This window comes from Bacillus xiamenensis, from assembly GCF_000300535.1.
Taxonomy (GTDB): domain Bacteria; phylum Bacillota; class Bacilli; order Bacillales; family Bacillaceae; genus Bacillus; species Bacillus xiamenensis.
This window is the reverse complement of record NZ_AMSH01000012.1, coordinates 1-57,304: the sequence shown is the minus strand read 5'-3', so window position 1 is coordinate 57,304 and position 57,304 is coordinate 1. Positions and strand designations below refer to the sequence as shown.

The window sequence follows — 57,304 nt, the reverse complement described above, 5'->3', positions numbered from 1 at the left end:
GGCCTCTTGAAGCTCTTTTAGCAGTAGTTCTGCGCCTTCAGCGCTTAATGTAATGGCACCATTTCCATATTCATGGTTCTCTGAAGTAATCTCACCCGTCATGAGACAAACGCCTTGAGGCTGATATTTTTTCAAGACGATTTTATCTCCATCTATAAAAAATTCCATACTGTCTTTAATAGCGATATCAAGTGCTCTTCTCAATTCGATTGGCATCACAATACGTCCTAGTTCATCTACTTTTCTTACGACTCCGATAGATTTCAAATTCGTTCCCTCTTTCTTTCGTTAGCTCAAGATCAATCTGTTTTTCACCAATTGATATATCGTAGACGTAAGAGATTTTTAAAAGGTTTCTCCTCTTTAAAAATTTTTTTCATAACCGAAAAATCAAAGGTAAAATTTATTGTGATTGTCAAAATGAGACTTGAATTTTACAGATTCATTTCAAGGTGATCACAAACCCCCACAAATGACATCTATCCTTTGAACTTTTAAATGTAAAATTGTTTAAAACAGCAAAAATAGAGATTGGGTGAAAACATGTTTCAACATGCCGAAATTGGAATTGATTTGGGAACAGCTAACATATTGGTTTATAGTAAAAACAAGGGAATCATTTTAAATGAACCATCCGTCGTGGCAGTAGACACAGAAACAAAAACTGTTCTTGCAGTCGGATCAGAAGCAAAAGAGATGATTGGGAAAACACCTGGGAAAATTATGGCGATCCGTCCGATGAAAGACGGTGTCATCGCTGATTATGATATGACCACAGATTTACTCAAACAAATTATGAAAAAAGCAGGAAAAAATATCGGGTTTACCTTTAGAAAACCGACCGTTGTTGTATGTACACCTTCTGGTTCAACCGCTGTCGAGCGCCGCGCAATCAGCGATGCTGTCAAGAATTGCGGGGCAAAGCATGTGCATTTAATTGAAGAACCTGTCGCAGCTGCCATCGGTGCTGATCTACCGGTAGACGAGCCTGTTGCAAACGTCGTTGTCGATATTGGCGGAGGAACAACAGAAGTGGCGATCATTTCATTTGGCGGCGTTGTCTCTTGTCATTCGATTCGAATTGGCGGCGATCAGCTGGATGAAGATATCATTACATTTGTGAGAAAGAAATATAATCTACTGATCGGTGAGCGGACTGCTGAGCAAGTGAAAATAGAAATCGGTTATGGACTCATTGAGCATGAGCCTGAATCATTAGAAGTACGTGGACGCGACCTTGTCACAGGCCTCCCAAAAACGATTACACTTGAATCTCATGAAATTCAAGGCGCTATGCGTGAATCACTTCTTCATATATTAGAGGCGATCCGTGCCACATTAGAGGACAGCCCTCCAGAGCTCAGTGGTGATATCGTAGACCGCGGCGTGATTCTAACTGGCGGGGGTGCACTGTTAAACGGGATTCAAGAATGGCTCTCTCAAGAGATTGTCGTTCCAGTTCACATTGCAGCAAATCCACTTGAATCTGTCGCAATCGGAACGGGCCGTTCATTAGAAGTCATTCACAAATTGCAAAAAACGTTAAAATAATCTTCCTGTCCTACTTCTTTTTTCATCATTTCGATCATATTGTGAGGAATGGATAAACGTGAAGGAGGAAGAACATGTTGCTTGATTTAAGTAAACGGGTCGTTGTCACAGTCATTTTAACCGGTATTATTTTAGGAGGAATGAGCTTGTCGTTTTCACATATGCCCCCTTCTAATGCACAGCCTGTGAAACAACTGAACCGCTAAAAAAGCCGCACGAAAGCGGCTTTTTTATTTTGCTTCAAAGCGGCTCCCCATTTTCCTTTTCGGTCTTAAATCTGATATGATGAACATGACTAAAGGAGGGTTTTTTATGAGTTCATTCGAAAAACAACTAGATCAATATGCAAAGACCATCGTTGAAGTCGGTGTGAATGTTCAAAATGGTCAAGAAGTGGTCGTATCTGCGTTTACTGAATCTGTGGACCTTGTCCGCCTTGTGGCAAAACATGCGTATAAGCGCGGAGCGAAAAACGTACATATCCGCTGGAGTGATGGTGTTCTCACCCGGTTAAAATATGAACATGCCCCACAAGATGTTTTTGAGCAATTCCCAGAATGGGAAGCACAAATGATGGAAACCATCGCAAAACGCGGTGGTGCTTTTATTACCATCTTGTCAGAAAGCCCCGATCTTCTGCGTGGCATTGACTCGAAAAAAATTGCTGCACAGCAAAAAGCTGCTGGTTCAGCACTTCATACATATCGTCAATACGTTCAATCTGACAAAGTCGCTTGGACGGTCGTAGGTGCTGCGTCAAAAGATTGGGCGAAAAAGATTTTTCCTGAGCATACAGATGAAGAGGCTGTCTCTTTATTATGGGAACAAATCTTTAAAGTCGCCCGTGCTGATCAGCCAGATCCAGTTGAAGCATGGAAAAAGCATGATGAGTCACTAAATGAAAAAGTAACCGTCTTAAATGAACGTCATTACCACAAGCTGCACTATGAAGCGCCAGGTACAGATTTAACGATCGAGCTTCCTGAACAGCATATTTGGGTAGGCGCCGGCAGTGTAAGTGAACGCGGTGTATCATTTATGGCCAATATGCCAACAGAAGAAGTATTTACTGTCCCTAAAAAAGACGGCGTAAACGGGACGGTCTCAAGCACAAAGCCGCTCAGCTATGCCGGAAACATCATTGATGATTTTACATTAACCTTTGAAAATGGCCGTATTATTGATGTGAAAGCAAAAGAAGGCGAAGACATTTTAACTTCTTTGATTGAAACAGATGAAGGCTCTCATTATTTAGGTGAGGTTGCCCTCGTACCTGATGATTCACCGATTTCCAACTCAAATATTCTCTATTACAATACACTTTACGATGAAAATGCATCCAACCACCTTGCCATCGGCAGCGGTTATGCATTTAATATCGAAGGCGGTAAAGAGATGAAACGAGAGGAATTAGACGCAGCGGGTGTGAACAGCAGTATTACACACGTCGATTTCATGATTGGTTCAAAGGAAATGAATATTGATGGGATCACAAAAGATGGTAAACGTGAACCGATTTTCCGTAATGGAAATTGGGCTTTTTAAGCAGTAACTTGATATAGAGACGTTTTGAAGCCTTTAAACCCTGAGTTGTCACATTTCTTTAGCTTTGAACAAATTATCAAGTTCATCAGCCACGTGTTTCTGCATACTTGGAAGCACGTGGCTATATTTATCTAATGTAATTTGGATTAAGGGAGTGTCCATATAAAAAGAAAAGACAAAAATAGTAAACCATTATTCTTTTATTTTTGAAAAACTTACTGTTAAGGATACAGATGTAGAAGGATTTCGGAATATTCAAAGTGTGAGTGTCAAAGTCTATGAGGAATTTGGAAAGTTAATAGAATAGATGAAAGATAATTATAAAAAACATAATAAACAAATTATTGCTTATAGTCTTAATCCTTATGTAAAAGTGGACCCTACATCAGATAACACTGCAAAATTTCATAATATTTCAATTTGGATTAAATGAACAGTTCAAATTCATTTATTTAATGATGTTTATGTAAATTTATTAGGAGAATAAAAAAGCCATCCTTATTGGTGGCTTTTGCTCATAAATAAAACTCCACTTCATTTCATAGTGGCTAAACTATTTTGATTGTATGTTTTGTCAAATTCCATATCTACAGTATTAAACCATCTTTCTTGATAATCAAAGAAGACATAATTTAATGCAGCCGGATTAACTACACTCTCATAAATAATTCCATATACTCCATGATACTTTGCACATTGCGCTAAAAAGTTAGGAAGTAAGTACTCTTGACCGTTTTGAGTCGACTTTTCAAAACTGCAGTATTGCACTAAAGGAGATCCAGAGTCTGATAAATCTAATAACTTTACAGGTTCCGTTAATTTCCATTCAATTATGTCGTATCTTAAATTAGGATCATCTGATACAATCTCGTTTAGAGCCACTTCTTTTACATTACAAGTATATAATTCTCCGTGACCTCCAAAATTATATCTGCCTTGTCCAGATACTCCGTGTGGGGCTTTAAACATCTCTTTATCGGTAAAAGGTAGCTTTCTTATTTTGATATCTCGACTTCTTACACGGAATAAGTTTAAGTTCTCAACTATAATTAAGTTCATGTTAATTTCATCGAAAATTCTTCGTCCCACTGGATGCTCCAAACCGAGCATTGGGAATTCAACTAAATGTCTATAAAGATTAAAAACATCCTTAGTACTAAGGCTTGTTACAATATCTGTAACTGCCAATACTTTTGGTATGCCTCTCACAGGTATAGATTCGGTGTTTTCTTTATTTTCGAGAACAAACTCCAATTTTTCACTATCATCATCAAAACTTTGAAGTATTTGATAGTCATCTTTGGGTATTTTACTAAATATGTATTTGGCATCCGTTTCATTGTTTACTAAAGACATTTCATTAACCACCGAATCTGATAAAACCCAATTTGAACTAACTGATGAGAATGCACTTGTTGTTAATTTCAATGCATTCGTATTTAATCCTGACAGTGCACCTGTTGCTGACCTCAATGCACTCGTATTTAATCCTAATCTTGAACCTGTTGCTGATTTCAATGCATTCGTATTTAATCCTGACAGTGCACCTGTTGCTGACCTCAATGCACTCGTATTTAATCCTGATATTGAACCTGTTGCTGATTTCAAGGCATTCGTATTTAATCCTGCAAGTGCACCTGTTGCTGACCTCAATGCACTCCTATTTAATCCTGATATTGAACGTGTTGCTGATTTCAATTCATTCGTATTTAATCCTGACCTTGAACCTGTTGATGGTTTCAATGCACTCGTATTTAATCATGATATTGAACCTGTTGCTGGTTTCAATGCACTCGTATTAAACCCTGACAGTGCACCTGTTGCTGACCTCAATGCACTAGTATTTAATCCTGATATTGAACCTGTTGCTGGTTTCAATGCACTCGTATTAAACCCTGACAGTGCACCTGTTGCTGACTTCAATGCATTCGTATTTAATCCTGATATTGAACCTGTTTCTGATTTCAATGCATTCTTATTTAATCCTGATATTTAACCTGTTGCTGATTTCAAGGCATTCGTATTTAACCCTGACAGTGCACCTGTTGCTAATTTCAATGCATTCTTATTTAATCCTGATATTGAACGTGTTGCTGATTTCAATTCATTCTTATTTAATCCTTATATTGAACCTGTTGCTGATTTCAATTCATTCTTATTTAATCCTTATATTGAGGCTTTTGCTTGTTACAATGCATTCGTATTTAATCCTGATATTGAACCTGTTACTAATTTATAGTTATTCACTGGAATTTCATTCCGTGAATTATCTACCTTTAAATCTTCTTTTTCATTCTCTTCTTCCACGATGAACACCTCTCTTCTACCAATATGTCTAATAAAAATAATATCAGAATTTTAGAGGGAGTTTGAAACACTCTTTAACCTCCAATTTTACAGGAGCTCTTCAGTAGCATGTTGTGTAATGTGTATTCCCCTGTTTTTAGCTGCAATAGGATATATAAACTGTGGTAATATGATTCACTTCCAACAAAAAAGAGTAGCTCCCATAGCCGTCCTAAATAGCTCTTATTTAAATACTTTCATACTGGTAACAGCTTATTATGTTGTGTATCGCTTAATCATTCTTCATATACAAATGCCTACAAGCAATTTACAAAACAACTAATATTCAACTAGTGTAAAAGCTTTTACAGTCAACACTTACCTCTACATATTTTAGCTACATTGGCACTCAAAGTAACTAGTCATTGATTTCTAGCGTTGTGTAATAGCTTACTTCTTCTTTTAACAAAAGTATCTCCCCCTTTCCTTATCCACAATCTTCAAAGGAAGGAGAAGCGTTTTAATTTAAGATCAGCAAGCAAGCTTCAGAGTACCCACTTCATTCACAAAACAAACTCCCTTGATAATTTAAAGAAAGGCTGATTCTAAGGGAAACTTTATTAACTGTTAAGGTTAATTATACTATACTTTTCTGGTCACGCATTGATAATCACATTTGGTTACAAAAAAGCTCTTTTCTAGATCGTATCCATTTTATTACTCTTTTTTAAAGCATAAAACCTCTATATATCAACGTTTTCAACCTACTTTGACAATATTACTGCGGGGGATAAAGTTGAACCTGTAATCTGTAATGGAAATTGGGCTTTTTAAAGAAAAAAGACATCCTCATGTGGATGTCTTTTCTTTATGTTTATGCATAAAGCTCTTGAAGTCTTTTTTGAATGTCTTGATCTGCCAAGAATTCATCATATGTTGTTTGTTTATCAACGATGCCATTTGGCGTCACTTCGATAATACGGTTTGCAACTGTTTCAACAAACTGATGGTCATGAGATGAGAAGAGCATAGCCCCTTTAAAGCTCATGAGACCGTTATTCAGCGCCGTGATGGACTCTAGGTCTAAATGGTTCGTCGGCTCGTCTAACAGCAGAATATTCGCTCCAGAGAGCATCATTTTCGATAACATACAGCGAACCTTTTCTCCTCCTGATAAGACGCTTGCTTTTTTCTTCACTTCTTCCCCAGAGAACAGCATACGGCCTAAGAAGCCGCGCAAGAAGCTTTCACTTTGATCATTAGGAGAATATTGACGAAGCCAATCCACAAGATCTAAATCGCTTCCTTCAAAATATTCACTGTTGTCTTTCGGGAAAAAGGCTTGAGACGTAGTAACACCCCATTTAAATGTCCCGCTGTCTGGTTCCATTTCACCAGCAAGGATTTTAAATAACGTCGAGACAGCCAGCTCATGACGGCTTAAGAACGCAATTTTATCCTCACGATTCATGATAAAGCTGACGTTATCCAGTACCTTTACACCGTCAATCGTTTTTGACAGGCCTTCTACTTGAAGGACATCATTCCCGATTTCACGCTCTGGCGCAAAATGAACATATGGATATTTACGTGAAGACGGCTTAATGTCATCTAACGAGATCTTATCAAGCAATTTCTTTCTTGACGTCGCTTGCTTCGATTTAGAAGCGTTCGCACTGAACCGAGCAACGAATTCTTGAAGCTGCTTAATTTGTTCTTCTTTTTTCTTATTTGCATCCTGGCTTAGTTTTAGTGCCAATTGGCTGGACTCATACCAAAAATCATAGTTACCGACATACACTTGGATTTTTCCGAAGTCAAGATCCGCAATATGAGTACATACTTTGTTTAAGAAGTGACGATCATGCGATACGACAATCACAGTATTTTCAAAGTTAATGAGGAACTCTTCCAGCCACTGAATCGCTTGTAAGTCCAAGTGGTTCGTTGGCTCATCAAGAAGAAGAACGTCAGGTTTACCGAATAAGGCTTGAGCTAGTAATACTTTAACCTTTTCAGAACCGCCAAGCTCAGACATTTTCTTCGATTGTAGGCTCTCTGGAATGCCAAGACCTTTTAATAGGATCGCGGCTTCACTTTCTGCTTCCCATCCATTTAACTCAGCGAATTCACCTTCAAGCTCTGCTGCACGAATTCCATCTTCATCTGAGAAATCTGGCTTCATATAGATCGCATCTTTTTCCTGCATCACATCATATAGACGTTTATGACCCATCATGACGACCTTTAACACTTCAAACTCTTCGTATTCAAAGTGATTCTGTTTTAAAATCGCTAAACGTTCCCCAGGACTCATATGAACATCGCCCGTTTGAGCCTCAATTTCTCCAGAAAGAATCTTTAGGAACGTTGATTTACCAGCTCCGTTGGCACCAATTAGTCCGTAGCAGTTGCCAGGCGTGAACTTAATATTTACTTCTTCAAATAATTTACGATCAGCAAATCGCAAACTAACATTATTCACTGCAATCATTTATTAATCCTCCATCACTCATTCATCATTATGAAGTATAACATGAATAACGATTGATAGAAACGTCTCTCTCTAAGAACAAAGGCTTTTTGTCCAATATGGTATAATAAGTGAGAATGATTTGATTGAAGGAGTTCGAGCGATTTGAGATTACTCACACTCATGGAATATTGTTTATTGATTTTCTTTATGGGCATTTATTTATCGGCAACAGGCTTTAACGCGAGGGATTTTGGTCTTTATATTGGGCTTGTCCTCATTTACACACTGGTCCACATCTTTTCAAAACGCTTTTTACAAAAGCGTGGAAAAGACAATGTGAAAATCGGATTATTCCGTTCTGTGTTGGCGATTACAGGATCTGTATTCGCTTCTGTTTTAGCCATTGTCATCATTGTCACGATGCTCACACCAAATTAAAAACGACCCTTCATGAAGGGTCGTCCTTTAAAACACCTTTCTCACGTCTTGAGAAGGGTGTATTTATTGTGTTTTTCGAATGTCGCCAAATGGGAAGAAAACAAATTCCGATGTCCCGACAATACGATCCTTTTCAATGAGTCCGAGTCCATTTCGACTATCCATAGAATTAAGTCTGTTGTCCCCCATCACAAAGTAATCGTTTTTCGGTACTTTGACTGGACCAAAATCCCCTGTTAAATGCACTTCATACTCTTTAGCGTGCGCCTTGTTCTCTTTTAAATAAGGCTCATCTACTTTTTTACCATTAATGTAAAGCGTATCATCCTTCATTTCGATTGTGTCACCTGGAAGACCAATCAATCGTTTGACATAATGAATTTTCTGACCGTCTTTTCCATTAATAATCACAATGTCCCCGCGTTTGACTCCACCGAGATAGTTGATGGTTTTGTTAACAAATAATTTTTCCCCATCATGAAGGGTTGGTTCCATTGATTCTCCTTCCACCACATACGGCTCAAAAATAAACGTACGGATGACGAGGACGAGTGCAAGTGCAATCAAAATGGCTTTGATCCATTCAAACAGTGAACTTTTCTTCTTTGGTTTGGCTTGCTTCGCATCAGATTGAATGTCATTTTCGTTTTGTTTGTTTTCTTCGTTCAAAATACTGCTTCCTCCTAAGACTTTCTGCTAAAAGACTTGAAACGTGAATTGAATAACTTTACTTTATCACATGTCCATTAAAAATTCACAAGACAACCATCTAATTAGATATTTTTTCCTAATTTGCTGAAGTTTAAACAAAAAGAAGCACCGCTATTCACGATGCTTCTCTTCTCTTTACGCCTCTTGTTTGACTGGTTTTTTCAAAATACCAAGTAAAAGCGCTGTTACAATCGCACCGATTAAGATGCTGATGATATAAAGAATTGGATGATTTGTCACCCAGAAAACGAATAGTCCGCCGTGCGGTGCAGGAAGCGTGACTCTAAAGAATTCTGTTAATCCGCCAGCAACTGCTGCGCCAATCACAGCTGAAGGAATCACGCGCAGAGGATCGGCTGCTGCAAACGGGATGGCCCCTTCAGTGATGAAAGCAGCTCCCATGAAGTAGCATGTAATACCTGCTTCGCGGTCACGTTTTGAGAATTTGCTTCTAAAGATCGTTGTCGCAAGAGCAATACCTAGCGGCGGCACCATTCCGCCTGCCATAATAGCAGCGTGCGGTGCATAGTTGCCAGCAGCAATCATGGCAAGACCAAATGTATAGGCCGCTTTGTTAATTGGGCCACCCATATCAATCGCCATCATACCAGCTAAAATAATGCCCATTAATACAAGGTTTCCAGTACCTAATGTTTCAAGCCAATGTGTTAATCCGTCCATCACCATTTTAACAGGTGTGTTGACAATGTAATGCATGATAATGCCTGTAAAGAAAATACCAAACAATGGATAGAGCAGAACTGGTTTAATGCCATCGAGCGACTGCGGTACGAATGTGAAGACCTTCTTCAGGAGCACCACGATGTAACCAGCAAGGAAACCAGCAATCAGTCCGCCTAAGAATCCTGCACCTGCGGCAGAGGCCATGAATCCGCCAACCATACCTGGTGCAAAACCTGGACGATCTGCAATACTCATTGCGATAAATCCAGCTAATACAGCAACGATTAAGGCAAGTGCATTATCTCCACCAATCCCTTTTAATACAGCGGCGAATGAATTGAAAGAAGGGTCATTAGGATCTGCTGACTTAATTCCCCAGAAGAATGAAATCGCAACGAGGATACCGCCCCCAACAACAAACGGAAGCATGTTGCTGACACCGCTCATTAAGTGCTTATAAAATCCACTTCTTCCTTTGACCGATGATTCATTTTCGTCTTTTGAAGAACTGCCGCCTGAGCCTTTATAAATCGGCGCATCTTGATTAATGGCTTTTTCGATCAATTCTTGCGGACGGCGAATTCCAGCTGTCACCGGTACTTCAATGACATGTTTGCCTTTAAAGCGTTCCATTTCAACTTGCTTATCAGCTGCCACAATGATGGCTGGTGCTTCTTCAATTTCTTTTGCTGTAAGGGCATGTTTAATTCCACTAGAGCCGTTTGTCTCAACTTTAATGTCAACGCCCATTTCTTTTGCTTTTTCTTTCAACGCATCTGCTGCCATAAATGTATGCGCAATACCTGTTGGGCAAGCTGTCACTGCTAAAATTTTAGCAGGTTTTCCTGATGCAGCCGGCTCCTCTTTGACTTCCTCTTCTTCTTCATCCTTGTCATGCGTATTGATGATATCAATGATGTCATCTTCAGTAGCCGCTTCAAGCAGCTGCTTTCGGATTTCTTCGCGCATAAGAAGTGTCGATAAACGAGAAAGTGCTTCTAAATGTGTATTGTTTGCGCCTTCAGTTGCTGCGATCATAAAGACAAGATGACTTGGCTGTCCGTCTAATGATTCATAATCTACACCAGCTGTTGAACGGCCAAATGCAATGGCAGGCTCTTTCACACTTGCTGTTTTAGCGTGAGGAATGGCAATTCCTTCACCAATTCCTGTAGAGCTCTGTTTTTCACGATTGACAACGGCTTCTTTGTAGCCTTCTTTATCATGCAATTTACCAGCTGTATCTAATACATTGACCAGCTCTTCAATAACGGCTTCTTTTTGCTGACTGTCTAATTGAAGCTTAATTGTTTGCTTCGTGAGTAGTTCTGTAATTTTCATGATGACTCCTCCTTTAAATGCGTGTGACTTTTACTTGTGGCAATAGTGTATCGACAAGCTCTTTTGTACCAAGCTCCTCAGAAAAAGCGGTAGCGCTTCCTGATGTGACGCCAAGCTTAAATGATTCTTCAATTGAAAGACCTTTAGCAACGCCGGCTAAGAATCCTGCAACGACTGAATCCCCTGCACCAACTGAGTTGATCAGCGTGCCTTTTGGAACATTGGACTGAAAAATCCCTTCCTGACTGAATAAGAGAGCGCCATCTCCTGCCATGGATACAATGACATGTTCAGCACCTTGTTCTAACAGCTTTTTCCCATAAGGAATGGCTTCTTCTGCAGATGAAATACTCGTTTCAAACATGTCACCTAACTCATGATGGTTTGGTTTCATTAAGAACGGTTTCATATCTGCTGCTTTTTTTAAGGCTTCCCCAGAAATATCAAGTACAACTCTTACTCCTTGCTGCGCACATACACCAGCAATACGCTCATATGTTTTATGAGGCAGTGAGGAAGGAATGCTGCCTGCTAATACAACAACGTCGCCTTCAGCCAATGAAGTAAATTGGGAGAGAAACGACTCAAATTGTGCTTCAGTAATATTTGGACCGAGCCCGTTGATTTCTGTTTCTTCACCTGTTTTTAGTTTCACATTAATGCGTGTATCTTCTGACACCTCGTGAAAGGCTGTTTGTAATTGTTCGTTTTGTAAAAAGTCTTGAATATATTTGCCTGTGAATCCGCCAATAAATCCGAGTGCTTTTGATTCAACACCGTGACGTTTTAGAAGCCTTGAGACATTGATTCCTTTACCACCTGGATATTTTTTGTCATAGGTTGAACGATTTAAACCGCCGACAGCGAAATCCTCCACGTGTACGATGTAATCAACTGATGGGTTTAAAGTAACTGTATAAATCATGTTTTCACTACCTTTATAACCGTTTTTTCATGGTAATTATCGAATGAATCCTCTTTTGCGTCGTTTGTGATAATGGTGGCTTCCTGTAAACTAGCAAAGGCTGAAAACGATATTTCGCCAAACTTTGAGGCATCTGATAAGATATAGGTTTTTTTCGCCTGCTTCATGGCTCTTTTTTTAATGAGCGCTTCTTCTGGATCAGGTGTTGTAAACCCCGCCTCGGGATGAATGCCGTTCGTCCCAACAAAGCTTTTGTCAAAACGGTAATTTTCCATAGCTGTCAAAGCTGCGGCTCCCACCATGGCCCCTGTTCGATGTTTCACTGATCCGCCTATCAGGTAAAAAGGAATACCTTTTCTCATGAGTGCTTCAATGTGCATGACACCGTTTGTCACCACAACAATATCTTGATCTGGATCAATACATTCAATCATTTGCTGTGTTGTCGTACCAGCATCTAAGTATATACAATCGCCTTGTTTCAAAAGAGACGCTGCTGCCTCTGCAATCAATGACTTTTCATGAAGGTTTTTGGCAGCTTTCTCAAATACATCTGGTTCAAGACGGATACTAGATATTTTAGCTGCTCCTCCATGAACTCTTTTGAGAAAGCCTTTTTCTTCGAGGGCTGATAAATCTCTTCTAATTGTAGATTCAGACGCATCCGTCATAATCGTTAAGTCCTGTATTTTGATGACATCGTTTTCTTCTAAATAGTCGATAATGAGTTGATGTCTTTCTGGTGTTAACATTGAAAACACCCCCTTTTGAAAACGTATTCATTTTGCGCGCACCTTTATTGTAATCGCTTTTTTCAACATTATCAATACAAAACAATCAAATACATTCAATAACTATCAAAATCTTTCACAATGGTCATCTTACCTTTATATGTACCATTTGTAAACTGAAAAATATGTGACATTGAGATGAAAGTCATGATATTAGCATTTCTATCATTTTTCATTTCATTCAATAGATCTAAAAAAAGCCTTTATGCGATTTGCATAAAGGCTTCAGGCGGCGGATGTAAGGCGAAATATCTCGCTATTTATATCCAACTTATCTTCTTGGCGGCGTCTTTGAAAGACGCGTTCAGCATCATTCATACCTGAGGGATTCAATAGGATCAAGTCTTGCTGCTTTATTGGCAGGAATCAGCCCAAACATAATGCCAATGAGCATACTAAACAGGACACCGCCACATACCACTTCCCACGAGACAAGAGACGGCCAGCCTGCAAAAAATGACACAAGCGATGCACCGCCTAAGCCGAGGGCAATCCCGATCACACCGCCGATCAGCGTTAAAACGACAGACTCGATTAAAAACTGGACGAGTATTTGAGGCCGGGTTGCCCCAAGAGCCTTCCGAATTCCAATTTCTCTTGTCCTCTCTGTCACAGATACAAGCATAATATTCATGACACCTATGCCGCCGACAAGTAATGAGATACCAGCAATAGAGCCAATAATCGTTGTCATCACAGTTGTAATTTGGCCGATGCCTGCTGCAATTTCTTCCATATTGATCATTTCGTAAGCATCTTCTGTATGGTGATTTTCATTTAATCGTGCAGCGGCATTCTTTCCTACTTCTTTCATTTGATCAGCGTGTGCGACTTGAATAGACAACTTGTCGTATTCATTTAAACCAAATACAGTTGTAAGCAAAGCAAATGGGACATAGATTTCATTCATATCAAATGAAAACATCCCTTTCTGCTTTGCTATTACGCCGATCACTTCAACTGGCTGTCCGTTCATCCAAATCATTTCGCCAATGGCATTCTGTCCGTTAAATAGTTCTTTTTTTACACCTTCTGAAATGACGGCTGCCCTTCTGCCGCTTCGAAAATCAATATCACGTAAGTCCTGTCCTTCTGCTATCTCCAGTGAATGTACATTCGTATAACCTTCATTAATACCGGTAACTGTCGCATCAACCGTCGTATCCTGAAATCTCAATTGCATTCCTTGTGCAGTTGAGGAGGCCACCTGTTTTACCCCGCTCATTGTCTTGATACTTTGTATGTCTTCTTCAGTAAATGAGGCTTCGAATAAAGCATTTGGATTTGCATTTAATTCTTCATCAGAAGGCGTATATGTCATATCAATGGTATTATTTGGACCTGAAATCGATTCTTTCAACATTTGCTCACCGCCTTGACCGATGGCAACGACGGCAATGACCGATCCAACACCAATAATGATCCCAAGCATCGTTAAAACAGAACGTAATTTATGTGCTAGGACAGAATTCAGCGCTATTTTGATATTTTCAAAGAGTTTCATTCATAGCGTCCCCTTGTGTCAATCTATCGTGAGCGAGGCGGCCATCTCTCACAACGACCGTCCGGTTTGTATACGCAGCGATTTCTTCTTCATGAGTGACAAGCACAACCGTTGTCCCATCCTCATTCAGCTGTGTAAACTGTTCCATAATCGAGAAGCTTGTTTTTGAGTCAAGAGCGCCTGTTGGTTCATCAGCTAAAATGAGCTGAGGCTCATTGACAATCGCCCGTGCAATGGCCACTCTTTGCTTTTGACCTCCTGATAACTCGCTTGGCATATGTTTCATTCGATCAGCCAAGCCAACCTTTTCAAGTGCCATTTCCGCACGTTCTTTTCTTTCCTTTTGACTGATTCCAGCGTAGATCATCGGAAGTTCTACATTACGCCTCGCATTTAATCTAGGCAGCAAGTGAAATTGCTGAAAAACAAATCCAATGGATTGATTTCGAATCACTGCAAGCTCTTGATCCTTTGCTACTGACAGCTCTCTGCCTTGAAAATGGTACTGCCCTGAGGTTGGGCGGTCCAAACATCCGATGATATTCATTAGCGTCGACTTCCCAGAGCCCGACGGCCCCATGATCGACATATACTCTCCCTTTCCAATGACAAGGTCAATCTTACTCAATACATCAAATGACTCTTGTGCCACCTCATAGCTTTTCGTCACGTTTGAAAGCTGAATCATTCAGCATTCACTTCCATTCCGTCATACATGTCATCTGATGGTTCTGCAATGATTTGATCCTCTTTCGTTAAACCTTTTGTCACTTCAAGATCATGTCCTGACGTTTCCCCTAATGCCACTTTTACTTTCTTTAGTACATTCTTTTCAACGACATAAACGTATGACCTATCTTTCTCTTTTTTCACAGCTGTTTCAGGAATCATTAGGGCTTGGCGCTTGTCTGTTTCAATTTCCATGATCATTTTAAAGCCTGGTTTTGCATCAGGTTTTTTTCCCTTTATTTCAATTTCGACCGGATATTGCACAGTTTGATCGCCCGCCGTTGTTTCGGATGTTGCCTGGGCAGGAACAGCCCCTACTTTTTTCACGACTCCTTGCCAGCTCTTTCCGCGAATGACATCAGACGTTACCTTTACTGTTTGTTTCTTTTTGACTTTAATAGCGTCATACTCAGAGATTAAACCTCGCACGATCATTTTTTTCTCATTACCAATATGAATTATCGGCTGTCTCTCTTCCAGCTTCCCTGCTCCAGCCTCTTGTTCTACAGATATCACTGTTCCTTCAATCTTGCTATGTATCGTTAAGTCTTCTATTTGTGTCTTTACTTTTTCTTGGTTCAGCTCAGCTTGTTTTTGCTCTAATTCAGCGGCTTTCAATTCCAACTCAAGCTGCTCTCGCTCGTTTTTCGAATTGGAGCCCGCCTCGCCTCCTTGCTGTTCATTTAATTCGTTGAGTCTATTTTGCAATTGTTTGAGTTTGAGTGAGCTTGATTCAGCCGCTAGAGCCTGCTGCTGTTCTTCAAGCTCGAGTTCCTTATTTTCATATGTAAGAAGAGGAGTCCCTGCCTTTACCTTTTCTCCTTCTTTCACAGTAATCTCTTTCAGTTTTCCTTTTTCCTCTTCGCCATAAATGAACTGCTCCTCAGAGAATGACAGTGTCCCAGGTGTCATCACAGTCGAGATGATTTCTTTTGGCGTGAGTTTAACTGTTTTAAATGTTGCTGCCGAAGAAGCAGGCTTCGACTGATTCTTTGCAATGTTAAATCCAATAAATAAACCAATCACAATAATGAAAATGGATCCAACGATGATTTTCTTTCTCATAAATACACTCTACCCCCAGCTTACAGACATGTTGATTGCCGTTCCGACATATTGAAAGATTAAAGATAGTGCATAAAAAACGCCCACAATGATCCAAGATATTTTTGGCGAAATACGGCCGACTTTGATAAATAAAAAGCCTGTTAAAACGAGATTCCAAATGACAAACAGATCAATATTGGCTAACACGGCATGCCATGGACCTGATAGGTGAATGAGTGCGTTTAATGACGTGACAGTTATGTCCTTTGGAACATGGAAAAAGATGACTGCCAAATGAGAAATCATCGTTCCTATGATCGTAATAGGTGTGATGTACAGCACACCTGAAAACATCTGCCGAAACGACGCATCTCCTTTTGCTAAAAAAACGATAAACTTATAGATTGCAGCGTTGATGACAATCCCCAGAATAAGACCAATAAGTGTCGTCACATACACAATAGGTAGCGGCAGGCTTAAATCCGCCCACAATCCAGCATTTACGAGTTCAGATAAATAAGTGACAATGACTGTCAATACAAGTACGCAGCATAATGGCCACCACACGACTGGATTTTCCCACACTCTTTTTAAATGCTCTGCTGGCCTTGTGCTCACGCCTATGATCGTAGGCTTGTTTAATGTTTCTTTCATCTGATGACATCCTCTCCATATGAAGTAAGTATGTAAACATTCATTTATTCCCTTGCTAATTCTATTTTAGCAAAAGATTGCCAATAAGTGATAGATCAATTGATTTTCTTTATTTCCATTGAGATAGGATGGTATCTATTATTCTATTTTCATGAACGACATCCTCCAAAGGACACCTTGATCAGACCTTATTCATATCAAAAAATCATGCTTTTACTTACCTAAAAACCTTTTATCAAGTAAATAACATGCCTTTCGGAATAAATATCCTTTTCCTTTGCATTGGGATGGTCCCAGGTAGACACAGCAATTTTTTGTTAAAATACTCCTAGTAATCCCGATGAGTCCCGGCTTTATAGGGCTATGTTTAGCGCCTTTTATAGAACGAGTGAGTCTTTAGTATCAATACTTTCATATTAAAAAAATAAAAATAAAAGGATATTACTTGATCGAATGTTATTTTTTCATATAATGTAAAATAGAGGTAGGTTAAATGATAGTGGAAATGGAGTCAAGTGAATGTTAAGAGAAAAATTGAAAATGCAATTGATTTTACTGTATGAAAAGGAACAAGAAGCATGGCAATACTTTCGAAAGGAGAGAGAAAAGATTTATCACGAACTCAAATTGCTAGATATGAAAGAGAGCAGACCTTCTAACGACAAAATATACTACGCGGCAAGATGTGTAGATATTATTAAAGAGAAAAAGGGAAGCATCGTAAGCACAAAAGAATTAAAAGAACAGCTTCAAGCCCGAACAGATTTTAATGTGAGACGAATCAGTGAATTGTATGATCTGATTCAGCAGCTCGATCCTCACATTTCAAAAGCACGACGGGGATGTTTTATTTACGAAGATCATACCCAAGTAACTCTTCAAGCTTTTCACACATAAAAAATTGGTTACAGCCGCTGGCCATAACCAAATCCTCTAATATCTATTATCCACCACTTACAGGAGGAATGAGTGCAACAGTGTCCCCGCTACGCACCTCAGCATTTTCCCTCGTATATATTTCGTTGACTGCAACCATCACGTTCTGTGCAGTATCAACACCATATACCTCCTGTAATTCTATTTTAATCTCATCAACCGTTGTTTGATCTTTTTGAATGATGATTTGTTGTTTACCGGCCTTCTCAGCAAGGCCGGCGAACAATAATACGCTAATCATGCCGATTACCTTCTTTCTCGTTAAGTTGAAGATCACTAGGTTTTCCTTCAGGATAAGAAACGGTTTCAAGCTGATCACCTATCCAGGCCTCTCCATCTTCCCAGTATTCTTTTTTCCAAATTGGAACGATTTCCTTGATTCGTTCAATAGCGTATTCATTGGCTTCGTACGCAGCTTTTCTATGAGGAGATGACACAGCTATTGCGACTGCAATGTCAGATATGTCAAGTGTTCCAATTCGATGAACAATGGCCGCTTCAGTATCAGGCCAGCGCTTCTTGATTTCTTGTCCAATTTGCCTCAACATGCTTTCGGCCATTGGTATGTATGCTTCATAGGTTAAACGCAGCGTTTTTTTACCATTTGTCCACTCGCGTACCGTCCCGATAAACGTCGTAATTGCGCCCGCTTTTCGTCTTGTCACATGCTGAATCAATTCATTCACATCAATCGGCTTTTTTGTTATGTTAAAAAGCTCATCATTCATGCGAGTCTGCCTCCCTTCAATAAGTGAAAAGCAAATGTCATCCCGCACTGGTCAAATGCTGAAAACACAGGAAACGGGTAATTCTCGGTTAATTGTATCTCTTGATCAACATAAATGGCTGCTTGTATATGAGAAAGTGTTGAAAGGTCGATGAGCTCCTGTTCGTTCTTTACACAAACGATTTTACGGTAAGGCGCTTGTTTGTATCCTTCTATCAGGACAGCATCTAACGGGAGATGTTTACACATGTTGAGCAGCTGCTCTAACGTCATGTGCTTCATTGAAAAGTGAAATTCACCTTCTCCCTCCACACCTGCGGCAAACGCTCCCGCTCGAACATATCGATCCGTATCTTTTTCTTTGAACTGACGGTCTGGTTTCCCGCCATGTCCGTGATGTTTGAAACAGCCCAGCTTCAATCCCTCTTGATCAGCCAGCTGACATATCTTTTCGATCAGCGTGGTTTTGCCGCTGTTTTGATAGCCGACCACTTGTAATATGTTTAATTTGGTGTCCAGCATGGGGCACCGCCTTCGTGCTGAAACAGCAAAACTTTGACCTGATCACCCGCCCTAAAACCTCTTGTTCCTCCAGGCAGAACGATGAAACAGTCAGCATCCGCAATAGAGGTCACCGCGCTTGATTTATCAAGACCTGTTGGCGTTACACTCAACTGACTGCCAGTGAATTGATGTGCTGCCCTGACAAATCGGGTGAAGGGATTGGCTTTTGGGAAATCATGTGTCAGCGTTGCCTCAGCAAAAACAGGATATGGATTCACTTTCAAGCACCATTGATTGATCATAGGTTTCACAAATAGTTCAAAGCCAACAAAACAAGCAGCAGGATTTCCTGACAGCCCATACAGCAATTGACCATTTGGCAGCGCAGCAACAGTTGTCACACTTCCTGGTCTCATGGCCACTTTATTAAACAACACCTTTGCCCCTAGCTTTTCATAAATAGCAGGTAAAAAGTCAAAATCACCTACTGATACACCGCCTGTTGTGATCAGCATGTCTACTTTGCTTAAGGCTGATTTTACTGCTTGATAGCTTAGCTCGAAATCATCGGATACACCGCCTAAATCAAGCGGCTCTCCTCCAGCTTCAAGCACCTGAGCGTAGACCATACTAAGATTACTGTTTCGAATTTTTCCATCCACCATTGTATCACTTACTTGCAGAAGCTCTGTGCCTGTTGAGATGATGCCAATCACTGGTTTTTTGACGACTGGCACAACCGCATACCCGAACGTCGCCAAAATGGCCGTGACGCCTGGGGTTACTTTTGTCCCTTTTTCAACCATCACTTTCCCTTTGAGCGTCTCTTCTCCTTGACGAGAAATATTGTCCCCCTTTTGCAGAGGTCTTTTAAGTGACATAAATGATTTCCCATCTTTTTCAAAGGTCTTCGTCAGTTCAATCATGATGACGACATTCGCTCCATTTGGAATCTTTGCTCCTGTCATGATGCGAATAGCTTGAAAAGGACCGATCGTTTTTTCCGAAACAATCCCTGCCCCAATATGATCAATCACCTCAAATTCAACAGGGTGCTCTTTTGATGCTTCTTTCGTATCTTCTGCCCGAAGTGCAAAGCCATCATACGGAGAACGGTCAAAAGCAGGAACATCATGGTCTGCTAAAATATCCTCTGCAATCATTCTTCCAAGGCTGTCCTTTAAAGGAACCCATTCAACTTGTCCATGCTTTTGAAATTGGCAGACTTTCTGTATGGCCTCTTCTACTGGAATTGGCTGTCGTCTTTCCATCACATCTCACTCCTATATGCCTAGCAGTCTTGCTAGTAATGAATTCGCTGCTTTTTCATCATTTGTCCCATGAATTAATACACGTCCTCCTTTAAAAAAGACAAGACGATACGTTTCATAGCGTATATGGATTAAAAAATCGTTCACTTCCACCTCACAAATAGGTGACAGACGCTCTTTCACATGCTGAAACGAAAGATTCTCTAAATCCTTTGATATGATTTGGACTGTGTCACGCCCGCACAGAACCGCCGTTTTTTTACGCTGTTCATCCAAATATGGATAGGTTCTGTTTGTACCGCAAGATGGACAATCCTCCTGCTTCGTTCGAGATAAATCCATTTTAAACGAAGATAATTGCCATAAATCAAATGTGACAAACTTCTTCTCCATTTGCTCTTCATGCCCTGTTAAATATTTCAGCGCCTCCGTTTGCTGATAAGCCGAAACCATTTGAACAGCGGGGGAAATAATTCCTGCAGTATCACACGTTAATCCCCCGGCAGGCATTGCTGTAAATACACATGATAAGCAAGGGGTTCTATCCGGCAGAATGGTCATATACATCCCTTGACTGCTCACGCAGGCACCGTAAATCCAAGGGGTATTCGTTTCTAATGATAAATCATTCATCACCATTCTTGTCTCAAAATTATCTGTCGCATCAATAACGATATCTGCTCTCTGAAATAACGGCCTTAACAGTTCCACCCCTGCATCCTCAATAAGGGCGTGTATGATCACTTCATGATTGATTTCTTGCAGACGTTTTTTGGCCGCAGCCGCTTTAGGCACATGCGCCTTTGCATCATGTTCTGTGTACAGCTGCTGCCGCTGTAAATTTGAGAATTCTACATAATCACGGTCTACAATCGTCAAAGTGCCAATTCCAGACCGGACAAGTCCTTCAGCAGAAGCAGTTCCAAGTGCACCGGCGCCAACGATCAGGACATGACTTTCACAAAGCGCCTGCTGGCCTTTTTCCCCTACCGGAGGGAACAAAATTTGTCTTGAATATCGCTCGTTCAATATTGTTCTCTCCTCATCGTTTTTATGTATCATATCATACCGTTTTCAGTTAAATCGCTTCTTTTATTGATATTATGAAATTCATTTGCTTCCGCTTTCAGTTCGTCCTCGGTAACAACGTAGACGCTAAGTTTTTTAAGCAAATCTTTGATGGCTAATTGATTCTCTTTGATACATGTCTGAATAAACGGCAGACAGCGGCGGTGATAAAGCGCAAATAAAGGCTGTAACCTTCCCTGTACAAGCGGGACAACGGCATCTACATGCTCATTGCAATAGGACGATAATGCCTCCGCTGTCTCTTTTCGTATAAAAGGCATATCACATGCCGTCACCAAATACCACTCCGCTTCTTGTTTTTGCATAGCGGTATATATTCCTGCAAGCGGCCCATTTCCACGGACCTGTTCATCATCTAACCAGACAGCTTGTTCACCTCTTTCTTTGAAAAAAGGCAGAAGATTTGGATGACTGATGACGATGATTTGCTCATTTAAAAGCTGCTTTTTAACATGCTCATACAGTGGTTTCCCCTGATACAAATAACTTGCCTTTGGCTCTCCAAAACGTCTGGAAGCTCCTCCAGCTAGTATCACATTCACTACGCTCATCATCTCACCCCTTTGATATGGTTGTTCTAATCGCACTCATTTTGCATACTTTATTGGTAACATGAATAAGGAGGGTCTACCTATGAACCGGCGCCATGCTTCTCCCCTTTTCCATGATCTATCTCAAGAGAATTTATATTTAAAAGCTGAAACTGCCAAATATCAACAAATGATTTCTGATTTACAGTCCACGTATACGTATTCTAAAAATAAAAAGTTAACTCAAGAATATCATGAGATGAAAAAGGATTTCACTCAATTAAAACAACAATTGGATGAAATGACCATTGATCAAAACGATGCAGCCTCTAAAATACAAGATCTCTCCTGTAGCAAATCCGAATTATTACATAAAATTGTCCTTCTCCATGAAATGCTGCAAAAGGAAACCTACCATCGAAGAAAGGAAACAGAAGAAAAGCACCGATTGCATTTGAAGGTTGTAAAATATAAGGAAATGTCTCAGCAATTAAACAACCGGTTACTAGATCAAGATAAACGTCTTGCAAAAGAGGAGAAAAAAGGAAATACTTTATCGGCTGTGATTGAAAAGCTGCAGCAAACTCTTGGCGATAAAAAAGCAGAGCTCCATTTATTACAAGAAGGCGTCAGACATCTTCAGCAGCGTTTTTATGAAACACAAGAAAAAGTGCTGCACATCGAAAAAGCAAAAGAAGCGATTTTTTATGAAACGCTCACAAGCTATCAAAAACAGCTAGCAGAAAGCGAAGAATGGATCGCCTCCCACTTTGCTGATATTGACCAGTCTGCTCAAACAAATCCGCAGCCATTTTCACAAGATCACACGCTGCAAACAACGGAAGAAATCGAACCTATTTTGAAGAAACTAAACGAACAAGTAGAATCGCTCCAGGCACAAGTGGATGCAGTGCAGCGTAATGGCGAGGTCATGACAGTGAAGATTGACAGATTTAAAAAGCAGCGTGACAACATGCCTAAGGAGCGAAAGTATGTCTATACAGTTGATCAAAAAAAGTGATCCGTTCTTGATATAAGAAAGAAAAAACTGCTGGCGTTTACGCTCAGCAGTTTCTTTTTTATTTATTCGTCTTCTGTTTGAATGTCGCCTTCTAAAATATACTGTCCGCGATAAGGCTTCTTCACTTCAGGGTACATTTTAATTAAGCTTTGCATAAACGTTGTCATATTTGGAATTTCAAGACCGCTCTCTTTTTCAATCTCTTTTTGAAGCTCTGAGCTTTTAATCGCCGCATTATGTCGCTTTAACGTTTTGATCGCAGCTTCACGAAGCTTAGCTGCCTTTGAACCAGGTCGAGCTGTGCCTCTTCTTCGTCTTGTAGATCCTTCAGGAATACCTACAGGTGCACCATTTAGCTGACCTGTTCCTAAAGATGATGTAACAGTTGATTGCGATTGCGAAGGCTGCTGGTAGCTTCTCATTTCTTGTGCAGCAAGCTCAGCTAATACAGGTAATGAATCCGGTTTTCTCTCTGTACGCACTTCTTTTTTTGTATCTGTTACTAGACCTGTCCCTTGACGGTCTAATTCTCTTAATTTTGCATAAATCGCATCTCGTTCAATTTGATATTCACGGATGACCTTTACTTCTGCTTCGTTTAATTGTTCCAATCGTAAACGTAACGCTTCCCTCTCATTAAACAATGGACTTCCCCCTCATCATATAAAAAATATTCTATAGTAAATATTAGATTAGAAAACTAATTTTATCAACTATTTTTTTATCGTTTTACAGTTTGCTATCAGATAGGTATTTTCAACTAAAATTTTGCCAAAGAAGAAAAATCGGCACCCATTTCATTGCCACTGTAGGCTTTTGACAAACACTAAAAAATTGTAAAAAATTTGAATAAACACTTAAACTACTTGATTTATATAGTTATTTATCAAACTGAAATTTCTTTTGTGCAAAAACGTTCTGAATCGTAAAAAGTTAAAATTTTTACATCTTCATTTCAAAACAAAAATGTAAATAGGTCAATATACCTTTTTTATTAAGGGAATATTTTTTAATGGCGTCCCTCATTTTCTCTTTTCCTAGGAAGAACAGATACAATCACATTCGTCCAGTCTCATATGTCTCCTGTTTTTCCCATGAAAAAACCCCCAATCATGGAGGGAAAGCCTATTCTGCAGCCTTTTCAGACTCAGAAAGAACTCGGTTGACACGTTTTTCAAGCATTTTCATACCGCTTCCGCCAGCTTGGAAGTGACGTAAAGCACCTGTTTTATCAAATACATAATAAGCTGGTACATATTCGTTTTCAAATGCTTCTGTTAGTTTATGTTCACTGTCCACAAAGATAGGCTGTGTGATTTCATGCTCCTGTGCGACCTCTTTGATTTTATCTAGATCTAGATCATCCTCTGAACGCGGCATATGAACTGCGACAACGTTTAGTTGATCCTTGTATTGATCACGGAATTGATTCACTTGCGGCATCGCCTCTTTACAAAGATGACAGCTAACTGACCAGAAGTGGATCAATGTTGGTTTATCACCAATCAATTCTTCTCTCGTTACTTCTCCATTTAACCATTCTTTTGCACCAGTTAGTTCTGGCATCGGTTGACGTAATTTCATTTTGAAGCGCCTCCATCCATTGTATGTGTCGAAACAAAAAGGTCTAACATCAGTTAGACCCCAGCGTGTAGACAAACCCTCGCATTCTTTGTCAGTCCTGCGTGCAGGTGCTCACGAATGTCAAATTCGCTCCGCTCCGGTACTCGTCCTTCCTAGACTGCAAAGGTTTTCAGGTCACGCTGAAAAGAAGACAAAGGGCTAAAATTAAGATCATTTTAGCCCTTTGTCAACAATCTGAGGTCTAACATCAGTTAGACCCTTCTGTTTCTTCAGCTATCAATTAAAGTAAAAAAAATAAAAAGATACAAATGGCAAAGATTAATATCATTTTAGCCCTTTGTCAACAATCTGAGGTCTAACATCAGTTAGACCCTTCTGTTTCTTCAGCTATCAATTAAAGTGTTTTTTGACCAGGTTTCCAGTTCGCTGGGCAAAGTCCACCAGTTTGTAATGCTTGAAGAACACGTAATGTCTCATCTACATCACGACCGATATTGTTGTGGAATACTGTTTGGTATTGAAGTTCGCCTTCTGGGTTAATAATGAATAGACCGCGAAGTGCGATTCCTTCTTCTTCAATTAAAACACCGTATTCTCTAGATACTGTGTGGTTTGTGTCAGCAGCTAGCGGGTATTTTAATTGACCAAGACCATTGTCTTTACGATCTGTGTTGATCCAAGCTAAATGCGTATGAATTGTATCAGTAGATACACCAATGATTTCTGCATCTAAGTCTTCGAACTCATCATAACGATCGCTCATTGCTGTAATTTCAGTTGGGCAAACAAATGTGAAATCCATTGGATAGAAGAAAAGAACTGTCCATTTGTCATTCTTCATGTTTTCCTCTAAACTAACTTTACCAAATTCCTTGTTAGCAAGTACTGCTTCCATTTCAAAACGTGGAGCTTGTTTTCCTACAAAACGCTCTGCCATATGTAAATCCCTCCATAAAATAATATCTTTATACAGACTTCTTAGCTGTATATAAAATGAGAATCAAAAGGTTGAATTCTCATTTAGTTAATAACTTCACAAACATAATTATAATACTTAAGCGATTTTTAGTCAATATTAATTAATAATAAATTTAATTAACGCCCTGTCACAATCTATCGCTGCAACTAATAAAAGTTTAACATGACTTGCATAAGGGAACAAATGATTAGCTTCTCTTTTAGCGCATACATAGAAAGGTTTTGAAAATCATGAAAGCATTTGAACAAGTAGATTGGATTTCCATCATCCTCAATAGCAGTATGATTTTGTTAAAATTAATCGCTATTTTTGTGATTTATTTTGTCGTAAGAGCCGTAGGAAACAAGATGATTAAGCGCGCCTACGAAAAATTCTCTAACAAGCATGACGTCTCTTTATCAAGAGCTCAGACACTGCAAAGTCTTACGTTAAATATCTTCGCCTACTTATTGATTTTTATTCTAGTTGTCATGATCCTTGACCTATTTCATTATAATCCAACCGCTTTACTAGCTGGCGCAGGTGTCATTGGACTTGCGATTGGATTTGGCGCACAGGGATTAGTCAGTGATATTGTGACTGGATTTTTTATTCTGTTAGAAAAACAATTTGATGTCGGCGAGTATATTACGGTTGCAGGCTTTGATGGGATCGTAGAACAAATCGGACTTAGAACAACGCAGCTAAGAAGCTTTGATGGTACTCTTCATTTCATTCCAAATCGAAGTATACTCAATGTAAGCAATCATTCAAGGGGAACGATGCAGGCACTCGTTGATATCGAATTATCTCCAGATGAGAATGTGGATCAGATGATCACAACCTTGCAAGCAGCCTGTGATGAAGTGCGGGAAGAAACACCTCAAATCATCGAAGGACCTCAAGTTGTTGGAGTGGAAGCATTCGGTTCCTCTTCTCTCGTGCTGCGTATCATTGCGAAAACTGAAACAATGGAGCAATGGCGGGTAGAACGAATCTTGCGCAAAAAAATGAAAGAAGTACTCGATCTAGAAAAAGAGCAAAAAGAACCAGGATCATAATCTCCCGGTTCTTTTTGTGTTTTATTGAACACGCTGTTTTACTTCTTGACAAATTTCATCAGCTGTCATACCTGACGCTGTAATGACAGATGCCTTTGTCGTTGTGTCTGAAATGCCAAGAACATTTGAATCTAGTCCAGTGACCACATAGCAGTCACACTGATCCATTTGCTGTTCATTTTGAATACGTACGACATCATACCCTTTTTGCTTCAAAAGTTCTTCCACATCGGATAAAGATGGTTCTACACCAATTCTTGTCATAATCAAGAACACCTCCTGTTCATAAGGTGTACAGGAGGTGGCTCGATTATTCATTCACCCGCTTGCTTTTTGAAATAGGCCGTCATGACATTCACAGCCGTTTCAATAGCCTTTTCATCAGGTGTCAGCTTTGCATGATGCAGCCCATAAGGTGAATCTACCCCTAACCAAAACATGAATCCAGGGTATTTTTTCAGCATGTAGCCAAAATCTTCTCCTGTCATGGCTTCTCTGCATTCAATCACATTCGCAAGTCCTTCTTCGGCGACATATGACATAAATTCTTCTGTCATATCCTTTGAATTGTCCACTTCGTAATAGGATGAAGGGTAACTGACTGTTGCTTTGCATTCGTAGCCTATCTCAATTCCTTTTGCTAGTGCTTCAATTCGTTTTCTCACCTTTTCCATCGACTCTGGTGAGAGCGTGCGAATGGTTCCATCCAGTTTCGCGTGTTGTGCAATGATGTTTTGAGCGGTTCCTCCTGAAATTGTGCCGATTGTAATCACTGCACTATCTAGAGGATCCACATTACGTGAAATGACAGATTGCAGCTGGCCTACAAGTGCACTTGCTGCCACAACCATATCGTTCGCTAAATGAGGATAAGCGGCATGTCCGCCTTTTCCTTCTAAATCAATCACTAGTTCACTCGTATTGGCAAATAGTAGACCCGGTTTTGTTGCAATCGTTCCGACTGGATATTCAGGTGCAATATGCAGCGCTGTAATAAAGTCTGGCGTCCATTTTTTCAAGACATCACTTGCAAGCATCGGTTCAGCTCCGCCAGGTCCTTCTTCTGCCGGTTGAAAAAGAAAGAGTATATCTTCTTTGATTGGGTGATGAACAAAATAATCAATGATACCAAGGGCAATGGTCATATGAAAATCATGTCCACACGCATGCATTTTCCCCTCATGTACAGATTGAAATGAATAGCCAGTTTCCTCTGGAATAGACAGGCCGTCCATATCTGCGCGATAAGCAAATACGCGCGCTGGGTTTGTCCCCTTCACTTTCACAAAGAGTCCAGTCCGCCATGTTTCCATGTCAATTCGATCTTTTGGATACGATTTGAGATGCTCAATGAGATAAGCTTGTGTTTTGAACTCTTGGAAACCAAGCTCAGGAATTTGGTGCAAATCTCTTCGAATGGATATTAATTGCTCAAGATTTAACAAGTGCACTCGCTTCCTTTCCTCTATACGAATAAGACGTGGATACATCATCCACGTCTATGTCTTCAGCTGCGAATGGTAAAAATTAAAGCTGACGCAGTTCTTGTTTGATTTCAGTCTTACCTTTTGTTTTTTCATCAATGTCTTTGATTTTCTTTGCAGGTGTTCCTGCTACAACTGTGTAAGGCTCCACATCATTTACAACGATCGCACCAGCTGCTACAACCGCACCTTTTCCAATTGTCACACCTTCTAAAACAACAGCGTTCGCACCGATGACAACGTCATCTTCTACGACAACTGGTTTAGCAGAAGGTGGCTCAATGACACCTGCAAGAACAGATCCAGCACCGATATGACAGTTCTTACCTACTGTCGCACGACCGCCAAGAACCACGTTCATATCAATCATCGTACCTTCTCCGATGACTGAACCGATGTTAATAGATGCACCCATCATGATGACGGCATTATCACCGATCTCAACTTGATCACGAATGATGGCACCTGGTTCAATACGTGCTTTAATATTTTTTAAATCTAACATAGGAATCGCAGAGTTGCGGCGGTCATTTTCCACAACAACATCTTCAATTTTGTCTTTGTTTGATTCTAGAGCTACTTGAATTTCGCTCCACTCACCGAAGACAACACCTGTGCTACCTGTGATGAATGTTTTTGCATGTTCACCAAATTCAATACCTTCTAAGTCCCCTTTGATATAGACTTTAACAGGTGTTGATTTTGTACTATTTTGAATAAATGAAATAATTTCATTCGCATCCATTTGTTTCATGTATGTATGTCCTCCTCTTAATTTATACTTCATTACTGTATCAAAGGAGAGTTTTAATGACAAGTGAAAGAATCGTCTCCATATTGGCAAATAAAACAAGCGGGCTCCATTATCCCGCTTCTTGCTGGTGAAGAAGAACAAATTGTTTGCCAAAAGAAATCAGTTCCTCTTCTTCCTCTCCTTCTGGATTCAGCTCAATTTTTACGGATGGGAGGACAATTTCACCGCCTAACTCCTTTACCTTTTCTTCAATTAAGTCAACAGCTCCGCAGAAATGTTCATATGATGTATCTCCAGAACCGAATACTGCGAATGCTTTACCCGTCAAATCCAGCTCATCCATTTCTTCATATAAATCAATAAAATCATCTGGAAGATCACCATCTCCCCATGTATATGCACCTAACATAATGTACGAGTAATCCTGAAGAAGTTCAGCATCAATATCCATCGCTTCATGCCGGTCCACGCTAGCTCCTGCTTCCGTTAATCCCTTTTCAATTAAATCAGCCATTGCTTCTGTATTTCCTGACATCGTGGCATACACCAATAAAACCTTTTCCGTCACTTTTTCTTCCTCCTTATTAATGAATCAGCGCAGGCTCCTCATAAGGCCTGACAAACTTACTTTCATATAATCCTGCACAGAAAAAATTTTCTTTTTGATTGGCGACACGAAAACCGTGTCCTTTGATCGTGTCAAACCATTTGAGCTCTTTTTGCTCTATATCGAGCTGATACACTTTAGAATATCCGTGTTCGTCCTGTGAGGTAGTCACATAAATGATGCCATTATCCTCTGACACATCCAAAAATGATTCCTCTCTAGCAAAGGCTTGTGATTGAATATCATGAAGAACATTTGTATGTAAGTCTAAAATTTGAACAGATCCTTTTTTGCCTTTTTTAGAGCCTAATGCACAGACAAGAAGATGCTTCTGACAAAACAGCATAGACGCTGTCATTCGGTGCTCTTCTCTGTTTAGCAGAAAAACCTGTTCACTCTGCAAGTCATACACCCATATGCCTCCGTGCACCTCATGAATCTGCGTTCCAATATAAAGGTGATCACCTGCTATACATAACGAACGAATCACTGGAGGCTGATTCACATGAGCAAATGGCTTCATAATTTCCCAGGAAATCCCGAAATCAGTTGACACATAAATGCTGTGCTTTCCGTGTGCAAACACAAAACCATCTTTGCGCCCTGTAATAGACCAAACGACTGCATTTGTTGGAAATGATGATATCGCCCATGTATTGCCCTCATCTCCTGATCGGATGACTGTTCCATTTTCACCAACACCAAACAAATAAGGACCAATATAGCTAATGGCGTGGATTTTATGCTTGAGCTTAAACAGTTGCTGCCAGCCGCTCTCAACACTGTAGTGAAAAATACCTTCTCGTTTGACCGCTACAAAGTATCCGCCACTTTTAGATGCAGCAACGGCCGTTGCACCTTTATGAAACATGATGTTCAGCTCTTTTCTCAGACAAAGCTGCCCACGTTAAGAAACTCGTTGCAAACTCCTCGCAGCACGCCACATCCTCATCTGTATCTGGCGCAAGTTCCATTTTCAATGTTTCAGGAAATACGGATGCACCTGTTGATTTCAGCATGTCATGGAATGTATGGACAGCCTCGCAAAACTTCGGATAACTGTAATCACCTGATCCAAATACCGCCGCTTTGATGCCACTAAGTTCAAGAGTTGAGACCTCTTCATAAAAATCCTCAGCTTCATAAGGCAAATCACCATCACCCCATGTGTAAGAGCCGATCAATACATAATCGTATGAAGAAAGATCTTCTGCGCTCGTATCGTCAAATTCCATCATCTCTGTTTCTATCCCTTTTCCTTCAAGCGTTTGTTTTAAGATCGCTGCTATATCTTCCGTATTGCCAGACATACTCGCAAATGCAATTAGTGCTTTCATCTATTGGTCACCTCATCTAAATGATAATCATTTTCAATTATTATATGTACACTTTAAATGATAATGATTTTCATTGTCAAATGTTTTTATGAAAAGACATTGTTTCACATCACAATAATCCACAAAAAAACCGCTCATTCCAATTGGAAGGCGGTTCTCAAATGATCAAGATTTCATTGCTTTATGATTCACTCGTTTTATGTGTCTGAATAAAATATGGACCACAAGCGGTTTCGTGCGTCATCACAAATGTCCAGTGTTCATCCCAATCCATGACATACATATCGGTGTAATCCATATCATCCTTTTTATACGGTACATCATTCATTGAGAGTGCACTAGCGTTTTCAAAAAGATATGCTTCATCCACAAATTGATAAAAAATGGTACATTTATGCTTTGTTTGATGAAGAAATGCGTTGATCGCTTCATCTTTTTCAAGGCACTCAACCTTTTCCCAGCTGCATAGGTGCCATAGAAAACCATCCATCCCAATCTCTTTTTGTTCTTCTAATGAAAGATGGCTTGCAAAACGTTCACACCATCTCCCTCGTAAATATTTTCCCCACTTCGGTATGTCGATCTTCTTGCTTTGTTTATTTCTCATCATGTGATCTGCTTTCTTTTCGTAGAATGATAACCAGCCAAATCTATTCAACATTCAATTCAGGCCAGTACGTTTGATTATCGACGTCTTTCAGAAGGTACTTACACAGCCTCGCTTTCAAGCATTTCTTTTACTACACCAACAAATGCTTGGACCTGCTTTAACTGAAAAGATGCTTCATATCCCAAAAGCCATGTGTCACGCCCGATTTGTTCTCCATTTACGTCAACGAGCGGTGTTTTATGAACACTTTTTTCATGGTCATACAAGGTGACAGAAGGCAAAATGGCGTAGCCGATGCCATGATAAGCCATTTGTTTACATGTCTCAATTTGGTCCACAAGAATCGTCTGCTTTGGCGAGACTTTAAACTTTTGATGCCACCAGTGCTGGATTTCTTGATAATAGGTGCTGTCGCTTTTAAATTGAATAAACGGCCGTTCTGTCTCGATTAACTCATCGACGTCCTTGATCACAGAATCGACTAAATATAAATGATCTGTCATCAAATATTCCTTTGTACCTTTCCAATCAGGGTTTCCGCGAATAATCCCAATGTGCACATGGTCTTCATACAAGCTTTTGAGCATTTCACTGCTCCAGCCGGTCACAAGGGACACTTTGGCATTTGGATATTTTTCGACATACCGCTTTAATACCTTTGGCAGCCAGTGCTGACCAATAATGGATGCAACGGCAAGCTTGAGCGTACCGTGAATCTCCCCTTCAAGCTCATCAATTCTCTCCCTCACTCGATCCTGCTCCGTCGTGACTTCTTTAGCAAATTGAATAATCTGTTCACCTGCTGAAGTCACAGTGAGTCCTTTTTGTGAACGAAAAAAGATTTTGGTTCCCCATTCCTTTTCGATCGTTTGCAGCCTTTGAGATAATGCAGGCTGTGAGACAAAGAGCCGCTCTGATGCCTTTCTCATATTTAATTCTTCACTTAGGACAACAAGCATATGTAACTCTTGAAGCTGCATGAGCACCCTCCTTCTCTTGATAAGTTTTTCTTATTCGATATGGTCATTATATAAATAATAGCTTATGAAGGCAAAAAAAATAAGCTGGGCTGCAGCTCATTTTTTTGCGGAATGAATGACCTCATTTAAGCGCTTTAATACAACACGTCGAGTAAAAATCCCTTCAAACACTTGCTCCTCATTCTCTACACAAACAAATCCATTATTCGTCACAGAGTGAACGCCTTTCAGCACTGGATCAGTCGTTTTCAGTCTTGGAATATCTGTTAGCATGACCTCTTCTACCTTCAATTGGTCGAGTTTTTCGAATTCAATTCGTTCTAAACCAAAGATTTTATCCATGATCATATTTGTTCCAATTAACCCATGAAGATGATAAGAAGCATCTAATACTGGTATGGCTGTATATCCTGTTTTTGTCAGGACCAATAGGGCATGCTCAAGATTATTTCCAATTTGAACATGTGCCACTTTATCTGCATCAATCATATGTTCGGCTACTGTTGACTCAAGCAATTGAGTCGGTTCTATCTCTATCATGTTTCTTCGACCCCTTTTCTCTCGATCATCAATCATCCATTCCCTTTTCATATTAAGCATAAACTAAAACGAAATTTGTCGAAAGATTTTTTTCTGCATAAAAAAGATACTCAGCGTAGAGTATCTAATAGAATGTTTAACCGATATTAATTCTCAAACCTTACTCTGTCATACAATGTGATCAATTGCTTATACGTATTGTCGTCCACATTTTTTGTTCCACATTCTATATCATTGATCTCACTGCTTAGTAATTCGACAGCATATTCCTGATTCAGTAATACGTTTAATAATAGCTTTTTCTCTTCTTCATTAAAACGATTTTCGATGACGCTCATTCAACATCAGGCCCCCTGTTTCATATATGCTTTTATATTGATTAGCAGGCGTTTGAATGTCTGCTTCCTCTCTATACAGCTAGAATAAGGAACTAGAATCGAATCGTCAACCGCATGTTTCGACAAGGTTTGGAGAAAAATGACGGAATTTATTTTGTGTATCGATTGGCGTAGCAAAATGCTGCATATGAGTCGGGTTTTATTTTTGCTTCAATTCCCATAGCTGTGATCATTCCGGTCATTTCCTGAATCAGCTCTTTCGTACTTCCTTTTTTGCCAATATCTAGATGAGCTTCAAAACGAAGGTCTGCCCCTTCCTCAGCAAACGGAAGAAGCAAATCCATCAGTTCTGTTAAAGGTCCCTCCAGGATGTCTGCGCATACCTTTTGGCTAAACGCTGTTTCTAATGAAATTTTTTCTCTAAGACTTTGCACAGGTCTGTTCATCACGTGTTGTGTGAGACAGCCCCACGCTCCTTTGCCAATCCGGTGAAGATGAATTGCAGTCATAAATGTTGTGACATTCTGATGAACCTGAGAGTCCGTACCAATTGATAACACATAGACAGATCTCGGATCTTTTCGAATAAAGTCTTTCATTCTCATGACGACATCAGAAAACGCTAAATGATCTTCAGATAGATGAAAGAAAAAAGAATCGCTCACAGAAAGGAACTCCTTTTTAATGGTCTCTTATCCGAACAATGCGCTGAATGATCATCTTCCATTTGTCCATCACCTATGAAGTGTATGCTTCCGAAATAAACGAAGGAATCCTCAGAAAAAACATTTCATACGATTCAGCTTAGGATTGTAAAAGCTCAAAAATCTCAATCGAAATCATATCAATGTTGTCAAATGGGAATGTGTTTGGCTTATCCCCTTGTTGAAAAACAGTCAATTCAAACGTTTGATTCTTTTCGAAATACTTAACACTACAGATTTTCTCACCGTTCACTTCAAAATAACGCTGTGCCGGCTCGTTTGCAGCTTCTGCTGTCTCTTGAAGACTTTGCAGCCTTGTAATAATACCCATTAATTGTGACATTCTAAAAAAAGACTCCTTTCAAAAAAACAACTCAAGATGAACCCCGTATTGATTATACACAAGTCCTACAAAGCATCATACCATAAAGTGTTCTCAGATGATATTTTTCCTCTTGAATTCAAAAAAAGAAAAAGAATCTGTTTTTTTATTTTGAGTCTTTTTTTCTCATCTCATTCATCCTGTTTTTTATATACCTGCCGATCTCATCAGGCGTTTGGCGATTTCGTCAAAATCCTCTTTTGAAATACCCGGCGCAAACTCTTCCGGCAAATCTCTATAATCTGGTACAGGTGCCCCTTTTGGGGTGCCCTCAATAACTGTCAGCGGCTTTCCATCAATTGGGTGGCTGCCTTTCCAAATCAGATTGATATCCTTGTAATCCGTATCACTAAATGTATACAGTTTTGTATGAACATTTTGCTCTTCAAACTTTCTGGCAGAATCAAAGTATTTATTGTCGAGGTTTGGAATCGGCAGCATTTTCCCTACATCTACTCCTGTGGCTACCTCAAGAGCTTTTGCATACGCCACCACATGCACGCCTCCCCTTACAAGTAAATAACCGATCATCTCTCTTGCTGTAGGGTGATCCGTCATTTCATATACACGCATTTTATGTGTACGAGCTCCGCACTCAAGGAAGAAATTATGAAGAAGATCAAGAATCAGGTTACCACTTGAAAACACATTCTCTCCTGTCCATGGTTTTGCCATTGAATCAAACGGATAGCCTGTTTGTGCGGTTTGGATAAAATGCTGTGTATTTCGTTTATCAACAGCTGCTTTCATCGGTGTTGTATCTGGATCTCCCCCATGAGTGGTTCCTGTAATCATGAGATTGACAGCGGTTGTCACAAGCTCTACATGACCAAATTCTTCAGCTGTAATACTTGATACGAGGTCATAAAACGGTTTGAGTTTTCGTTTTCCCCTAAAGTTAAAGGACTGAAACATGTAATTATTTAATGTGGACATTTCACCAAATTTCCCGCCCAGTAATTCTTGCACAGCAGCTGCACCATTTGCATCTGGGTGATCTGGCATTGGCAAACTAATCAGCAGCCGCTTGTCGCGTTTGATCATGGCTTTTCCCTCCTACTGTCTAACTATCATCACTTAAGATGTATGGATGAATTGGGATGTCCTATGCATGAAGGGAAAGATTAAAACGCAAAAAAAACTTGGCGGGGGTAGCGCCAAGTTTTTTGGATCTTGATCTGATAGAGGGGTTGGGGAACAGAGAGTAGCTTCTCTCTATAACTAAATGATAATGATTATCAGTTTCATTGTCAACCATTTTTTATTTCTTTTTTCTATTTTAAAAAACAGCCATGAAGGCTGCTTTTAAATTAATCCATCTTGCTCATATAGATAAGCATACGGGAGGTCTATAAACAAATATACGTCTTCTTCTAACGGATAGGAAAACGTACGGATTCGCTCTCCAGTTTCTAAATCACTGTAAATATCGCTGAAAAATCCTTTTCCACTAATTCTCATTTGAAGAATATTCGCTAGGAAATAAGGACGCCAGCTCCAGTTTTTCTCTATATACTCCGGCTGAAACAACCATTCTTTATCTTTCTTAAATACATTCCCAGTGATTTGAAATCCTTCCTCATTACACATATAAATTCGAAAGCTGCAATCTGTTAGTTCGAGTGCCAGTTTTTGAATGAGTTCATCATTTGTACTGCATGATTTTTTTAATGTACTGACAGCTTGATGAATTCGCTTATAAAATGTTTCAGAATGCTCATAGACAGCTTGAAGTTTCTTTTTCTCATGGGCAATAAATTGTTGAAACTCTTCTCTAAGCTGATCTTTTCGTTTGTTACGGTCAATTAGTTCTGCCGCAGGCTCATGAAGATAGAAGCCTTGAAAATATCGCCCGCCGTTTCTCCATGCATACTGCAGCTGAAAATTTGCCTCAATGTCCTCATAAATTAAAGCCGCTCCTATTTTTCTCGCAAGCAGTGAAATGCTGTATAAGACATATTCATAGGAAGGGGAAGGAGAGGAAGCCTTTAAGGCCTGTAAATCAATTTTTAATAGATCGGGTGAAAGCAGGGCAATCCTGTCAAGGTTACTGCTTTCTTTTCCTATATTAGATACGGCGATTTTGATTCCATATGTACGATAATACGTTAACGTATGGTAAAGCTGCTCAATGTCGCCGCTAAACGTATGTTCAGTAATTTCAATGACAAACCGGTTGAGCTGAATGCCTCTTGCTTCATATTCCTTTAAAAGTTCTAAAAAACTTTCGCCATGGTCAAGCATGAGGACATTGGCATCATGATTAATAAAAATGAGCAAATCTTCATCCGCCGCTGTGAAGAGATCAAGCGCTTGACGCAGTACTTTTTGATCTACTTCAAGTTTATATTCGTCAGGAATAGATGAATCCGTAAAGAAGGAGCCTAGACTAACCGTTCCCGACTCAAGCTTCATTCTTCCTAGAATCTCATAGCCTATCACTTTTTGTTCTTCCGCACTGAAGATCGCTTGATAGTGCGGGAAAACATCTTCAATATTCGTTAAAATATCCAATGGATCGACCATTTTCATCACCTGCTTCTCTCTTTGTGTGATTATACCATATCAAAAGCAGGTCTTACACGGTCATTCAAAATGGTGATCGGTTAAGCCACTGTCCCCCATCCATCGTGATACAATCGCCATTAATATAAGATGCATGGTCTGATAATAAGAAACTCGCAAGCTCTGCAATTTCTTCTGGCGTGCCAAGTCTGCCGAGAGGCACACTATCTAAAGTTCTTTGTGCAGCCTCTTCAGATTCCCACAGTTTATCAGCACCGCCTGTTCTCTCGATTGGCCCTGGTGCGATAGCATTCACGCGAATTCGATATTGTTTTCCCCATTCCACCGCAAGCGTGCGGGTCAGTGATAGAACACCCGCCTTTGCTGCTGCTGAATGCGCCACACCTACACCAGCACCCCATGCATATGTGGCGACCATGTTGATCATACTCCCGCTTTTCTTTTGACGAATCCAATAATTGCCCACCGCGTGGCTGCAAAAAAATGTACCATTTAGCACAATATCAATGACCGCTTTCCATCCGTTTGGAGACAGCTTTTCCGCCGGAACCAAAAAGTTCCCCGCTGCGTTGTTGATAAGCGCATCCACACCGCCAAATGTATCTACCGCAAATTTCACCATTTGGTCAGCATCATCTGGATTTCGCACATCCATTTGGAAATAAGCGACAGAGCCGCCTTTCTGTTTGATTTCATTTGCGGTTGCTTCAAGCGTCTCTTCTGTTCTTCCAGTCATCACAACATTCCAGCCCCCAAGTGCCAAATGAGTGGCCATCGCCTTCCCCATTCCGCTTGATCCTCCTGTGACAATCACTGTTTGCTTCGTCATTTGTTCTCCCCCTTTGATGAATTTGAATGACTATTCATTCATTGTTTTTTCTATCATATCATGATTTCCCCTCCATGCACCATATGGGAGTTTGATCAAATATCATGCTATACTTAATTTTATTTTTAAAGGAGTCTTATCTTATATGAAGCAACTTTCACGTAGACAGTTTTTAAAAGGAGCAGCTGGAGTGAGTATTCTCGGTTTTTTGACCACGACCTTTGGGTATGGTTACGCGCGGTACATTGAGCCGCGCATGATCGATGCCGTATCACTGACCATTCATGATGCTCAGCTTCCAGCTTCATTTGATCAGTTTAAAATTGCGCAATTTAGTGATGTTCATTTAAGTGATACATTTCCCGCTGAAGATTTAGAGTCCATCGTCCAAAAGATCAATACTGAATCTCCGGATCTCATTGTGTTCACAGGTGACCTTGTTGATTTTCAGTCATCTATTGAAGAACATGAAAAAGCCAGAGCCTATTTGTCTAAGCTTGATGCTCCGTTTGGAAAGATGGCGATATGCGGAAATCATGACTACGGGCCATTTGGCATTGATGTATATGAGAAAACGATGGAAGCTTGCGGATTTACATTATGTAAAAATGAAGTGTTTCTTTTAGAAAAAGAAGGCGCGCACATTCAGCTCGCTACACTGGATGACCTCATGATGAATGTGCCTGATTACGACCTCATCAAACGGGAAGTTTCCTCTGACCTATTTACTTTACTGCTTGTACATGAGCCTGATGCCGCACTAGAGCTCAAAACAACACCGATTAACTTGCAGCTTTCAGGACATACGCATGGCGGTCAAATACAGCTTCCTTTCTATGGACCGATTCTCACAGCACCTTATGGGCATACATATGTCGAAGGGTTATACGGCAGCTATCAGCACCGTATCTATGTCAACCGTGGACTTGGGACAACCAGAATGCCGCTGCGATTTTTAGCCAAACCTGAGATCACCTTTCTCACCTTAACCTCTCGAGTGTAAACAGAAGCCAAATCGCCTTGATCAGCATATGTATAAATAAAGATCGTTCTCATGACAAATGTTAGGAGAAACCTTACTGGGCCTGATTCCGTCCATATTGTATATTGAATGACGGGCATCACGGCTTCTTTTATTTGAACAAAAGGAGTGTCCTTCGTGCTGCGATACACGGTGAAAAGTGGAGAAACACTTGCTTCTATAGCACTTGATTTCCGAACAACAACAGATGCCTTAAAGGCTGCAAACCCGTCACTTGAATCTCGTGAACCAGAACAAAATGAGATCATCATCATTCCCGGGCTGCCGGATCCAAGTACCATCCCTTACCGCATATCCGTTTCAATTTCAACGAAGCGTCTCGTTCTGTTTTCTGGATCACAACTCATACGCTCGTACCCGATTGCAACAGGAAGAATTTTGAATATGACCCCGACAGGCTCTTATTATATTGTCAACAGACAACCAAACCCAGGAGGTCCCTTTGGCGTCTATTGGCTGAGCCTTTCGAAAGTTCATTACGGCATCCACGGGACGAATAACCCGTCTTCAATTGGTAAAGCTGTGTCTAGAGGGTGCATTCGTATGTATAATCAGAATGTCCTCGAACTTGCTTCACTCGTTCCAAATGGAACACCTGTGACCATTAGCCAGTAGGAGAAATCAATTGTATGAATGGTTAAAATTTTATATGATAGAAAGTGGGATCTTCAGGTTAAGGAGCGTATTTATGGATATTTTTAAAAACAGAAATTTTGTTCGTCTCTTTTTTGCAGCACTTGCCTCGCAAATGGGGACAACAGTAGGCAATATGGCGTTTGCCTTTTATTTGCTCGACCATTTTAGTCATCAGCCCGCCTACGCCACATTGGCAGAGCTCATGTATTCACTGCCTACGGTCTTTGTCTTTTTTATGGTCGGTGTGGTCGCTGACCGTTTTGATCGTAAAAAAGTCGCAGAGAATTGTGATTGGATACGAGCTGGGCTGACAATCGTTTTATTTATCGTCATTTATTTTAATTCACTGCCGCTTATTTTCTTGATCTTGTTTATACGAAGTGCCATTACGAAGTTCTTCTATCCAGCTGAAGCCTCTCTCGTTCAGGCCATCTTAAATAAAGATCAATATGCAAAAGCAGCTGGTTTAAATCAAATGCTATTTAGTCTGTTTATGGTATTTGGTGTTGGTATAGGTGCCATTATGTATAAGACGATTGGACTTCATGGTGCTATTACCATTGATTTGGTCAGTTTTATTATTTCAGGTATTCTTATTCGATCATGCAACATTCCAATGGAAGCACGTCAGCCAAATGGACAAGCCGGCTGGAGAGGCATGACCATTAAAACTTCTCTGAAAGATTTTAAAGAAGGTATTCTTTATATTTTAAAAAATAAATTACTGGCTTCTTTAATTTTTGGCTTCTTTGTTTTCGGTCTAGTCAATGGCGCATTTGCCGTTCTTCCAATGTTTACGATGAAATACGGGCTTTCACCAGATCACTTTGAGCTGCATACATCCTTCTTTACAATTGCAATCGGTGCAGGGCTTCTTGTTGGAAGCTTATTGGGTTCTGTTCTTGCTAAAAAGGTAAAAATGCAATACCTCATGTCGATTCCAATTCTGGTTGCCGGCATTCTTATTTTTGTCCTTGGTTCTACCCATTCACTATGGTTATTTTATGTCACATCATTTGTCATTGGTACATGCATTGGTCCAGTCAACATTGTCATAGGAGGCTGGCTGCCGAGAATTGTCCATCCTCGCCTAATGGGCCGCGTATCAGGATGGGTTGATCCGCTCACCATGTTTGCACAATCAATGACGCTAGGTTTAATTGCCGTCCTATTTCCAAAGCTGATCACAAATGTTTCTTATATTTATTACGGAATGGGCATCATTATTTTACTCGTCTTCCTTTTTTACTTCATTACATTGCCGAAGTTCAGCAGAGAGGCTGCCGACTTAGACGTGCAGCGTGAATTAAAGGGCCAGGGAGTTCAATAAATATACCAATAAAGGATTTGCTTCTTGAGAACATCCTTTTATCATGATTGCGGCGTCCTTCACGTGAAGGGCGCTATTTTTCTGCTAATCGAAATGAGTCATTCTTTCACCGGCAAAAATGCTTAAAAAAAGATGAGCAAGCGCAGAACAGGACAAATGGGCAGACCATGTACTACATACACTATCCCCCAACACCCAAACTATCAAGGCGTTAGCATGCCTTTATTCGACAAACTTCATTTTCACATTGACTCTCACTTAGATTTCCATATCTCTTAACTCATTATGAAATAAAAGGAATATGTGTAAAATCAAAACATTTCCAACAAAAAACCTTTACATCTTTGGAAGTTTTATAGTAGGATAGTCAGGTTGGAGGTGAGGGGTATGCTAAAAAGTTATTATTTTATTCATACAAAAAATGATCATGGACAATACGTTGTACATACAGAAGACTGCGCATTTTTAGGTGATGCAGCAAGCCGTACGTTGATTGGTCTGCACATGAATGGTGAAAGCGCCATGGAAGAAGCCAAAAAAATGACGAACGAAACAGATTTTAACGGTTGTTTTTATTGCGCTTATTCTTGTCATACGAAATAGTCCATGATTTTAAGCCATATGTTCGACCCTGTTGTCTTGCATATGGTCGATTTTATACGTGCAATGGATGAACAAATAAAACACATTGAGAAACTACCCATTTATTTAAATAGGTAGTTATCAAGGTATGATAGTTCACTTTGTGTATATTTATCAGCACTTACTCAGCTGATAAGGACAGCAAACAAATAAACGACCGTTGACATGCTCTCCCTCCCTTAAGACTAACAATCTATAAGAAAAGCCGTAAAAAATCTTCTCTCAAGAAATGAACTACATGGGATAAAGAGAAAAGAGAATGACGATTCAAATAAAAAAGCCCCCGAAAAGGGGCTTTTTCTGTTTAAGCAAAATAACCAATACTTGAAGTATGTCCTCTTTGGGCTTCATTATGGATATCGTTTGACGAAACATAACTAAAAGCACCTAACACACTGACAATTATTATTACGGTTGCTACTGACTTAAATTTCATAAAGACAGTCTCCCCTTTTAATTTGGTGTTGGAAATAAAGAACCTTCTTATAAGATTCGTTTGCACGCTCTATATCTCCTGCTTTACTATAATGCATCGCTGCATCTTTCGATAAATCTTCAAGATTCGCAAAAAAGGACTTTGACTCCAAGTATGCCATTGCTTCTTTTATCCGGTTTACATTGTTTTCTAAATATAATGCTTTCAATATAGTGAATGTACTTATAAATATGTCGTCTTTTAATTTTTCAGCTAATTCCATCCCCTCGTTTAAGGCGTATAATCCTAAATCATTTTGATCAGTTTTAAAGTATGACTTTGTCAACATAACCATCGGATCAAGAATTTTATTTAAATGTTCATATCCTTGTTCTTTAAATGAGTGGATAGATTCATTGAAGTATTTAATAGCCATTAATCGTTCATCATTGTGGAAATAACTCAATCCTATATTATAAAGCGCCGATCCTTTTAATCTTTTTGTTGAGTTATCAGAAGATTTTTCAAGTGCGTATTCAAAATGAGGCGTTGCTTTTTCGGGGCAACCCATATCAATATAATTTAATCCAATAACAAAAGAACACTGTATCTGCCTAACAGTATAAGTATCTTTTTCTTTGTAACAATCTATTGCTTGGGCGATATGGTGCATAGACATGTGGTTTTGTTTCATGTGGTAATAGATTTCAGCCATCTTGTAATTAAACTCGGCACGTTCAATATCGTCACTTACTAAGGATAATTTCTTTTCTGCTCGTTTGTAGAAGGTAATGGCGTTGAGGTATTCATAATTTTCAATTTCGTACATGCCGTAGAAAAAATTAAAATAATATTCAAGTAGTCCTGTTAACTTCTCTTGATCCTTTTTGATCTTCATTGCTAATTCTCTAAAGTTGGCACGCTCTTTTCCATTTTCCAATGGTTTCAAATAATCTAACATTAATTTATGTCGGAATTCCATGAGTGAGAAATATAACAATAAGTCCTGGTTTTCCTCCATATTATCGAGCAAAGATTTAATTTCTTCTTTATATGCTTCGGCATCCGGCACGTTAAATCTTTGAATATGGTAATACCATTCATTGATTTTCAAGCCGACATGAGAAGAAAGCACTTTCTCCATAGACCCTACCCCTTCCTTACTATCCCCTATAATGACATATATTATCATTTTCCGAATAATTCCACACCGAAAAGAAACCGCAATTTTCCACAAGAATTAATTATAATTAAATAGACACACAAAAAAATACAGTTCAAAAATATCATTCACCCTAAATGTGGTTTTTGTTACGATTTTTACAAATCTTGTAGAAAAGGTGATGTTCTTATATAAAAGACCTATAAGGGTTTAAGACATATTCCACTGGTTTTTCTCAAAATGTATTTTATAATTGAGACTTGAACAACAAGGTTTTCTAACATAATAAACAGTCTCTTTATTTATTTTTTCGGAGGCGAATAACATGACTTTCAGAAAAAAAATTATTCCTGTACTACTAAGCTCAACTCTATTAACTTCTGGTCTGGGTGCGACTGCTGTGTTTGCAGCAGAGCCAGCTAAGTCAACAACACCAGTACATACGAAGGTTTATAAAACTTCTTTACAACAAGCCGCAACAAATAACAGCACTAGCCCTATTCAGTCAAATGCTTTAACAACTCAAACAGCCGCAAACGGGGAAGTTTCTACTCAAGGGGCTGTTTCGTGGACATATAAAGCATTCCGAGGTGCTTTACGTTCTGGTGGGTGGTTACTATCAAAAGCATTGAAACCCTTTAATCCAAAGGCTGCTGCTTGGATCAGAAAGCATTCTGCTAAAATCGCAAAGGTAATGGATAAGGGGGAAAAATGGACTGAAAAACAATTTACAAAAGCTTTTACTAAAATGGGTGCGCCTAGAGATGTTGCTAAAACTTTGGCAAAATTCATCATTAATCTTCTTTAAATAAACAATAAGTGCTATTAGTTTTCTAATAGCGCTTTTTTATGGAGGGTATTCATGTCTTTTTCTTATGTGATTTCATTGACTTTTTTAGTGCTCCTTTTAGTGTCTATCATATTTTATACTTTTTTAAGAAAAAAAAACGTTGTAGATGAACCCCCTGGTGCTATTGTTGCCGTTTTGCTTATTTTACTAATATGTTTTTCCCTTAGTTTCGTTATTGCTATTCCAACTTTCATGCTTTACCTAGTATCACTGGGAGTGAATTTTCTTTTCGGCGAATACATCACTTATGATTCATTTTTCTCTTTGGTGACCTTTTCGTTGTTATTTAGCATCGTCGTGATTTTTTGGTCATTTATAGTTTTATTTATAGGGAAAGGAATCATTTTTTTGTTGAAGGTCCCAAAATGGATAACTTATATTTTAGAATTTTTTGCTTCGTGGGCTCTTATTTACTTTTCAATTAAATATGTACTAAATATGGAGATAATTGAAGTTTCTATATGGGGAAATGGCGTATTGATTTTATCATTTTTTGTTAGCTTTTTATACATCGGTCTTGACATTATATCCTCTGCGCTGGATCAAAAAAATCAACAAATAGAAGAAGATCCCCCTATCCAATAATGGAGAAGGGGGTTGTTTATTTTATAGCTTTCATTTTCTGTAGTCTTATGTCTATAGTTGTTTATTTTAATAGCCTTACTAAAACAGCTTTAGTCTTTGGACCATAAATGCCATCAGCAGCAAGACCATGCATGAGCTGGAATCGTTTGACCGCATCCGCTGTTTTCGGTCCATAATAGCCCCGTCTATATCGTTATTTTTTACGACTTTATTAGGAAATATACGGCAGTCAGGGCTTCCTGTACGGCTTTTACCCCTGCCTCCTTTTTAAGAGGCTTTGTAACTTTTAAAATGCCTGTTGGCAAGCGACTTTTTAGCAGGCTTGGATGGTGCTGCTTTTGTTGGTTTAATAATTGGCTTTTGATTTGTGTGAGCAAAGGCGACCCCGCAACAAGAACGGACTTACCGCCTTTACGTGACATGCTGATATATGCTTTTGTAAATCGTCTATATCCTGTTTCTTTGACTCGCCAGGCAAATATCATATAGACAATGAATTTTTGAAAGAGTGCTAATGACGTACATTCAAACATAAGGCAGATTTTCCTACGGATGGACGAGCGGCGATGATTATAAATTCTTGCCGCTGAAAACCCGACGTCATTCGGTCCAATTCAGTCAAGCCGCTAGGCATACCAGTTACATCACCTTTAGGCGTTTCTAACCCTTGATAGATTTCAACTAGGTCATTATTGATAGACCCGTCGTCGTCCGTGCCTGTCGCATCCTCTAAACTCATGAGAGAGCTTATACCCTCTTTTATAGTTTGACTCATATCGTCGCTATTAGAAGATACTTTTAGCAAGACGTCCACTTTCGCAATTTCTCACTTTTTCCAATACTGAATCATTAAATTTTCATAGAACGCTTGTTTTGCTGTAGTGATTGAGGCATTCATCAATTCAGTTAAGTATTTTCTCCCGCCGATCCCCTTTAGATTTTCTCGTCCCACATGCTCAATAACTGACACTATGTCAATAGGATCGCCGTTTTTATCCAGCTTTTGAAAGGCTTTGTAAATGCAATGGTGTAAAGAGTTAAAGCTTTCCTTAAGTCATCCTTTAAAAGAAGAAGATTACATATTCATTAGTCGGACAAATGAAAAACTAGATCACCTAACTCACATCATTATGCTGTAAGTTGCCGAGAATCAAAATCTAAAGAAAATGAGCGTTCATGTTTTAAGAGACACTCATGCGACTATACTGATAAGCAAAAGAAGACCAGTTAAAGTAATTGCTGATCGTCTATAAAATACCCTCAAATGATGAATGACATATATCGCTATCTTTCGAAGAAATATAAATAGAATCAGTTGAAGTTTTTGTAAAGGCTATGAATTTATCATTTGGGGGGATTCTAAAACATTAAATTTTTTAATCCCCCCTAACTCCTTTATACCAAAGGTTTTCTTTTTACAATAACCCTATTTGCAATTTACTAATAAAAACGTATAATTTATACTAAGCACAGGAAGACGAAAGACAAAGGAGAGAAAAAATGGACGATTATGCTCATACTAAAGACATAGAACCTACAGCAGAAAACATCGCAAAAGCCATTTATACTGTTAACCGCCATGCTAAAACCGCACCAAATCCCAAGTTTCTTTATCTTTTAAAAAAACGTGCGCTGCAAAAACTATTGCAAGAAGGTAAAGGAAGAAAAGTGGGCCTACATTTCTCTAATAATCCCAAATATAGTCAACAACAGTCCGACGTGCTGATTGAAATTGGAGATTATTATTTTCATCTGCCACCAACCAAAGAAGACTTCGAATTTTTGCCACACTTAGGCAATTTAAATCAATCATATCGCAACCCAAAAGCGAATATGTCATTAAATCGAGCAAAACAAATACTTCAAACGTATGTCGGTTTAAAAGAAAAACCCGCCGCCACAAAACAAAAATCACATTATACAAAGCCCGTCTTCAAACGACTAGGAGAAAGTTATTTTTAAACAGAAAAAACCACTCAGAGCGAGTGGTTTTCTCTTTAGATAATAAACTGGTCTACCTTTTCAATCAACTGGTGAATTTCTGGTTTACTAATTTGATCATCTGCACCGATGGTTTCTCCTTTATGCCGCAGGTCTTCAGTGATTAAAGAAGAGAAAATGAGAATCGGGATGGACTGTGTCAAAGGATTGTCCTTGAGCAGTTTTGTTAATCGATGACCATCCATTTTTGGCATTTCGATATCTGTAATAATCATATCAATTTCATCTGTGACACTGATGCCTTTGCTAACAAGATCCATGACATGATCATATGCCTGTTTGCCATCCTCGAAGGTGACAATGTTTTTATAGCCTGCTTCGGTTAATTCATTCGTTAATAAACGCATGAGAAGCGGAGAATCTTCAACGACATAAAGCTTCTTCCCTGTTCTTCTCTCGTCTTTTTCACCGTCAAACATATGGTACGTATCCACTCCGGAAGCAGATTCAATATCATAAATGATTTTTTCGTAATCTGGAAGGAAAATCATTTTTCCATCAAGCTTAATGATCCCTGTTAAATGACGGTCCATTCCTTGATTGAGTGCAGTTGGCTTTTCAATCTCTTCCCAGCTGACGCGGTGAATTTGTGACACCGTTCCTGTGTGGAACACAAACTTCCGTTGGTTGAATTCAGTCACAATATATTTCTCTTGTTCTGACTGATCTGACTCGACATTAAAAAAGGAAAATAGATTGATGACTGGTAAAATCTCGCCTCGTAAACTAATCATACCTTCTACATCTTGATGAGAGTGCGGTACAACTGTCACCTCAACTGGCTGAATGATTTCTCTTACTTTCATGACATTAATGCCGAATTGATTTGAACCAATTTCAAACTTTACAATTTCCAATTCATTTGTACCAGAGTCAAGTAAAATTTCTTGTTTGTTTAAAGCCACGGAAATCCCTCTATTCTTCAATATAAGATTGTACTTTTTATATCGGCAGCATGGGTAAAAAGTTGACGTTTCTTTACGCTTTCTCTCGCACGAATTGATGAATGATAAGTCCTATGGCTGCAAGGATAAGTAAAGACCCCAGTGCAAGACGACTTGCGAGATTCCCGTGTTCTGCAAATAGCAGTGTGACAGAGCCATAAATGATAGGACCGACAATGGAAGACACCTTCCCCGAAAACGCAAAGAGGCCAAAGAATTGCCCTCGTTTTTCCTTAGGTGTCAGCTCGATAATCAGTATGCGCGATGCCCCCCAGCTTGCGCCAAGTGAAATCCCAAATAAACTGCCCGCTACCCAGAAGACCCATTCGGCCGAGGCTGTGACAGCTAAAATCAGTGCCACAATTAAAATGACATACACGACTGTAATCGATCGCTTTGCCCCGATGGCCTTTGTGATATATCCAAATAGAAAGGAGCCAATGATACTTGAAATCGTGGATACAAGATAAAGCAAAATAAATTGTCCAGCGGTAAAGCCAATGATGATTTTGGCATAGACAGCCATCATTGCAATCGCTGTCTGTAAGGCATCATTCATAAAAAAGAAGGCGATCATAAAAATAAAGGCCGGCTTGTATTGCTTCATCTCTTTAAACGTTTGAATAATCTCTTTATATCCGCTAAAAAAAGACGCCTTCTTCTCTTGCTGTGGCAGCGGATGAGGATCTTTCACAAAAAAGAGAAAGGGGAGAAAAAAGAGAAAGAATAAAAGTGCTGTCGGAATAAAAGCTTCATGAAACTGGTCATTTCCTACAAGTAAATAAACAGAAAGGCCAACAAGTGTACCTAAGTAGCCAACGGCAATACCGAAACCAGAAATAAGTGGTATTTCATCCTTTGTCCCAAGATCGGGCAAAATGGTGTCATAAAAAACAAGACTAGAGTGATAGAAAAATTTAGCGATGACAAACAAGGTAACCACTACTAATAAGGAGACAGGCACACCAAACCATTCGCTTGAAAAATCAATCCCAGCAAAGATTCCCATCAAAAACGTACAGGCAATACAAATCAGGGTAAACACCGTAATATAACGCTTCTTTTTTCCCGTTCGATCAATCAGTACACCGTATAAAGGCGTAAAAATCACGAGAAAAAAGCTTGCGAGTGCATTCGCATATGAAATAAATGTACTGGCGATCTGGTCCATTCTCGCACTGTTCCCTATTGTTTCCTGCAAGTAGAACGGGAAGAAAATGGTGATCATATTGGATGAAAATATTGTATTTGCAAAATCATAAAGCGCCCAGGCCAGCACAGGTGCTGTTAAAAACAGTCCAAAGCCTGCCCCCTTTTTTTGAACGGTCTTTTTCTCTCTTCTCAATATACTTGACTCCCTTCCCTGCCTTATTTTTATCTATCATTCTACTTTATGTGACGTTTCCTTCTTCCATACAAGCGATCTATACAAAAAGCACCCCTTACAAAACAAAAGAGGTGCTTCTTTTCATTATTTCTTCACTACAATGGTACTTGCCATCAAATCGTGAAGTGCTTGTTTTTTTTCTGTGAAAAAGGCAATGATGTAGCCAATACATAAGATTGGAGACAAGAAGCCTTTTGCAAAAAATCGGCCTGTAGCGCGTCCGAATGTTACTTTTTCGCCTGTTACTTTTGTCACTTTGATCCCAAGAGCCATCTTACCAAGAGTTCCTTGCAGCTTTGATGTTTCCATCAACGCATAATAAAGCCAAGTCACTAAAATACCGATTAAGATCGCTGCTGCGTAGAAAACGATAAGTCCCATAATGACTGCCCATTCTTCATCCGTCATCACGGTTGTCGAGTAGTAATAGCTGTCATCATACATCATAGCTGCTGCCTCAGGGCTTAAGACAAAAAAGAGTGTTGCCAAAATAAACATGATGATTGAATACGGTACACTGATAATGACCCCGTCCAAAAGATGAGCAAGAAAACGATAACCCACTCCTGCTAGTTCGGGATGCTTTTTTTCTTGAATGGGTGCTTCTGAAATGTTTGTTTCCATCCTATTTCTCCTTTATTATGTATGTTTTCTATAAATTTCTTATAATCATACGTTATTATATCTGATGAATATAGCAAGATCAATGAAGCCTTACACTTTTACATGAATTTCAGATTAGTTTTTCAAGTTCCGTTTATATGAATAAATACTGAAAATTTGTGAAAATCATGGTATTTCTAGTTCTTTTACCTCCTGATTTTTTAACATTTTGTGATATTTTCGTTTTGCTTCGATTCTTCTGTTGACAATCACGTTTCACATGGTACAATAGTCAAGGATTTTTTAAAGAAAGGTGTTCATGATGGGAACTGTCGTACTATTAAAGAACAACGAAATGACTGTGATTGAAGATATTTGCGAAGCTGATTTTTTAGACATGAAGCATGGTTTGTCAGATGAAGACGCCGCTTATATCTCTTGGTATGAAGATTACGATACTGCTTATGGATATTGATTTCATTTCATAGATGAAACATAAAAAAAGGCGATTCAACCTGAGAGTAGGTTGATCGCCTTTTTTATGTTTGCGTGCTTCTTTCCGTTTCAGGTTCTACATGAATAAAGATTTGCGCATGTGGAAACTTCTGCTGAATGTTCTCTTCAATTCGATCACATAATTGATGAACATCTTCGATGGTTGTTTTCCCATGAACAATCAAATGGAAATCAATATATTCTTCTGCACCAGATCGTCTTGTTCGAAAGTCATGATATTCAATAAATTCTTGGCTGAATGTTTGAATAATATCCTCTATCGATTGTTCTTCCTCTGGTGTTAATCGTGCATCGACAAGCGGCGGGAAGGCTTCTTTCATGAGTTTAAACGCTTCACGCATAATAAAGAGGGCAAGAACCATTCCGATGATTGGATCAAGGAAATACCAGTCTGTTAATGCAACCAGTAATAAACTAAATGCCACCCCTAACGAAGTATAAACATCTGTTAAAAGATGCAGCGCATTCGATTTCATAGCAACAGAATGCACACGCTCTGCCTCTTTGTTCACGACTCTTGACACAACAAAATTGATGAGCGCTCCAATCAGCATGACCACAATGCCAAGTACAGGCAGTTTAACAGGCTCTGGATGCAATAATTTATGAACACATTCATATATGATCCAAATTCCAGCCACAAAGATCAACAAGGTCTCAATGGTACCAGAAATATTTTCAACTTTCCCATGACCATAAGGATGTTTGGCGTCTGCTGGCTTTCTTGAAATACGAACAGAGATAAATGCAATAAAAGAGGCCATTAAATCGAGAAAGGAATGAATGGCTTCTGATAAAACCGCAACAGATCCAGTTAACAGTCCTACAATGATTTTAAGGACCACAACAAACGTATTACTAATTACGGATAGAAAGGCTATTTTCGATGTCTTTGCTGATTGTTCCATCTATTATCGTCCTCCTTTAGGAGATCGTTTGTCTGTGAAGGCAATTCCCATGACTTGTTTCTCGCGTTCTTTCAGTTTATACCGTTTTGCCTTATTCTAATCATCTTAAGCAGAGCTGTATTTTCCGAGCAGGTTACGCTATAATAAATGTTGCTCTTTCTACATATATCACTCATGCTGTGATGGATAGGAGAATAGACTACATATAACGATATCCGAAGCCTTTCCACAGGTGACATTTATGCAGTGAATGGTAAAATAGGATAAAAACATAAATTTTTAAGGTGATGAGAAATGGAGCATTTGCTGAATCCAAGAGTAAAGGATATTGAAATTTCAGGCATTCGAACATTTTCAAATCTCGTATCTTCATATGAGGATGTCGTTTCATTGACCATAGGTCAGCCCGATTTTTATACGCCGCATCATGTCAAAACAGCTGCCAAAACAGCGATTGACGAGAATTTCACCTCGTATACTCATAATGCTGGATTTTTAGAGCTAAGACAAGCGATCCAGCAATATATCAAGAAGAAAGTCCATCTTGATTATGATGCAGAGTCAGAAATCATTGTCACTACAGGTGCGAGTCAGGCAATTGATGCCGCGTTTCGGACCATTTTGACTGAGGGCGATGAGGTCATCCTGCCTGGCCCGGTTTACCCTGGCTATGAACCGATCATTCGAATGTGCGGCGCGGTGCCCGTGCATATCGACACAACGAATGCTGGCTTTAAATTAAATGCCAAGCTGATTGAGGAAGCATTAACGGAAAAGACAAAGTGTGTTGTCCTGCCGTATCCTTCAAATCCTACTGGTGTCACTCTGTTAGAGGAAGAACTGAAAGAAATTGCCCAGCTTCTTGAAGGAAAGGATATTTTTATTCTATCTGATGAAATTTATAGTGAGCTGACATTTGATCGGCCGCATCATTCCATTGCCTCTTTTTTAAAGGAACAGACGATTGTGATCAATGGGTTGTCAAAATCTCACAGCATGACCGGATGGAGAATCGGCTTTTTATTTGCTTCAGCTCCTATTGCTAAACATGTATTAAAAGTACATCAATATAACGTGTCTTGTGCCTCGGCTGTCTCACAAAAGGCGGCACTTGAAGCTGTAACAAATGGTGTGGATGATGCACTCATTATGCGAGAGCAATATAAGAAAAGACTCGATTATGTATATGATCGGCTCATTTCTATGGGGCTTCCGGTCATTAAGCCATCAGGCGCTTTTTATATTTTTCCATCCATTGAATCGTTTGGAATGAGTTCATTTGATTTTTGCATGGAGCTGTTAGAACGAACAAGACTTGCTGTCGTACCTGGTTCTGCTTTCTCTCCACTCGGCGAAGGATATGTGCGCCTTTCCTATGCATATTCACTTGAAACGCTAAAAGAAGGACTTGACCGTCTAGAACAATTTGTACTTGAAAAACGGGCCATACGCTCAACAGACGGATAAACAACGGCTCTCTTGCCGTTGTTTTTATTTTGCTGGAAACATGATGTGAAACACGGTCCCCTTCTCAGGCTGACTATCCACACGGATCGTCCCGTTGTGATTTTCTAAAATATTAAATGTCACCATAAGCCCTAGTCCTGTGCCTTTTTCTTTTGTGGTTAAAAAGGGCTCACCTATCCGCTTCATCACTGATTCAGGAATGCCGACCCCTTCGTCTTTAATCGTGACAAGTATTCCATCTCTTTCTGCTTTGGCCTTAATGTCTACCCTTCCTCCGTCCGGCATGGATTCTACGGCATTTTTGATTAAGTTGATAAACACCTGCTTGAGCTGATTTTGATCCCCATTCATCAGGAGATTCTCCTCGATATCACTTGTGTTCATCAAAATTCCATTTAAGTTGGCCTGTGTTTCCAGCAGAGCGGTGACTTCGCTAATGATTTTTTTCAAATCAAGCGTCTGCATTGATGCTGTTTGCTGCGGCTTGGCGAGCATTAACAGCTCACTTAAGATAATTTCAATTCGGCTCAGCTCAGAGAAGACAATCTCAAAATATTGATCACGGTCTTTTGTTTTTGGTTTAATCAGCTGTAAAAAGCCCTTGATCGCTGTTAACGGGTTCCTTATTTCATGTGCAATGCCCGCCGCCAATTGACCCGCAATTGATAATTTTTCAGAGCGCAGCATGAGTTCTTCTGTTTGTTTTCGTTCAGATATATCTCTTAAAATAATTTGAACAGCTGTTTCACCAAAAAATGTAGTCGGAATACAAACCATTTCTGTATAAATCAGCCGGTGTTTAAACGTATGGCAGCTCATCGTCACTATCTCAGAATCTGATGCTCTTTCAATAATACGAGATAAGCTCTTTTTGACTTTTTGCTGATCACATGAATGGATTTGATGAAAGATATCCTTTCCGATTAATTTATCGTAATGTTCGGCTTCAAATAATTTAATGCCCGATTCATTCATAAACACCCATTTATGATCATGGATGACCGCAATTGTATCAATTGAATTTTGGATAAGCAGCTGATACCGCTCTCTGCTTTTTTGAAGAACGGTTTGGAATTTTTTGCGCGATGAGATGTCCACTAAGAGCAAAAGCTCTGCCCGTTGATTTTGATAGATCGCAGGCGATGACTTCACCTCAATATGAACGGTACTCCCATCTTTTCGCTTCCATATTTGTTCAATCATTCCGACTGGAAGTCCTTGCTGAAGCCTTTTAATTCGGCTTTTGACAATGTCATGGTATTCCTCGGCAATAAAGTCAAACGCAGACTTGCCGATCATTTCATCTCTTGTGCATACACCCATTAATTCCAGCATCGCATCGTTCGCATATACAATTTTTCCAAGCGCCGTAATACATAACGGATTTGGCAGCATGGCAACCAAATGTTCTGCTTCACTGACATCTTGGAAATCCGGCAGACTGCCTAACGACTGTTCGGACACTTCTGTTTTTGTTTGAAATGCTGCTTTTTGTGGCTCTGCGTCCAGCACCCTCATTTTCAGGATCATTTCTCTACTTAATTCGTTGTTTAAACCATCACAAGCAACAAAATCAATGCTTGCTTCTACCCAAACAGCTGTAAGATCACTTCTAAGCAGTCTAAAGTGGCACACCTCTAGCATGTGCTGATTATAGAAATAGCTTTCGATGAGAAATTGATCTTCTGTATGAACAAAGTCTTTCAAAAAACATCCTAGTAAATCCTTTTGTTCATAAAGCAAAAGCTGCTTACAATTGGAAGAAATATAGAGAAAGCGGCCATTAGAAGAAAGAACGGCATGTAAGTCAATATTCGAGTACAGCTGATTCGAATCTTTCATTTTTTGTTCCATCGTCGTCCGACCCTCCTTTTATTTTTTTAGGGTTGTCCTTAGTTTGATGTATAAAAAGGATTCGCTAGAAAAACCGTATTTTCCTTCCAAACTCGTGTGAAACGTCCATATTTTCAGCAAAAAGGGAGCACTTTCTCTAGCTGTGCTCCCTGCTGTTTATTCTTTTTCATATTTCTTTTGTAGTTCAACGTACTTATCAACAATTTTACTCGGAATGGTTTTGATCACAGGATCTTTATCGGTTACATAAGGTGTCACGACACTAAAAGCTACCTTTGGATTAGAAGAAGGATAGTATCCGCCAAAGGTTAAGTTGTACGTGGCATTTCCCCACCAGCTGCGGTTAGCGCCATAGTAGAAGGTTTGGGCTGTACCCGTTTTTCCTGCGACATCATGCTGACCAAACCGTCCAGCAGCAGTCCCGCCAGCAGATGTCACCATTTTCAATCCCATTTTAACGCGGTCAATATCTGCTTTTGAGTTGTTAATGGTGTTCAGCACCTTCGGCTCATATTTTTTCACAACAGGGCCTACTTCTTCCTTATTCGTTGGAAGGTGAACGCTTTTCACCACTCTTGGCTGAACGCGGTTGCCTCCATTGGCGATGGTTGACATGTATTGTGCGACTTGAAGCGGTGTATACGTGTCATACTGGCCAATCGCTTCATCAAGCAAGAGTCCGCCAACTGTCTTAGGATGCGTCTGCATTCCGCTTGATTCCTGCGGCAAGTCGATCCCTGTTTTCACGCCAAGGCCGAATTGCGCATAGTAGTTTCTCATTTTTTGTAAGTGTTCAGGTCTTGCTGGCAATGGTCCATTCTTTTGGTAGGTGATACCTGCCATTCTCATCGCTACATGGAACATATAGACGTTTGAACTTTTTTGGAGCGCTCGTAGATCATTAACCCAGCCAAGATTGTTGTATGATTTCTTTGGTTTTCCATTTCCTGCAAAGTAGAGTGGTGTATCCATATAGGATTGATTGTGTGACATCCCGTCCTGATAGCCAGAGAGGACAGTGGCTCCTTTGACAACAGAGCCCATTTCGTACTGAGTGGTAAATGTTCCAATCGCATAATCGGTGACATCTCTGCCGTCCATTTTCTTTCCTGACATGGCGAGAATATCGCCTGTGTTTGGGTCCATCATCACAACAAATGCCCGGTCCATCATATAGTTTCTTGCACTAGCGGATCTCAGCTCTGATTCAACGATCTTGTCGACTTCCTTTTGCAGTTCCATATCAAATGTCAGTGCAAGATCATATCCTCTTCGCCCTTCTGTCCGCTTGATTTCATCAAGCAGCTTTCCGCCGACCTGTGTATATTGGACGGTTGCTTTTTCTGGATTTAAGAAATCCTCATATTGATATTCTAAATAGCTCTTTCCTACCCGGTCATTTCGCGAGTAGCCTCTTGCCATATAGTAATCTTCACGTTCTTTTATAATCCCTTGCTCTGGTGTCGTCACACCGCCAAGAACATTATAAAGGGTTTTTTCATACGGATATTTTCTTGTCCAGTCATTGATGACATTGACACCAGGCAGTTCATCAAGATGCTCTGACACAAGTGAGATTTCTTCATATGTCAAACTCACTGATGATGTCTGTTTTGATTCTTTTGTTTCATCGAGTAAAGCAACTTTTTCGTCCCCTTTTTTCTTTTCGTTTGGGTCCATTGCTTTAACAATTTGCGGCTCAAAGGCATATCCGCCTGTAAATCTTCGGTAGATGGCTGCAACCGCTTTTTCGGTCGCATCGTTTTCAATGGCCTTTACTTCTTTCTTTGGCACACGCTCCACTTGAAGCGGATAGACGTCTTTTGCATGAATATCCTTTTTTTCTGCCTTTGAAATAAGCTTCTCTGCTTCTTCCGGGTGGCTGGCCAGCCAAAAATCCCGAATGTCGCGCTCTCTCAAAAAGTCAGTATCCATTTTTATATAAGTCGCAAGTTTTCTTGCTACCTTAATCTTATCCTCCGCTTTCACACCGGTTTCTGATGTATAAACGATGGCAGGTACACTTTCGTTATCAACGACGACTCTTCCTCTCGTGTCATACATTTTTCCTCTTGGAGACGGGTATGATGCTGTTTTGACCTCTGTTCGATTTGCTTGCTTTTTATAATCCTCACCATTGACGATCTGCAGCACACCAAGCTTGATCACAAGTCCAGCAAATAAACTAAATACAGCGAAGAAAAAGAGATTAATTCTCCAGGCGTTCCGGCGCTTGATTTTTTTCTGCTCGGCAGCACCTTGATGCTGTTTCTCTCCCACTTATGTAAGCTCCTCTCATCCTTTCAATCTTTTACAATTACCACTCATTATTGTAACACTTTTGTAATAGTTGTTACAGCGAAACCAGTGAAAAAAAGCTGTCAATCCCTATTCTGCAAAAAAATATACTAACATTTTAAAATATTGGAATGTTTATGTCGTTTTCATTAAATGGAAGAATTCTCTATCCATTGATATCAAGAGACTCTTTCTATGATTTTAACAAAAATGACAAACACACTTTGTCAATGGAGGATGCTGGTACGTTTTTAACAAAAAGTCCATGTTATGATTTTCTGTGAGAAAACAAAACAAAGATTTTAGGAGGAGTTACAAGATGAAGAAGAAATCATTCTTTTTTTCAGCGCTAACAGCTGCTGCATTGATCACGTTCACTGGAGGACATTCGGCTGATGCGAAGGAGCTTAACCTGAAACAAGTGATAAACGTACAGCATCAAGCCATTGATCTTCATACATTAGCTGCAAAATTACATATCTCTTCAGATGTAAACAAGCTAAGCAAGTCTGACCAAAAAGAGATCGAAGCTCTATTAAACAAGCTGATCAAAAGCGGTCAACCTGTTACTGGTACAAAAGTGGTCAAAGAAGTAAACAAAGCAAAAAATGAACAAAAACAAGAATCAGTGAAAAAACCAGCTGCTTCTAAACCAAGCACTCCAGCAAAACAAAACACAACGAACAACAGCAGCACAAAAGCGGATCAAAAAGACACAACTGCAACAAAAGCGGACAGCAGCTTAAATGCATTTGAACAAGAAGTCGTTGAGTTAACAAACAAAGAGCGTGCAAAACAAGGGTTAAAGGCGCTTTCTGTCGATTCAGCATTAAGCAAATCGGCTCGTGCTAAATCACAAGATATGAAAGATAAAAACTATTTCTCTCATACAAGCCCGACTTACGGATCTCCATTCGATCAAATGAAGACATTCGGTATCACATACAAAACAGCAGGTGAAAACATTGCCCAAGGCCAGAAATCACCTCAAGAAGTGGTCACAGCTTGGATGAACAGTGAAGGCCACAGAGCGAACATTTTAAACAAAAATTATACACATATCGGTGTTGGTTATGTGAAATCTGGTAACTACTGGACGCAGCAATTCATCGGAAAATAATCATAAAAAAAGCCTGTCCCTACATGGGACAGGTCAGATTGTGGCAAAAGGGATAATATGAAATTTATTTTATTTTTTTTTATTCTTTTC

Annotated in this window: 60 protein-coding genes and 4 pseudogenes (1 of these 64 cut by a window edge); 18 read left to right on the top strand and 46 right to left on the bottom strand. The window is 39.6% G+C overall.

The window, feature by feature from the left end:
- A protein-coding gene (locus tag BA1_RS06625) for an AbrB/MazE/SpoVT family DNA-binding domain-containing protein (RefSeq protein WP_008356980.1) crosses the window boundary here: on the bottom strand, window positions 1-267 show its 5' portion. Its footprint begins 12 nt before the window's first position; the window shows 267 of its 279 coding nt (coding positions 1-267); the start codon lies at window positions 265-267; the stop codon falls past the left edge of the window.
- A gap of 276 nt (window positions 268-543) precedes the next feature.
- Here BA1_RS06625 and mreBH point away from each other — a divergent pair, with 276 nt between their 5' ends.
- The 3 genes from mreBH (at window position 544) to BA1_RS06615 (ending at window position 3,096) form a co-directional block, all read left to right on the top strand.
- Window positions 544-1,551, top strand: coding sequence for a rod-share determining protein MreBH (gene mreBH, locus BA1_RS06620; RefSeq protein WP_008356978.1), 1,008 nt, complete (start codon window positions 544-546; stop codon window positions 1,549-1,551).
- A gap of 74 nt (window positions 1,552-1,625) precedes the next feature.
- A complete protein-coding gene (locus BA1_RS19165; RefSeq protein WP_008356975.1) occupies window positions 1,626-1,757 on the top strand; it encodes a protein YkpC in 132 nt (43 codons plus the stop codon).
- A gap of 106 nt (window positions 1,758-1,863) precedes the next feature.
- Window positions 1,864-3,096 (top strand): aminopeptidase, encoded by a 1,233-nt coding sequence (locus tag BA1_RS06615; protein WP_008356973.1) that lies wholly within the window; start codon window positions 1,864-1,866, stop codon window positions 3,094-3,096.
- 534 nt (window positions 3,097-3,630) lie between these two features.
- Here BA1_RS06615 and BA1_RS06610 read toward each other — a convergent pair.
- Complete coding sequence (locus tag BA1_RS06610; RefSeq protein ID WP_017367170.1) at window positions 3,631-4,452, bottom strand: RES family NAD+ phosphorylase; 822 nt, start codon at window positions 4,450-4,452, stop codon at window positions 3,631-3,633.
- Here BA1_RS06610 and BA1_RS19415 point away from each other — a divergent pair.
- A complete protein-coding gene (locus tag BA1_RS19415) occupies window positions 4,436-5,092 on the top strand; it encodes a chemotaxis protein CheA (RefSeq protein WP_237739193.1) in 657 nt (218 codons plus the stop codon). The genes BA1_RS06610 and BA1_RS19415 overlap by 17 nt on opposite strands.
- 1,164 nt (window positions 5,093-6,256) lie before the next feature.
- Here the strand turns inward: BA1_RS19415 and BA1_RS06600 are convergent.
- Window positions 6,257-7,876, bottom strand: a complete 1,620-nt coding sequence (locus BA1_RS06600) for an ABC-F family ATP-binding cassette domain-containing protein (RefSeq protein ID WP_008356968.1) — start codon at window positions 7,874-7,876, stop codon at window positions 6,257-6,259.
- A 144-nt stretch (window positions 7,877-8,020) separates the two neighbouring features.
- Between BA1_RS06600 and BA1_RS06595 the strand changes: the two genes are divergently transcribed.
- The gene (locus BA1_RS06595; RefSeq protein ID WP_008345136.1) at window positions 8,021-8,296 is read left to right on the top strand and encodes a hypothetical protein; all 276 of its coding nucleotides are present in this window, start codon (window positions 8,021-8,023) and stop codon (window positions 8,294-8,296) included.
- A gap of 63 nt (window positions 8,297-8,359) precedes the next feature.
- Here BA1_RS06595 and lepB read toward each other — a convergent pair whose 3' ends face one another.
- The 8 genes from lepB to yknW form a co-directional block, all read right to left on the bottom strand.
- Window positions 8,360-8,932 (bottom strand): signal peptidase I, encoded by a 573-nt coding sequence (lepB, locus tag BA1_RS06590; RefSeq protein WP_034738595.1) that lies wholly within the window; start codon window positions 8,930-8,932, stop codon window positions 8,360-8,362.
- 210 nt (window positions 8,933-9,142) lie between these two features.
- Window positions 9,143-11,032 carry a PTS fructose transporter subunit IIABC gene (locus BA1_RS06585; protein WP_008356966.1) on the bottom strand — a complete coding sequence of 630 codons (1,890 nt, stop codon included), beginning with the start codon at window positions 11,030-11,032 and terminating at the stop codon, window positions 9,143-9,145.
- 13 nt (window positions 11,033-11,045) lie between these two features.
- Window positions 11,046-11,957, bottom strand: coding sequence for a 1-phosphofructokinase (gene pfkB, locus BA1_RS06580; RefSeq protein WP_008356964.1), 912 nt, complete (start codon window positions 11,955-11,957; stop codon window positions 11,046-11,048).
- Window positions 11,954-12,709: a DeoR/GlpR family DNA-binding transcription regulator gene (locus BA1_RS06575; protein WP_008356961.1), complete on the bottom strand. Its 756-nt coding sequence runs from the start codon at window positions 12,707-12,709 to the stop codon at window positions 11,954-11,956. Before BA1_RS06575 ends, pfkB begins: the two co-directional genes overlap by 4 nt.
- Window positions 12,710-13,058: 349 nt before the next feature.
- Entirely contained in the window at window positions 13,059-14,252 is a 1,194-nt protein-coding gene (locus BA1_RS06570) for an ABC transporter permease (RefSeq protein WP_008356958.1), read from the bottom strand.
- Window positions 14,239-14,940 carry an ABC transporter ATP-binding protein gene (locus tag BA1_RS06565; protein ID WP_008356956.1) on the bottom strand — a complete coding sequence of 234 codons (702 nt, stop codon included), beginning with the start codon at window positions 14,938-14,940 and terminating at the stop codon, window positions 14,239-14,241. Before BA1_RS06565 ends, BA1_RS06570 begins: the two co-directional genes overlap by 14 nt.
- The gene (locus tag BA1_RS06560) at window positions 14,937-16,046 is read right to left on the bottom strand and encodes an efflux RND transporter periplasmic adaptor subunit (RefSeq protein ID WP_008356954.1); all 1,110 of its coding nucleotides are present in this window, start codon (window positions 16,044-16,046) and stop codon (window positions 14,937-14,939) included. The genes BA1_RS06565 and BA1_RS06560 overlap by 4 nt, the downstream gene beginning before the upstream one ends.
- Window positions 16,047-16,055: 9 nt before the next feature.
- Window positions 16,056-16,682 (bottom strand): YknW family membrane protein, encoded by a 627-nt coding sequence (gene yknW / locus BA1_RS06555; RefSeq protein WP_008356952.1) that lies wholly within the window; start codon window positions 16,680-16,682, stop codon window positions 16,056-16,058.
- Window positions 16,683-17,201: 519 nt separating this feature from the next.
- Between yknW and BA1_RS06550 the strand changes: the two genes are divergently transcribed.
- Window positions 17,202-17,579, top strand: coding sequence for a Rok-like winged helix domain-containing protein (locus BA1_RS06550; protein WP_008356950.1), 378 nt, complete (start codon window positions 17,202-17,204; stop codon window positions 17,577-17,579).
- Window positions 17,580-17,625: 46 nt separating this feature from the next.
- On the opposite strand, the gene moaD is transcribed toward BA1_RS06550, so the two are convergent.
- From moaD to BA1_RS06520, 6 genes are read right to left on the bottom strand one after another with little or no spacing between them, the layout of a single operon-like run.
- Window positions 17,626-17,859: a molybdopterin converting factor subunit 1 gene (moaD, locus tag BA1_RS06545; protein WP_008356948.1), complete on the bottom strand. Its 234-nt coding sequence runs from the start codon at window positions 17,857-17,859 to the stop codon at window positions 17,626-17,628.
- On the bottom strand, window positions 17,852-18,346 hold the full coding sequence (locus BA1_RS06540; RefSeq protein ID WP_008356946.1) for a molybdenum cofactor biosynthesis protein MoaE: 495 nt from the start codon (window positions 18,344-18,346) through the stop codon (window positions 17,852-17,854). The genes moaD and BA1_RS06540 overlap by 8 nt, the downstream gene beginning before the upstream one ends.
- Window positions 18,343-18,867 carry a molybdopterin-guanine dinucleotide biosynthesis protein B gene (mobB, locus tag BA1_RS06535; protein ID WP_008356945.1) on the bottom strand — a complete coding sequence of 175 codons (525 nt, stop codon included), beginning with the start codon at window positions 18,865-18,867 and terminating at the stop codon, window positions 18,343-18,345. The genes BA1_RS06540 and mobB overlap by 4 nt, the downstream gene beginning before the upstream one ends.
- Window positions 18,849-20,123 (bottom strand): molybdopterin molybdotransferase MoeA, encoded by a 1,275-nt coding sequence (locus BA1_RS06530; protein WP_034738587.1) that lies wholly within the window; start codon window positions 20,121-20,123, stop codon window positions 18,849-18,851. Before BA1_RS06530 ends, mobB begins: the two co-directional genes overlap by 19 nt.
- A 9-nt stretch (window positions 20,124-20,132) precedes the next feature.
- The gene (locus BA1_RS06525) at window positions 20,133-21,149 is read right to left on the bottom strand and encodes a thiazole biosynthesis adenylyltransferase ThiF (RefSeq protein ID WP_008356941.1); all 1,017 of its coding nucleotides are present in this window, start codon (window positions 21,147-21,149) and stop codon (window positions 20,133-20,135) included.
- A gap of 29 nt (window positions 21,150-21,178) precedes the next feature.
- Window positions 21,179-21,760 carry a molybdenum cofactor guanylyltransferase gene (locus BA1_RS06520; protein ID WP_008356939.1) on the bottom strand — a complete coding sequence of 194 codons (582 nt, stop codon included), beginning with the start codon at window positions 21,758-21,760 and terminating at the stop codon, window positions 21,179-21,181.
- Window positions 21,761-21,842: 82 nt separating this feature from the next.
- Between BA1_RS06520 and BA1_RS06515 the strand changes: the two genes are divergently transcribed.
- Window positions 21,843-22,760: a hypothetical protein gene (locus BA1_RS06515; RefSeq protein WP_008356937.1), complete on the top strand. Its 918-nt coding sequence runs from the start codon at window positions 21,843-21,845 to the stop codon at window positions 22,758-22,760.
- 62 nt (window positions 22,761-22,822) lie between these two features.
- Here the strand turns inward: BA1_RS06515 and rok are convergent, their stop codons facing one another.
- From rok to ahpA, 3 genes are all read right to left on the bottom strand, one after another.
- The gene (rok, locus tag BA1_RS06510) at window positions 22,823-23,404 is read right to left on the bottom strand and encodes a transcriptional regulator Rok (protein WP_008356936.1); all 582 of its coding nucleotides are present in this window, start codon (window positions 23,402-23,404) and stop codon (window positions 22,823-22,825) included.
- Window positions 23,405-23,885: 481 nt separating this feature from the next.
- Entirely contained in the window at window positions 23,886-24,344 is a 459-nt protein-coding gene (locus tag BA1_RS06505; protein ID WP_008356933.1) for a TlpA disulfide reductase family protein, read from the bottom strand.
- 394 nt (window positions 24,345-24,738) lie between these two features.
- Window positions 24,739-25,281 (bottom strand): biofilm-specific peroxidase AhpA, encoded by a 543-nt coding sequence (ahpA, locus tag BA1_RS06500; protein ID WP_008356930.1) that lies wholly within the window; start codon window positions 25,279-25,281, stop codon window positions 24,739-24,741.
- A 272-nt stretch (window positions 25,282-25,553) separates the two neighbouring features.
- Between ahpA and BA1_RS06495 the strand changes: the two genes are divergently transcribed.
- The gene (locus BA1_RS06495; protein WP_008356927.1) at window positions 25,554-26,363 is read left to right on the top strand and encodes a mechanosensitive ion channel family protein; all 810 of its coding nucleotides are present in this window, start codon (window positions 25,554-25,556) and stop codon (window positions 26,361-26,363) included.
- A gap of 21 nt (window positions 26,364-26,384) precedes the next feature.
- Here BA1_RS06495 and BA1_RS06490 read toward each other — a convergent pair whose 3' ends face one another.
- The 15 genes from BA1_RS06490 to fadH form a co-directional block, all read right to left on the bottom strand.
- The gene (locus BA1_RS06490) at window positions 26,385-26,627 is read right to left on the bottom strand and encodes a YkuS family protein (protein WP_008356926.1); all 243 of its coding nucleotides are present in this window, start codon (window positions 26,625-26,627) and stop codon (window positions 26,385-26,387) included.
- Between the two features lie 50 nt (window positions 26,628-26,677).
- Window positions 26,678-27,853, bottom strand: coding sequence for an N-acetyldiaminopimelate deacetylase (locus BA1_RS06485; RefSeq protein ID WP_051009107.1), 1,176 nt, complete (start codon window positions 27,851-27,853; stop codon window positions 26,678-26,680).
- 37 nt (window positions 27,854-27,890) lie between these two features.
- On the bottom strand, window positions 27,891-28,601 hold the full coding sequence (gene dapD, locus BA1_RS06480) for a 2,3,4,5-tetrahydropyridine-2,6-dicarboxylate N-acetyltransferase (RefSeq protein ID WP_008356921.1): 711 nt from the start codon (window positions 28,599-28,601) through the stop codon (window positions 27,891-27,893).
- A gap of 109 nt (window positions 28,602-28,710) precedes the next feature.
- On the bottom strand, window positions 28,711-29,136 hold the full coding sequence (locus BA1_RS06475; protein WP_034738594.1) for a flavodoxin: 426 nt from the start codon (window positions 29,134-29,136) through the stop codon (window positions 28,711-28,713).
- A 49-nt stretch (window positions 29,137-29,185) separates the two neighbouring features.
- Window positions 29,186-30,079: a WD40/YVTN/BNR-like repeat-containing protein gene (locus BA1_RS06470; protein WP_008356916.1), complete on the bottom strand. Its 894-nt coding sequence runs from the start codon at window positions 30,077-30,079 to the stop codon at window positions 29,186-29,188.
- The gene (locus BA1_RS06465) at window positions 30,069-30,545 is read right to left on the bottom strand and encodes a flavodoxin (protein WP_008356912.1); all 477 of its coding nucleotides are present in this window, start codon (window positions 30,543-30,545) and stop codon (window positions 30,069-30,071) included. The genes BA1_RS06470 and BA1_RS06465 overlap by 11 nt, the downstream gene beginning before the upstream one ends.
- Before the next feature lie 181 nt (window positions 30,546-30,726).
- Window positions 30,727-31,152 carry a DUF4275 family protein gene (locus BA1_RS06460; RefSeq protein ID WP_034738592.1) on the bottom strand — a complete coding sequence of 142 codons (426 nt, stop codon included), beginning with the start codon at window positions 31,150-31,152 and terminating at the stop codon, window positions 30,727-30,729.
- Between the two features lie 101 nt (window positions 31,153-31,253).
- The gene (locus BA1_RS06455; protein WP_008356909.1) at window positions 31,254-32,135 is read right to left on the bottom strand and encodes a LysR family transcriptional regulator; all 882 of its coding nucleotides are present in this window, start codon (window positions 32,133-32,135) and stop codon (window positions 31,254-31,256) included.
- A gap of 96 nt (window positions 32,136-32,231) precedes the next feature.
- Window positions 32,232-32,675: a cyclic-di-AMP-binding protein CbpB gene (gene cbpB / locus BA1_RS06450; RefSeq protein ID WP_008356907.1), complete on the bottom strand. Its 444-nt coding sequence runs from the start codon at window positions 32,673-32,675 to the stop codon at window positions 32,232-32,234.
- Between the two features lie 146 nt (window positions 32,676-32,821).
- The gene (gene abbA, locus BA1_RS06445; protein WP_003210802.1) at window positions 32,822-33,013 is read right to left on the bottom strand and encodes an antirepressor AbbA; all 192 of its coding nucleotides are present in this window, start codon (window positions 33,011-33,013) and stop codon (window positions 32,822-32,824) included.
- 149 nt (window positions 33,014-33,162) lie between these two features.
- Window positions 33,163-33,678 carry a ribonuclease H-like YkuK family protein gene (locus BA1_RS06440; protein ID WP_008356903.1) on the bottom strand — a complete coding sequence of 172 codons (516 nt, stop codon included), beginning with the start codon at window positions 33,676-33,678 and terminating at the stop codon, window positions 33,163-33,165.
- A gap of 139 nt (window positions 33,679-33,817) precedes the next feature.
- Window positions 33,818-34,060, bottom strand: coding sequence for a YkuJ family protein (locus tag BA1_RS06435; RefSeq protein WP_003212254.1), 243 nt, complete (start codon window positions 34,058-34,060; stop codon window positions 33,818-33,820).
- A 186-nt stretch (window positions 34,061-34,246) separates the two neighbouring features.
- Window positions 34,247-35,143, bottom strand: coding sequence for a manganese catalase family protein (locus tag BA1_RS06430; RefSeq protein ID WP_008356900.1), 897 nt, complete (start codon window positions 35,141-35,143; stop codon window positions 34,247-34,249).
- 261 nt (window positions 35,144-35,404) lie between these two features.
- Entirely contained in the window at window positions 35,405-36,625 is a 1,221-nt protein-coding gene (locus tag BA1_RS06425) for an EAL domain-containing protein (RefSeq protein WP_008356898.1), read from the bottom strand.
- A 64-nt stretch (window positions 36,626-36,689) separates the two neighbouring features.
- Entirely contained in the window at window positions 36,690-37,454 is a 765-nt protein-coding gene (gene fadH, locus BA1_RS06420) for a 2,4-dienoyl-CoA reductase (RefSeq protein WP_008356896.1), read from the bottom strand.
- Window positions 37,455-37,599: 145 nt separating this feature from the next.
- Between fadH and BA1_RS06415 the strand changes: the two genes are divergently transcribed.
- The 4 genes from BA1_RS06415 to BA1_RS06400 all read left to right on the top strand — a co-directional run bounded on the left by BA1_RS06415 (window position 37,600) and on the right by BA1_RS06400 (window position 41,065).
- On the top strand, window positions 37,600-38,457 hold the full coding sequence (locus BA1_RS06415) for a metallophosphoesterase (RefSeq protein ID WP_008356893.1): 858 nt from the start codon (window positions 37,600-37,602) through the stop codon (window positions 38,455-38,457).
- A 156-nt stretch (window positions 38,458-38,613) separates the two neighbouring features.
- Window positions 38,614-39,111, top strand: a complete 498-nt coding sequence (locus BA1_RS06410) for a L,D-transpeptidase family protein (protein ID WP_008356892.1) — start codon at window positions 38,614-38,616, stop codon at window positions 39,109-39,111.
- 73 nt (window positions 39,112-39,184) lie between these two features.
- Window positions 39,185-40,462 carry an MFS transporter gene (locus BA1_RS06405; RefSeq protein ID WP_008356889.1) on the top strand — a complete coding sequence of 426 codons (1,278 nt, stop codon included), beginning with the start codon at window positions 39,185-39,187 and terminating at the stop codon, window positions 40,460-40,462.
- Window positions 40,463-40,849: 387 nt separating this feature from the next.
- Window positions 40,850-41,065 (top strand): hypothetical protein, encoded by a 216-nt coding sequence (locus BA1_RS06400; RefSeq protein ID WP_008356886.1) that lies wholly within the window; start codon window positions 40,850-40,852, stop codon window positions 41,063-41,065.
- 464 nt (window positions 41,066-41,529) lie between these two features.
- On the opposite strand, the gene BA1_RS06395 is transcribed toward BA1_RS06400, so the two are convergent.
- Window positions 41,530-42,663 carry a response regulator aspartate phosphatase gene (locus BA1_RS06395; protein WP_008356884.1) on the bottom strand — a complete coding sequence of 378 codons (1,134 nt, stop codon included), beginning with the start codon at window positions 42,661-42,663 and terminating at the stop codon, window positions 41,530-41,532.
- Between the two features lie 343 nt (window positions 42,664-43,006).
- Here BA1_RS06395 and BA1_RS06390 point away from each other — a divergent pair, with 343 nt between their 5' ends.
- Together BA1_RS06390 and BA1_RS06385 are read left to right on the top strand one after the other, a co-directional pair.
- Complete coding sequence (locus BA1_RS06390; protein WP_008356882.1) at window positions 43,007-43,489, top strand: hypothetical protein; 483 nt, start codon at window positions 43,007-43,009, stop codon at window positions 43,487-43,489.
- A 54-nt stretch (window positions 43,490-43,543) separates the two neighbouring features.
- Complete coding sequence (locus BA1_RS06385; protein WP_008356880.1) at window positions 43,544-44,116, top strand: hypothetical protein; 573 nt, start codon at window positions 43,544-43,546, stop codon at window positions 44,114-44,116.
- A gap of 61 nt (window positions 44,117-44,177) precedes the next feature.
- On the opposite strand, the pseudogene BA1_RS18600 reads toward BA1_RS06385, so the two are convergent.
- From BA1_RS18600 to BA1_RS19755, 4 pseudogenes are all read right to left on the bottom strand, one after another.
- Window positions 44,178-44,421 (bottom strand): annotated as a pseudogene (locus tag BA1_RS18600) (peptidoglycan-binding domain-containing protein); the annotation flags it as partial.
- A gap of 114 nt (window positions 44,422-44,535) precedes the next feature.
- Window positions 44,536-44,601: pseudogene (locus BA1_RS19410) on the bottom strand (hypothetical protein); the annotation flags it as partial.
- 35 nt (window positions 44,602-44,636) lie between these two features.
- Window positions 44,637-44,771: pseudogene (locus BA1_RS19760) on the bottom strand (DnaB-like helicase C-terminal domain-containing protein); the annotation flags it as partial.
- Window positions 44,772-44,942: 171 nt separating this feature from the next.
- A pseudogene (locus tag BA1_RS19755) lies at window positions 44,943-45,143 on the bottom strand (DnaB-like helicase N-terminal domain-containing protein); the annotation flags it as partial.
- A 473-nt stretch (window positions 45,144-45,616) separates the two neighbouring features.
- On the opposite strand from BA1_RS19755, the gene BA1_RS06370 reads away from it, so the two are divergent.
- Complete coding sequence (locus BA1_RS06370) at window positions 45,617-46,078, top strand: YkyB family protein (RefSeq protein ID WP_008356877.1); 462 nt, start codon at window positions 45,617-45,619, stop codon at window positions 46,076-46,078.
- Window positions 46,079-46,113: 35 nt separating this feature from the next.
- Here the strand turns inward: BA1_RS06370 and BA1_RS06365 are convergent, their stop codons facing one another.
- From BA1_RS06365 to BA1_RS06355, 3 genes are all read right to left on the bottom strand, one after another.
- Entirely contained in the window at window positions 46,114-47,022 is a 909-nt protein-coding gene (locus tag BA1_RS06365) for a chemotaxis protein (RefSeq protein WP_008356874.1), read from the bottom strand.
- Window positions 47,023-47,095: 73 nt separating this feature from the next.
- A complete protein-coding gene (locus BA1_RS06360; RefSeq protein ID WP_008356872.1) occupies window positions 47,096-48,406 on the bottom strand; it encodes an MFS transporter in 1,311 nt (436 codons plus the stop codon).
- A 126-nt stretch (window positions 48,407-48,532) separates the two neighbouring features.
- The gene (locus tag BA1_RS06355) at window positions 48,533-49,072 is read right to left on the bottom strand and encodes an RDD family protein (RefSeq protein ID WP_008356870.1); all 540 of its coding nucleotides are present in this window, start codon (window positions 49,070-49,072) and stop codon (window positions 48,533-48,535) included.
- A 301-nt stretch (window positions 49,073-49,373) separates the two neighbouring features.
- On the opposite strand from BA1_RS06355, the gene BA1_RS19280 reads away from it, so the two are divergent.
- Window positions 49,374-49,526, top strand: a complete 153-nt coding sequence (locus tag BA1_RS19280; protein ID WP_008356868.1) for a hypothetical protein — start codon at window positions 49,374-49,376, stop codon at window positions 49,524-49,526.
- A 64-nt stretch (window positions 49,527-49,590) separates the two neighbouring features.
- On the opposite strand, the gene BA1_RS06350 is transcribed toward BA1_RS19280, so the two are convergent.
- Entirely contained in the window at window positions 49,591-50,475 is an 885-nt protein-coding gene (locus tag BA1_RS06350) for a cation diffusion facilitator family transporter (protein WP_008356865.1), read from the bottom strand.
- Between the two features lie 294 nt (window positions 50,476-50,769).
- Between BA1_RS06350 and BA1_RS06345 the strand changes: the two genes are divergently transcribed.
- Complete coding sequence (locus BA1_RS06345) at window positions 50,770-51,942, top strand: aminotransferase A (RefSeq protein ID WP_008356863.1); 1,173 nt, start codon at window positions 50,770-50,772, stop codon at window positions 51,940-51,942.
- 24 nt (window positions 51,943-51,966) lie between these two features.
- On the opposite strand, the gene BA1_RS06340 is transcribed toward BA1_RS06345, so the two are convergent.
- Entirely contained in the window at window positions 51,967-53,796 is a 1,830-nt protein-coding gene (locus BA1_RS06340) for a PAS domain-containing sensor histidine kinase (protein WP_008356861.1), read from the bottom strand.
- A gap of 156 nt (window positions 53,797-53,952) precedes the next feature.
- Complete coding sequence (locus tag BA1_RS06335) at window positions 53,953-56,076, bottom strand: peptidoglycan D,D-transpeptidase FtsI family protein (protein ID WP_008356859.1); 2,124 nt, start codon at window positions 56,074-56,076, stop codon at window positions 53,953-53,955.
- Between the two features lie 337 nt (window positions 56,077-56,413).
- Between BA1_RS06335 and BA1_RS06330 the strand changes: the two genes are divergently transcribed.
- Complete coding sequence (locus tag BA1_RS06330) at window positions 56,414-57,214, top strand: CAP domain-containing protein (RefSeq protein ID WP_008356857.1); 801 nt, start codon at window positions 56,414-56,416, stop codon at window positions 57,212-57,214.
- Window positions 57,215-57,304 lie beyond the last annotated feature (90 nt).

What these genes read in the sequence shown, in the direction of transcription:
- BA1_RS06475 (WP_034738594.1), bottom strand. Translation starts at nt 29,136, where the DNA reads ATGTCAGGAAATACAGAAGCAATGGCTGATTTAATTGAAAAGGGATTA.
- BA1_RS06425 (WP_008356898.1), bottom strand. Translation starts at nt 36,625, where the DNA reads ATGGTCGATCCATTGGATATTTTAACGAATATTGAAGATGTTTTCCCG.
- BA1_RS06540 (WP_008356946.1), bottom strand. Translation starts at nt 18,346, where the DNA reads ATGAATGATGAGCTTTTTAACATAACAAAAAAGCCGATTGATGTGAAT.
- BA1_RS06565 (WP_008356956.1), bottom strand. Translation starts at nt 14,940, where the DNA reads ATGATTCAGCTTTCAAACGTGACGAAAAGCTATGAGGTGGCACAAGAG.
- BA1_RS06470 (WP_008356916.1), bottom strand. Translation starts at nt 30,079, where the DNA reads ATGTTTCATAAAGGTGCAACGGCCGTTGCTGCATCTAAAAGTGGCGGA.
- BA1_RS06400 (WP_008356886.1), top strand. Translation starts at nt 40,850, where the DNA reads ATGCTAAAAAGTTATTATTTTATTCATACAAAAAATGATCATGGACAA.
- BA1_RS06495 (WP_008356927.1), top strand. Translation starts at nt 25,554, where the DNA reads ATGAAAGCATTTGAACAAGTAGATTGGATTTCCATCATCCTCAATAGC.
- BA1_RS06350 (WP_008356865.1), bottom strand. Translation starts at nt 50,475, where the DNA reads ATGGAACAATCAGCAAAGACATCGAAAATAGCCTTTCTATCCGTAATT.
- yknW (WP_008356952.1), bottom strand. Translation starts at nt 16,682, where the DNA reads ATGAAAGAAACATTAAACAAGCCTACGATCATAGGCGTGAGCACAAGG.
- BA1_RS06370 (WP_008356877.1), top strand. Translation starts at nt 45,617, where the DNA reads ATGGACGATTATGCTCATACTAAAGACATAGAACCTACAGCAGAAAAC.
- BA1_RS06340 (WP_008356861.1), bottom strand. Translation starts at nt 53,796, where the DNA reads ATGGAACAAAAAATGAAAGATTCGAATCAGCTGTACTCGAATATTGAC.
- BA1_RS06585 (WP_008356966.1), bottom strand. Translation starts at nt 11,032, where the DNA reads ATGAAAATTACAGAACTACTCACGAAGCAAACAATTAAGCTTCAATTA.
- cbpB (WP_008356907.1), bottom strand. Translation starts at nt 32,675, where the DNA reads ATGATAGAGATAGAACCGACTCAATTGCTTGAGTCAACAGTAGCCGAA.
- BA1_RS06415 (WP_008356893.1), top strand. Translation starts at nt 37,600, where the DNA reads ATGAAGCAACTTTCACGTAGACAGTTTTTAAAAGGAGCAGCTGGAGTG.
- BA1_RS06610 (WP_017367170.1), bottom strand. Translation starts at nt 4,452, where the DNA reads ATGTCTTTAGTAAACAATGAAACGGATGCCAAATACATATTTAGTAAA.
- ahpA (WP_008356930.1), bottom strand. Translation starts at nt 25,281, where the DNA reads ATGGCAGAGCGTTTTGTAGGAAAACAAGCTCCACGTTTTGAAATGGAA.
- abbA (WP_003210802.1), bottom strand. Translation starts at nt 33,013, where the DNA reads ATGAGCGTCATCGAAAATCGTTTTAATGAAGAAGAGAAAAAGCTATTA.
- BA1_RS19280 (WP_008356868.1), top strand. Translation starts at nt 49,374, where the DNA reads ATGGGAACTGTCGTACTATTAAAGAACAACGAAATGACTGTGATTGAA.
- BA1_RS06550 (WP_008356950.1), top strand. Translation starts at nt 17,202, where the DNA reads ATGTTAAGAGAAAAATTGAAAATGCAATTGATTTTACTGTATGAAAAG.
- BA1_RS19165 (WP_008356975.1), top strand. Translation starts at nt 1,626, where the DNA reads ATGTTGCTTGATTTAAGTAAACGGGTCGTTGTCACAGTCATTTTAACC.
- pfkB (WP_008356964.1), bottom strand. Translation starts at nt 11,957, where the DNA reads ATGATTTATACAGTTACTTTAAACCCATCAGTTGATTACATCGTACAC.
- BA1_RS06435 (WP_003212254.1), bottom strand. Translation starts at nt 34,060, where the DNA reads ATGTCACAATTAATGGGTATTATTACAAGGCTGCAAAGTCTTCAAGAG.
- BA1_RS06505 (WP_008356933.1), bottom strand. Translation starts at nt 24,344, where the DNA reads ATGAAATTACGTCAACCGATGCCAGAACTAACTGGTGCAAAAGAATGG.
- dapD (WP_008356921.1), bottom strand. Translation starts at nt 28,601, where the DNA reads ATGAAACAAATGGATGCGAATGAAATTATTTCATTTATTCAAAATAGT.
- mobB (WP_008356945.1), bottom strand. Translation starts at nt 18,867, where the DNA reads ATGCTGGACACCAAATTAAACATATTACAAGTGGTCGGCTATCAAAAC.
- BA1_RS06405 (WP_008356889.1), top strand. Translation starts at nt 39,185, where the DNA reads ATGGATATTTTTAAAAACAGAAATTTTGTTCGTCTCTTTTTTGCAGCA.
- mreBH (WP_008356978.1), top strand. Translation starts at nt 544, where the DNA reads ATGTTTCAACATGCCGAAATTGGAATTGATTTGGGAACAGCTAACATA.
- BA1_RS06460 (WP_034738592.1), bottom strand. Translation starts at nt 31,152, where the DNA reads ATGAGAAATAAACAAAGCAAGAAGATCGACATACCGAAGTGGGGAAAA.
- moaD (WP_008356948.1), bottom strand. Translation starts at nt 17,859, where the DNA reads ATGATTAGCGTATTATTGTTCGCCGGCCTTGCTGAGAAGGCCGGTAAA.
- BA1_RS06455 (WP_008356909.1), bottom strand. Translation starts at nt 32,135, where the DNA reads ATGCAGCTTCAAGAGTTACATATGCTTGTTGTCCTAAGTGAAGAATTA.
- BA1_RS06355 (WP_008356870.1), bottom strand. Translation starts at nt 49,072, where the DNA reads ATGGAAACAAACATTTCAGAAGCACCCATTCAAGAAAAAAAGCATCCC.
- BA1_RS06390 (WP_008356882.1), top strand. Translation starts at nt 43,007, where the DNA reads ATGACTTTCAGAAAAAAAATTATTCCTGTACTACTAAGCTCAACTCTA.
- BA1_RS06490 (WP_008356926.1), bottom strand. Translation starts at nt 26,627, where the DNA reads ATGACAAGAATTGGTGTAGAACCATCTTTATCCGATGTGGAAGAACTT.
- BA1_RS06570 (WP_008356958.1), bottom strand. Translation starts at nt 14,252, where the DNA reads ATGAAACTCTTTGAAAATATCAAAATAGCGCTGAATTCTGTCCTAGCA.
- BA1_RS06430 (WP_008356900.1), bottom strand. Translation starts at nt 35,143, where the DNA reads ATGATCAAACGCGACAAGCGGCTGCTGATTAGTTTGCCAATGCCAGAT.
- BA1_RS06600 (WP_008356968.1), bottom strand. Translation starts at nt 7,876, where the DNA reads ATGATTGCAGTGAATAATGTTAGTTTGCGATTTGCTGATCGTAAATTA.
- BA1_RS06520 (WP_008356939.1), bottom strand. Translation starts at nt 21,760, where the DNA reads ATGAGCGTAGTGAATGTGATACTAGCTGGAGGAGCTTCCAGACGTTTT.
- BA1_RS06330 (WP_008356857.1), top strand. Translation starts at nt 56,414, where the DNA reads ATGAAGAAGAAATCATTCTTTTTTTCAGCGCTAACAGCTGCTGCATTG.
- fadH (WP_008356896.1), bottom strand. Translation starts at nt 37,454, where the DNA reads ATGACGAAGCAAACAGTGATTGTCACAGGAGGATCAAGCGGAATGGGG.
- BA1_RS06345 (WP_008356863.1), top strand. Translation starts at nt 50,770, where the DNA reads ATGGAGCATTTGCTGAATCCAAGAGTAAAGGATATTGAAATTTCAGGC.
- BA1_RS06615 (WP_008356973.1), top strand. Translation starts at nt 1,864, where the DNA reads ATGAGTTCATTCGAAAAACAACTAGATCAATATGCAAAGACCATCGTT.
- BA1_RS06515 (WP_008356937.1), top strand. Translation starts at nt 21,843, where the DNA reads ATGAACCGGCGCCATGCTTCTCCCCTTTTCCATGATCTATCTCAAGAG.
- BA1_RS06560 (WP_008356954.1), bottom strand. Translation starts at nt 16,046, where the DNA reads ATGAGAAAGAAAATCATCGTTGGATCCATTTTCATTATTGTGATTGGT.
- BA1_RS06485 (WP_051009107.1), bottom strand. Translation starts at nt 27,853, where the DNA reads ATGTATCCACGTCTTATTCGTATAGAGGAAAGGAAGCGAGTGCACTTG.
- BA1_RS06395 (WP_008356884.1), bottom strand. Translation starts at nt 42,663, where the DNA reads ATGGAGAAAGTGCTTTCTTCTCATGTCGGCTTGAAAATCAATGAATGG.
- BA1_RS06575 (WP_008356961.1), bottom strand. Translation starts at nt 12,709, where the DNA reads ATGTTAACACCAGAAAGACATCAACTCATTATCGACTATTTAGAAGAA.
- BA1_RS06385 (WP_008356880.1), top strand. Translation starts at nt 43,544, where the DNA reads ATGTCTTTTTCTTATGTGATTTCATTGACTTTTTTAGTGCTCCTTTTA.
- BA1_RS06465 (WP_008356912.1), bottom strand. Translation starts at nt 30,545, where the DNA reads ATGAAAGCACTAATTGCATTTGCGAGTATGTCTGGCAATACGGAAGAT.